This is a genomic window from Reyranella massiliensis 521 (assembly GCF_000312425.1).
GTDB classification, from domain to species: domain Bacteria; phylum Pseudomonadota; class Alphaproteobacteria; order Reyranellales; family Reyranellaceae; genus Reyranella; species Reyranella massiliensis.
Genome location: NZ_HE997181.1, coordinates 2,877,880 through 2,935,550, shown reverse-complemented (window position 1 = coordinate 2,935,550; position 57,671 = coordinate 2,877,880). Strand labels below are relative to the sequence as shown.

Genomic DNA, 57,671 nt, shown 5'->3' with positions numbered 1-57,671 from the left:
TGGGGCACATCGCCCTGTCCCTGCACTTCCGCGCCGCCTCGGCGGGAAGAAGCGGCGGGCTGACCGCCGCGAGATTCTTCGATGGCGTCGCCAAGCATGAAGTGGCGAGCCGCAACACGGCCGACGCCTTCATCAAGGAAATGCTGAAGTACGGCTACGTGCAGCACGTGGCAGGCGGGACGGACAAGCGCGTCCGTCCTCTGGAGCCGACGCAGCCCAGTATCGATGCCATCCACGGCTGGGTCGTCGTCCACCTGGCGACGCTCGACAAGCTCGATGGCGGAGGCCGGGTCGAGACCTATCTCGGTGTCCCGGATGCGATTGCCGATCTCCAGCCGCTGATCGCCGAAGGTCTCCTTTGCTCCCGCAGTATCCGGGAGCCGGAGCGCACCTTTTCGCTGTTCACCTGGCTCGACAATGGCGGCGTCGTCATGGAGTGGCTGATTTCCGGGATCGAGGAACGCGACGCCGGAGCTGCACGCGTGCCAACCGGTGTCGTATCGATTGCGGCGTTGGCAGACTGGCTCAAGCTCTCCCGCACCCATTTGGCGCGCAAGCTGCGCGAGGCCGAGGAGATGGGCAGCATCGGCTGGGAGGGAAGGCGTGGCCGTTCGGTGATGTGGGTGTCGGACGGTTTCCGCCGCGAATATGCGCGGGCGCAGGCCGTCAAGCTCGCCATCATCGACGATGCCTTCAATGTCCGCTTTCGCCCGAGCGTCGCTCGGGTAGCAGCGGTGACGGCAGATTCACCCAGAAATAGTCAGCATCCAGGAGGTCCTTCGAATTGATTGCGGAGTGAGCCGCCCATAGGTTCCTCGCATCGAGCGGCGGCGCCAAGCGCGCCGCGGACGGAATACCTGAAGCAGCGACATCGGTAGCGATGGGGCGCACGTCCCGTCGATGGCGGAGCCTTGCCCGGAGCAGGGCAGCGTAAAGACGAGGCAGTGATGGTGGGAATGACGAACGCGGCGCAAGCGGTATGGCCGAGACGCCTGCTGCGCACGGCGCTGCTTCTCTCGACGGCGCTGACGGCAACGACGTTCGCGGCGGTCCCCGCCATGGCCCAGATAGCGACCTGGAAAACCAATGCCAACACGAGCTGGTTCATCGATACCAGCAATTGGACCCCGGCCGAAGTTCCGACCAACACCGGGTCCTTCGGCCAGTCGAGCATCAGCAGCATCATTGCCGATTCCGACGTCACGCTCGGCACGATCCGGTTCAATTCCGACGCCCGCGCGTACAACTTCAACATCTACGGCGGTAGCACCTTCGCACTCACCGGCGGCGGTATCGTCAACAACGGCAGCGCGGCGCAGAACTTTCAGATCCAGAACGCCACCCTGCGATTTCATAATTCCGCAAGCGCCGGCAACAACCTCATCACCTACGCGCTCAACAGCAGCCTGGGCGTCATCGAGTTTACCGGCAACAGCACCGCCGGTTCTGCTAACTTCACCACGACCTATTCCGGCCAGCTCGTCTTCAAGGACAGCGCTTCGGGCGGGACGGCGTCCTACACCGCCGACAACTACACCGTTCTGGATATCACCGGCCTGACGACCGGCGGCACGACCATCGGCTCCATCGCCGGCGGCGGCACGATCCTGTTGGGCGACAAGACGCTCACGGTTGGAGGCAACAACACCTCGACCTCGTACAGCGGCGTCATTTCAGGCAGCGGCGGTACGCTTGCGAAGGTCGGCACTGGAACGCTGATCCTGACAGGCGCCAACACCTACAGCGGCGGCACCTTGGTCAACGCCGGCACCCTGCGGATCGGCAGCGGCGGCAGCCTGTCGGCGAACAGCTCGCTGACCGTCAACGGCGGCACGTTCGATCTCAATGGCAGCAATGTCAGCATCACGAATCTGTCGGGCACCGGCGGTGCCATCGCACTCGGCGCCGGCACCCTCTCGATCAATCAAACTTGGATGGATTCATATGCCGGCACAATAAGTGGGACCGGCGGCCTGTCCGTGACCGGCAGTGCGTCGCTGACGCTTTCCGGCACGAGTACCTACAGCGGTGGCACGACCGTATCGGGCGGCGGTGTTCTGGCTGTCTCGAACGATGCCGCGCTGGGCAATGCCAATGGCGGCCTGACCCTGGACAACGGCACGCTCGCCTTCGGCACGGTCTTCGACCTCGGCTCGACGCGGACGATCACGCTCGGCAGCGGCGGCGGCACGATCACGACTACCGGCAGCTCCAGCAGCAACATGACGATCTCGGGAGCCGTCAGCGGGCCCGGGGGGCTCACCAAGCGGGGCACGGGCACGCTCACCCTGTCGGGGGCCAACGACTTCGCCGGCCTGACAATCGTCGGCAACAATATAGTCAGCTACGTCGCCGTCAGTGCCGACAATCAGCTCGGGGTGGCCGGTGCTGGCGTGACGGCCAACACGTTGGGCTTCCTCAAGGCGACCTCGAGCTTCAGCAGCAGCCGATCGTTCACGCTCACGCAAGGCTATGCAGGCTTCAGCGTCGACGCCGGCGCGACATTGACGTGGGACGGGGTCATTTCCGGCACCCCCCAGCCGGCGGCCTTACGGTGCGCGGACCAGGCACGCTGGTCCTGACGGGAACGAACACCTATGTCGGGAGCACGGCGATCAGCGCCGGCACCACGCTGCAAATTTCGAGCGACGCCAATCTCGGCAACGCGTCCAACGCACTCACCTTCAATAGCGGCACCCTGGCGGTAACGTCGGACATGTCGACCGGCCGCGCCATCGCGCTTGAGTCGGGCTTCAACGGCACGATCTCGGTTTCCAGCGGCAAGACGCTGACCTACAGCGGGATCATCAGTGGCGACGCGTCCTCCCGCTTTATCAAGTCGGGCGCTGGAACTCTGGTGCTGACCGGCGCGAACACCTACACCGGCGGCACGACGGTCAGCGATGGCACTCTGATTGGCACGACCAATACCCTGAAAGGCGATATCGCCAACGACGGCACGGTCCAGTTCAACCAGAACATCACCTCTACCTACTACGGCAACATGAGCGGCTCCGGCAGGCTGGTCGTTACCGGCAATACCGGCGGCCAGTATCTCGTGCTGGCCGGTGCCAACACCTATAGCGGCGGCACGACGGTGTCGGGATTCGGCGCTGCCGTGATGGTCTCGAGCGATGCAGCGCTGGGGAGCGCCACCGGCGGCATCACTTTGGACAACCTTGGCACGCTGAGGTTGGGCGCGAGCTTCGATCTCGCGTCGACACGCGCGATCACCATCGGCAGCGGTGGCGGCCGAATCAACACCAACGGCTTCGATACGACGATCAGCCAGAGCGTCGCCGGCCCCGGCTTTCTTGAAAAGACTGGCGGCGGCACACTTACCCTTACTGCCGCCAATAGCTACTCGAGCCTCAGTATCTCCGGCGGCGTCGTGGTCGTCAGCGCCAACAATCAGCTTGCTGGCGGTACGGGTGCCGTATCGATCGGCAACGGTGCCACGCTCAGGACAGCGTCGAGCTTCGGCGCCAACCGATTCCTGGGGCTCAACTCGGGCGGCGGTACTGTGGACGTGACCGACGCCGCCGCGACCCTCACCTGGGCTTCGCAAATCTACGGCACTGGCTCCCTCACCAAGGCCGGCGCCGGCAAGCTCAGCCTCACCGCGAGCAACACTTTCACCGGCGCCACGGCCATCACCGGCGGCACACTGGCTATTTCTTCAGATGCTGCGCTGGGCAACGCCAACAACGGCGTTACTTTCGGCGGCGGCACGCTGCAGTTTCTCGCGGGCTTCGATCTGGCGAGCAGCCGGGCGATCACCCTGAACGCCGGCGGCGGCACGATCGATACGAACGGCTTCAACACCACGATCTCGCAGGTGATCGGCGGCGATGGCGGCCTGACCAAAGCCGGCGCCGGCACCCTCACGCTCACCGGCGTCAACACCTATCTCGGCGCGACCAGGGTCAGCGCCGGCACCCTGGTCGGCTCGACCGACAATCTGCGCGGCGACATCGTCAACGACGGCACCGTCACGTTCGACCAGGGATTCACCAGCGAGACCTATGCCGGCGCGATGTCCGGTAGCGGATCCCTGGTGAAGTCGGGGCTCGGCGTGCTGGTCCTGACGGGGACGAACAGCTACGCGGGCGGCACGACGCTCAACGACGGCACGCTCCGCGTGTCCGCGGATGCCAACCTGGGCGGGGCCACCGGCACGCTCACCTTGGCCGGCGGCAGGATGGAGTTCCTGTCGAGCTTCGACTTTGCGGCCACGCGCAACATCGTCTCGTCGGGCGGCGGCGGCATCCTCTACCTGAACGGCAACACCGTGACGGTCGCCGGATCGGTCAGCGGCCCGACCGGCTTGTCCATACGCGATGGCAAGCTGATCCTGACCGGAAACAACACCATACAGAGCCTCGACGTTCGAGGCGGGACGCTGGCTGTGGCGTCGGTCGACAGTCTGGGTCTCGGCACCAGGGGCCTCAGGCTCGCGCAAGATGGCACCCTGCAGTTCCTGTCAGGCTTTACGACCGCAAACTCTCTCGCGCTCTTGGGCAGCGACGGCAACATCGACACGAATGGCTTCGACGCGACCCTGACGGGGCAGGCCTTCGGCGGCGGCCGGTTGGTCAAGAAGGGCACCGGCGCACTGACGCTGACGGGAAGCAACAGCTACACCGGCGGCACGCTGGTCAGCGGCGGCGCCTTGGCGGTGTCGTCGGACGGCAATCTTGGCACCGGCGGGCTGACGCTCGACGGCGGCGCGTTGAAGACTCTCGGAAACATCACCTCCAGCCGGGCGGTTACCCTCGGCGCCGGCGGTGGCACGATCGATACCGACGTCTTCACCTCGACATTCAGCGGCCCGGTCGACGGCGCCGGACGCCTGAGCGTGGCAGGCACTGGCAAGCTCAGCCTTACCGTCGCCAATGCCTACAGTGGCGGCACGACCATCTCGGGCGGCAGCACCCTGGCGATCGCCGGCGATGCGGCGCTGGGCGACGTCAATGGCGGCGTCACCTTCGACAACGGCACCTTGCAGTGGCTCGGTACCTTCAACCTAGCGTCTACACGGGCAATTACGCTGAACGCCGGTGGCGGCACGTTCGACACCAACGGCTTCGATACGACGATCTCGCAGTCGATCAGCGGCGGCGGGCGCCTCACCAAGAGCGGCACGGGCACGCTGTACCTGGCTCCCGGCAATACCTACACCGGCGGCACGACCATTAGCGGCGGCACGATCAGCATCGGCGTGAACACCGCGTTGGGCAATGCCACGGGCGGCCTCACGTTCAATGGCGGTACGCTGCGAACCACCGCTGACATCTCCCTCAACCATGCCATTTCGCTGGATGGCAATGGCACGATCGATAACCAGGCCATAACACGGCTCAATGGCGTGGTCAGCGGCCCAGGCGATCTGATCAAGACAGGCAATGGCGTTCTTGCGCTGATCGAGGCCAGTACCTTCACTGGCCGGCTGATCGTCAATCAGAGCGTCGTTGTCCTCCAAAAGGGGGTACCGCTCGGCGACATCGTCGTTGCCAGCGGCGCCAGCGTGAATTTCCAGGATTGGGGCGTCAACAATACCTATGCCGGCGTGATCTCGGGGGCTGGCAGGGTCGCGCAAACCGGAAATGGGACACTGACCCTTTCCGGGAACAATACCTATTCGGGCGGCACCACTGTCGGAGGCACCTCCAGCTCGGCTGTTCTGGCCGTCTCGTCGGATGCGAATCTGGGCGACGCGTCGGGTAACATCTACTTCAGCGGCGGCAAGCTCAGGTTCCTGTCGAGCTTCGATCTTGCGAGCACGCGAACCGTCAACATCAACAATTTCGGCGGAATATTCTCGCTGAATGGTGCGACGACGACGTTCGGCGGTGTGATCGAGAATGCCGGTGCGCTGACGATCGAAGGCCCCGGCACGATGACTTTTGCCGGCGCCAATACCTACTCGGGCGGCACGACCGTTTCGGGCGGTGCGACCTTGGCCATCGGCAGCGACGGCGCGCTGGGTACGGGCGGTCTGGTCCTGGGCGGCGGCACGCTGAAATTCCTCAACAGCTTCGATCTCTCGAACACACGTGCCCTGACGCTCAACGCCGCCGGCGGCGGTACGATCGACACCAACGGCTTCGACACGACGATCACGCAGGCGATTGGCGGCACCGGCGGCCTGACCAAGACCGGTGCCGGGACCCTGACCCTGGCAGGCGCCAACAGCTATACGGGCGCCACGTCAATCAATGGCGGCATCCTGGCCATTTCGGCGAGCGCTCCCCTTGCCAGCACCAGCGGTCTCGCAATCAATGGCGGGACGCTGCAAGTCACAAGTGTCGCCTCCCTCAATCTGCCGGTCACGTTGAACGGCGCGGCGACCTTCGATGTCGTCACCATGTTCGACGGCCTCAGCCTGTCCGGAAACGTCGGCGGCACCGGCAGCCTCGTCAAGACGGGCGCCGGCTCCCTGACGCTGCGCGGGACCGCCGACTATACCGGCGGCACGACGGTCAGTGGCGGCTCCCTGGTCGGCTCGGCTGCCAATCTCCAGGGCAACATCACGAACAACGCGATCGTCTATTTCGGACAGGATAGCGACGGCACCTATGCCGGCGTGATGTCCGGCAGCGGAAGGCTCAGCAAGTTCGGCTCGGCAACGCTGACCTTGACCGGCCTCAATACCCACCAGGGAGGCACGCACGTTACCGCCGGTACGCTCGCGGTCGGACAAGACGGGAACCTGGGCAGCGCCACCGCAGAAATCAGCCTCAGGAATGGCGGCACCCTTCGCTTCCTGTCGAGCTTCGATCTCTCCTCCGGCCGCAACGTCGAGCTGGTTACTTCAGGGCGACTCCAACTCGTCAGTTCGACGAACAGGATCGCCGGCACGGTCCATGGACTGGGCGACCTCTTTATCGAGGGGCCGGGTACGCTGACCCTGGCGGGAACCAACAGCTTCTCCGGTGGCGTCGTCGTGACGGGCAGCACGCTCGCGGTCGGCGCCGATGCGAACCTTGGCGACATCAACAACAGCCTCACGCTCGACACCGCCACCTTGCAGTTCCTGTCGAGCTTCAATCTCGCGGGAACACGGGCGATCACCCTGGCCGGTGGAGCCTCGATCGATACCAACGGCTTCAATACGACGATCTCGCAAGCGATCGGCGGGACCGGCGGCCTCAACAAGGTCGGCACCGGCACACTCAGCCTCACCGGCGCCAACACCTACAGCGGCACCACGGTCATTTCCGGCGGCACGCTGGCCATTGCCAGCGACGCCGCCTTGGGCAACGTCAACAACGGCGTCACCTTCGACGGCGGAACCCTTCAGTTCCTGGCCAGCTTCGACCTGGCGAACACGCGGGCGATCACGCTGAACGCCGGCGGCGGTACGATCGACACCAACGGCAACGACACCACGGTAGCGCAGGGGATCGGCGGGATCGGCGGTCTGACCAAGACCGGGAACGGCGTACTCACCTTGGTCGGTGCCAACACCTACTCGGGCGGGACGACGGTGACCGGTGGCGTCCTGCGGCTCGGCACGGGCAGTTCACTTCTGTCGACCGCTGCCGTGACGATGACGGGCGGCACCTTCGAGCTTGACGGCCAGTCTCAGGTCATTGGCTCCCTGTCGGGTACCGGCGGCAGTGTGCTCATCGACGGCACCTTCCTGCAGGTGCAACAGGCGGTCAACACCACCTTCGGCGGCACGATCGATGGCAGTGGCCGGCTGGCCAAGGCCGGCAACGGCACGCTGACACTCAGCGGGGCGAACACCCACACCGGCGGTACCGCGATCGGTAGCGGCACGTTGGCCGTGGCGAGCGATGCGGCGCTGGGTGCCGCGAGCGGCGTCCTCGCCATTGAGGGCGGCTTCCTGCAGGCGACGGCGACATTCTCCACGGCGCGCACGACGACTCTGCTGAACGGCGGCGGTTTCGACGTCTCCAACGGCGCCACTCTTACTCATAGCGGCGAGATCAGCGGCTCGGGCTACCTGGTGAAGACGGGCATCGGCACGCTCGTGCTCTCGGGTGCGAACACCTACACCGCCGAGACCGTCATCGGCATGGGCACCCTGAAGGTGACGAACAACGCTGCCCTCGGTGCGGCGAGCGCGACCCTGCGGATCCAGGGCGGCACGCTGCTGACCGATACCGATCTCGTTCTGACCCGCGATGTGCAGAGCAACGGCAGCGGCAATACGATTCGCGTCGACGCCGGCACGACCACCCTGCAGGGTGCGTTGAGCGGCTGGGGCACGCTGAGCAAGACCGGCGCCGGCACGCTGAAGCTGGTCGGCACGAGTAGCTATTCGGGCACGACGATGGTTCTTGCCGGCATCTTGCAGGGCGACACGTCGACCTTGCGCGGGACCATCAACAACCAGGCGCAGGTCGTCATCGACCAGGACACGGACGGCTCCTTCACCGGTGTCATCAACAACGTCGGCGCGGTCACAAAGCGCGGCAGCGGCGTGGTCACCTTTGACGCCAACCAGAGCTACGTAGGCGGCACGACCGTCGCGGCCGGCACGTTGCGCCTCGGCACCGACATCTCGCTGTCGAGCTCCGGCAGTCTCACGATCAACGGCGGCACCTTCGATCTGAACGGCAATACCCAGACGGTCGGCGCGCTGTCCGGCACGGGTGGCACGGTCGCCCTGGGCAACGGCACGCTGATGGCCGACCAGTCGACGAGCACGAGCTTTGCCGGCGGGATCACGGGCTCGGGCGCGTTCGTCAAGAACGGCACTGGTATGCTCACCCTCACGGGTACGAACACCTACAGCGGCGGCACGACCGTCAACGGCGGCATCCTGCGCGGCACGACGACGAGCCTGCAGGGTGACATCGTCACCAATGCCGCCGTCTACTTCTATCAGGCCACGACAGGGACCTATGCCGGTGCGATGTCGGGCAGTGGCTCGATGCTGGTGACCGGCGGCGGCACGGTCATCCTCACCGGCAACAGCACCTACAGCGGCGGCACCACCGTCGGCGCGGGCAACATCCTGCAGCTCGGCAGCGGCGGCACGACCGGCTCGATCGCAGGCAATGTCGTCACCCACGGGACGCTGGCCTTCAACCGCTCCGACGACATCGTTTTCGCGGGCGACATCAGCGGCATCGGCGGCATCAGCCTGATGGGGCCGGGTGCTGTTACACTCACCGGCAACAACACCTTCACCGGCGATATCACCGTCGGCGGCACGATCCGCGCCGGCAGCGATTCCGAGCTGGGTCCGATCGGCAATGTCCTGCGCCTCGCCGGTGGCACCGTGCAGGCGACCGCGAGCTTCACCAGCACCCGGCCGTTCGAACTCGCGTCCGGCACCGGCACCTTCGACACCAACGGCAATGATCTGACGCTGTCCGGCGTCGTTTCCGGTAGCGGCGCGCTCGCCAAGATCGGCACGGGCACCCTGATCCTGAGCGGTGCCAATACCTATACCGGCGGCACGAACGTCCATGCCGGCATCCTGCAGCTCGGCGCCGGCGGAAGCCTCCTGGCCGGCAGCAGTCTCAATATTCTCGGCGGGACGTTCGACCTGAACGGCGCCAGCCAGACGGTCGGCGAACTGTCGGGCCTGAACGGTGCGGTCACGCTGGGCAGCGGCACGCTCACCGTGGACCAGACCACTGACACGACGGTCGGCGCGACGATTTCCGGGTCCGGCAGCCTGGTGAAGACAGGCAGCGGTCGACTGACGCTCGTCGGCGCCAACAGCTACACCGGCGGCACGACGGTCGCCGCGGGCACGCTGGCCGGATCGGCCGGCAGCCTGCAGGGAGACATTCTCAACGACGCGGCGGTGGTCTTCGATCAGGCCACGGATGGCACTTACGCCGGCACCATGTCCGGCACCGGCACGCTGACCAAGACGGGCAGCGGCAACCTGACATTGAGCGGGGCCAACAGCTACAGCGGCGGCACGACGGTTTCGGCAGGCATGCTGAGCGGCTCATCGACCAGCCTGCAGGGTGCCATCCTCAACAACAGCCTGGTGATCTTCGACCAAAATTTCGGCGGCACCTATGCCGGCGTCATGTCGGGCAGCGGCAGCCTGACCAAGATCGGCACCGGCAACCTCACGCTCTCGGGGGCCAACAGCTACAGCGGCGGCACGACGGTTTCGGCAGGCACGCTGACGGGCACGTCGACCAGCCTGCAGGGCGCTATCGTCAACAACAGCCTGGTGACCTTCGATCAGAATTTCGACGGCACCTATGCCGGCGTCATGTCGGGCACCGGCAGCCTGACGAAGAGCGGCGGCGGCAACCTGACGCTCTCGGGCGCCAACAGCTACAGCGGCGGCACGACGATCTCGGGCGGCACGCTGACGGGTACGACGACGAGCCTGCAGGGCAACATCGCCAACAGCGGCGCGCTGTTCTTCGATCAGGGAACCGCCGGTACCTATGCCGGCATCCTGTCCGGCGCCGGCAACCTCGTCATCGCCAACGGCGACGTCACCTTGACGGGCGCCAATACCTACTCCGGCACCACGACGGTGCAGGGCGGCGCGACCCTGCGTCTCGGCACCGGCGGCAATCTCGGCGCGACGCGGCTTCTGGACGTCAATGCCACGGGTACGTTCGATCTCGCCGGCGGAACGCAGACGGTCGGCGGCCTCACGGGCGCCGGCACGGTGCAGCTCGGCACCGGCGGCGCCTTGACGGTCGACCAGGCCACCAGCCAGACCTTTGCCGGCGTCATCGCCGGTGCCGGCTCGCTGACCAAGGCGGGCAGCGGCACGCTCGTGCTCAGCGGCGCCAACACTTATACCGGCGGCACGGTCGTGAGCGCCGGCGTCCTGCAGATGGGAGCGGCAAATGCGATGCCGCTCTTCCGCGCGCTCACGGTGAACGGTGGCACGTTCGACCTCAATGGCTACAACCAGACGGTCGGCACCCTGTCCGGCAGCGGCGGCACCATCGATCTCGGTGCTGCGACGCTGACGCTCATTCAGCCGTCGGAAGCCACCTATCACGGTGCCATCGTCGGCACGGGTGCGTTGGATATTCAAGCCAGCGGAGGCGTAAGGATCACGCTGACCGGCGCGAACACGTACAGCGGCGGCACGACGCTGAGTGGTGTATGGCTCACCGGCACGACGGACAGCCTGCAAGGCAATATCTCCGCCAGCGCCAATTCGCTGGTCGCCTTCGATCAAGGAACATCGGGCACTTATGCCGGCGTGATCTCCGGCAACGGCGCGCTGGTGAAGCAGGGTGGTGGCACCGTGGCGTTGACGGGCGCCAACACCTACACCGGGTCCACGAACATCTATGAGGGTATCCTGCGGCTCGCCGCCGGCGGCAGCCTGTCGGCCAGCACCTCCCTCTTCATTCTTGGCGGCACGTTCGACTTGAACGGCGCCAGCCAGACGGTCAGCGAACTGAGTGGTACGTACGGCACCATCACGCTTGGCAGTGGCACGCTCACCGTGAACCAGACCACGGACACGTCGACCGGCGTGAGCATTTCCGGTTCCGGCAGTCTCATCAAGACGGGCGGCGGTCGGCTCACGCTCACCAACACGAACAGCTACACCGGCGGCACGACGATCGGTGGCGGCACCCTGCGGATCGGCTTCAGCAACATTCTGGCGGCGACGGGCGGCGTAGCCCTGACCGGCGGCACCTTCGACCTCGACGGCCATGCCCAGACGGTGGGCGCTCTGTCGGGCACGGGCGGTGCGGTGGCGCTGGGCGATGGCGGCGAGCTGACGGTGAACCAGAGCGGCAACACCAGCTATGCCGGCGCCATCGGCGGTAACGGCAGCCTGGTCAAGACGGGCAGCGGCGCGCTGACGCTGAGCGGCACCAGCAACTACAGCGGCGGCACGACCGTGTCGGGCGGCACGCTGGTCGGCACGACGTCGAGTCTGCAGGGCAGCATCGTCAACAATGCCGCCGTGGTGTTCGACCAGGCGACACTGGGCACATACGCCGGCAACATGTCGGGCAGCGGCACGCTCACCAAGACCGGCAGCGGGATCCTGGTCCTGAGCGGCAGCAACAGCTACGGCGGCGGCACGACCGTGTCGGGTGGAACGCTGGCCGGCACGACGGCAAGCCTGCGAGGCGACATCCTCAACGACGCGGCCGTGGTGTTCGACCAGGGCATCGACGGCACCTATGCCGGCGCCATGACCGGCAGCGGTACCTTGACGAAGATCGGCAGCGGCACGCTGACGCTGACGGGCGCCAACGCCTACGGCGGCGGGACGATGATCGGCGGCGGTGTGATCTCGGTCGCCAGCAACGCATCACTCGGCGCGGCGAGCGGCAGTCTCACTTTCGACGGCGGCACGCTGCAGACCACGGCCACCTTTGCAATGGCGCGTGCCACGATGCTGGACAGCGACGGCGGCACGTTCAATGTCGTCGACGGCACGACGCTGACGCAGAACGGCAACATCACCGGCAGCGGCGGCCTCATCAAGCAGGGCGGCGGCACGCTCGTCCTGGGGGGTACAAACAGCTACAGCGGCGGCACGACGATCTCGGGCGGCATCTTGATCGGCACGACGGCCAGCCTGCAGGGCGACATCCTCAACAACACTGCCGTCGCTTTCGACCAGGACACCGACGGCATCTATGCCGGGACCATGAGCGGCAGCGGCAGCTTGACGAAGATCGGCGCCGGCAACCTCACGCTTAGCGGCACCAGCAGCTACAGCGGTGGCACGACCGTGTCGGGCGGCACGCTGATCGGCACGACGACCAGCCTGCAGGGCACCATCGTCAACGACAGCTCGGTGGTGTTCGACCAGGCGACGAACGGCGCCTATGCCGGCAACATGTCGGGCAGCGGCATGCTCATCAAGACTGGCAGCGGGAACGTGACGCTGAGCGGCACCAACAGCTATGCCGGTGGCACGACGGTGTCGGCCGGCACGTTGACGGGCACGACCGGCAGCCTGCAGGGCACCATCGTCAACGACGGTGCCGTCGTCTTCGACCAGGGCATGATCGGCACCTATGCGGGCGACCTGAGCGGCAGCGGCGCACTCACCGTCAGCGGCGGCGGCGCGGTCCTCCTCACCGGCACCGTCAGCCACACCGGCGGCACGACCATCGCCGCCAACACCATCCTGCAGATCGGCGACGGCGGCACGGCCGGCTCGCTGGCCGGCAATGTCGTCACCAACGGCACCCTGTCGTTCTATCGCTCCGACGACATCGTCTTCGCCGGCAATATCAGCGGCAGCGGCGGCGTGACCCTGATGGGCAGCGGCAGCGTGACGCTGACCGGCAGCAACACCTATACGGGCGCCACCACGGTGGGCGGCGGCGTCATCCTCGCCAGCTCGGACGCCAATCTTGGCCCGACCGGCAACCTGCTGATCCTGAACGGCGGTGCCGTGCAGGCGATCGCCAGCTTCTCGACGACGCGACCGATCGAATTGGGGGCCGGCGGCGGCACCTTCGACACCAGCGGCTACACGCTGACGCTCTCGGGCACGCTCTCGGGCGGCGGCAGGCTGACGAAGAGCGGCGCCGGCACCCTCGTTCTGGCCGGCACCGCCAGCTACTCGGGTGGCACGACGGTGAGCGGCGGTGTCCTGCAAGGCACGACCGACAGCCTGCGAGGCGACATCACGAACAATGCCGTCGTTGCCTTCAACCAGATCACGGCCGGAACCTATGCCGGTGCCATCTCCGGCGCGGGCGCCGTCACGATCGACGGCGCCGTCACCTTCACGGGCGCAAACACCTACACGGCCGGCACGACGATCTCGACGGGTTCGTCGCTGACGCTGAGCGGCGCCGGCTCGATCCAGGGCAGCGTCGCCAATGACGGCACCCTGCAGTTCGCAGGGAGCGGCACCACCACGTTGAGCGGTGCGATCTCGGGCAGCGGCGCGCTGCAGCAGGTGAGCGGCACGACGGTGCTGACCGGCGCCAACAGCTATACCGGCGGCACGACGATCAGCGGCGGCACCCTGCAGCTCGGCACCGGCGGCCGCCTGGCGTCGAGCGGTGCGATGACCGTGGACGATGGCACCTTCGACCTGAACGGCAATGCCCAGACGGTTGGTGCGCTGTCCGGCACGGGCGGCGCGGTGGCGCTGGGCGTCGGCGGCGTGCTGACGGTGAACCAGAGTGGCAACACCAGCTATGCCGGCGTCGTCGGCGGCAACGGCAGCCTGGTCAAGGCGGGCAGCGGCACGCTCACGCTGGCGGGTGCCAACACGTACGCCAACACCGTGGTGAATGCCGGCGTCCTGCAGCTTGGTGCGGGCGGCTCGCTGGCTGCGACCAGCACCCTCACGGTCAATGGCGGTACCTTCGACGTCAACGGCAACACGCAGACGATTGCCGCACTGGCCGGTACGGGCGGCGCGGTGGCGCTGGGCAATGGCGCCTTGACGGTCGATCAGGCCGGCAACACCAGCTATGCCGGTGCGATCGGCGGTACAGGCAGCCTCACCAAGGTCGGCAGCGGTACGCTGATCCTGGCCGGCCTGAGCAGCTATACCGGCGGCACGACGGTCAGCGGCGGCACGTTGCAACTGGGCATCGATGGCGCCCTGGCTGCAGGCGGTGCGTTGACGGTGAATGGCGGCACGTTCGATCTCAACGGCTACAACCAGACGGTCGGTTCTCTTTCCGGCACGGGCGGTGCGGTCGCGCTGGGCAGCGGCGCGCTGACGGTCGACCAGAGCGGTACCACGACCTACGCCGGCTCGATCGGCGGTGCGGGAACCCTGATCAAGGCGGGCAACGGTACGCTGATCCTGAGCGGGGCGAACAGCTTGACCAACACGGTCGTGAGCGGCGGCGTCCTGCAAGGCACGACCGCGAGCCTCCAGGGCGGGATCGTCAACAACGCCGCAGTCGTCTTCAACCAGAGCACGACCGGCACCTACGCCGGAACCATGTCCGGTACCGGCGCGGTGACGGTGAGCGGCGGCGGCATCGTCGTCGTGACGGGCGCCAACACCTATACGGGCGGCACGACGATTGCGGCGGGCAGCACGCTGCAGCTCGGCGTCGGCGGCACGACCGGCTCGATCGCAGGCAGCGTGGCCGTCGACGGCACGCTCACCTTCTATCGTTCCGACAATATCGTCTTTGCCGGCAACATCAGCGGCAACGGCGGCATCAAGCTGATGGGTACGGGCTCGGTGGATTTCACCGGCACCAACAGCTTCACCGGCGGCGTTTCCGTCGGCGGGATCCTGCGCGCGGGCAGCGACAGCCAGCTCGGCCCGGCCGGCAGCACGCTCACCCTCGACGACGGCACGGTGCAGGCCACGGCGAGCTTCAGCTCCGGTCGGCAGATCGTGCTGGCCGGTAGCGCCGGCACGTTCGACACGAACGGCTTCTCGCTCACGTTGACCGGCGTCCTGTCGGGCAGCGGCAACCTGATCAAGACCGGCGCCGGCACGCTCGTCCTCGACGGCACGGTGTCCTACACTGGCGACACCTTCGTGAACGGCGGCACGCTGCAGGGCACGATGGCGGCGCTGTCGCGCAGCATCACCAACAATGCCACCGTCACCTTCTCGGACTCCGGCGTCTATGGCGGGATCATGTCCGGCACCGGCGCGCTGCTGGTTGCGAGCGGCACGACGGTCGGATTCTCCGGTACCAACACCTACACGGGCGGCACGTTCGTCCAGTCAGGCGGCACGCTCGACCTCGGGACGGGCTCGATCGCGGGCGACGTGGAGAACGAAGGGTTGGTGCGCTTCGTCGGGACCAGCCCGATGAGCTTCGGCGGCAGCATCGCCGGCGGCGGCTCACTCCTTGTCGACGGCTCGCTCGTTCTGACGGGTGCCAACAGCTACACGGGGACGACGCAGATCGAAGCCGGCACCCTGCGGCTCGGCCTCGGCGGCAGCCTGTCGTCGAGCACGCTGCTCAACCTTGGCAACAACGGCGGCACCTTCGACCTCAACGGCCAGACACAGACGCTCGGCGGCATTGCGGGTGATGGCTCGACGAATATCCTGCTGGGATCGGGTGCGCTCACCGTCAATCAGGCGGCGAACGGATCGTTCGGCGGCCAGATCAGCGGCAGCGGCAGCCTGGTCAAATCGGGTGCCGGCACGCTTGCCCTAACGGGCAGCAATACCCACGCCAACACGATCGTCAACGGCGGCACCCTGCAGCTTGGCGCTGGCGGCAGCCTGGCGGCGACGAGCACGCTGGCGGTGAATGGCGGTACGTTCGACCTCAATGGCCAGAACCAGACGGTCGGTGCACTCTCCGGCACCGGCGGCACGGTCGGCCTGAATGGCGGCGCGGCGCTCGCGGTCAACCAGAACACGAACACGAACTATGCCGGCGCCTTCGCCGGCAATGGCAGCCTGGTCAAGGACGGAAGCGGCACGCTCGCCCTGACCGGCGCCAGCAGCCACAGCGGCGGCACGGCGATCAACAACGGCACGCTGCAGCTTGGCACAGGCGGCAGCCTGGCCTCGACCGGCGCAGTGGCGGTGAATGGCGGTACGTTCGATCTCAATGGCCAGTCCCAGACCGTCGGTGCTCTCTCGGGCACCGGCGGCACGGTGGCGCTCGGCAACAACGGCGCGCTGACGGTCAACCAGAGCACAAACACGAGCTATGCCGGCGTCCTCACCGGCAGCGGCAGCCTGACCAAATCCGGCAGCGGCACGCTCACATTGACGGGAACCAACAGCTACACCGGCGGCACGACGGTTTCGGGCGGCACCTTGGCCGGCACGACGTCGAGCCTGCAGGGCAACATCGCCAACAATGCCAACGTGACCTTCGATCAGGTGGGCGCGGGCGTCTATGCCGGCGCGATGTCCGGCATCGGCACATTGACCAAGAACGGCGCGGGCACGGTCGTGCTGACGGGCGAGAACACTTTCAGCGGCGGCACGATCATCACCGGCGGCATCCTGCAGATCGGCAATGGCGGAACGACCGGCTCGTTGGCGGGCAATGTCCAGAACGACGGTACGCTGGCCTTCTTCCGCTCCGACAACATCACGTTCGGCGGCGACATCAGCGGCACCGGCGGCTTGCTGTTCATGGGCAACGCCACGGTAACGCTTACCGGCAACAACACCTTCACCGGCGGCATCGCCATGGGTGGCGGCACGCTCGTGGTTGGTGCGGACTCCGAGCTGGGCGGCGCGGGCAGTACGCTGACCCTGGCCGGCAGCACGGTGCAGGCGACGGCGAGCTTCACCAGCAACCGCTCCATCGTCCTCTCGACGGGTGGCGGCACCTTCAACACGGGCAGCAATGTTCTCACCCTGGCCGGCGTGGTCTCCGGCGTCGGTGGCCTGGTGGTGGGCGAGGGCAGCTCGATTGTTCTGACGGGCGCCAACACCTACAGCGGCGGCACGACGATCTCGTCGGGCGCGCTGCTCACCCTGGGCGGCTCGGGTTCGATCCAGGGCGACGTCGCCAACAGCGGCACGATGCAGTTCGCCGGCACCGGCACCAACACCTTCGGTGGCGCGATCTCGGGCAGCGGCGCGGTCCAGCAGGTGAGCGGCACCACGGTGCTGACGGGCAACAGCACCCATACCGGCGGCACGACGATCAGCGGCGGCGCCCTGCAACTCGGCGTCGACAACGCGCTGACGATGGCAGGTGCGCTCGCGATCAACGGCGGCACGTTCGACCTCAACGGCAACGTCCAGACGATCGGCGCGCTGTCCGGCACGGGCGGTGGCGTGACGCTGAACGGCGGCACGCTTACGGTGAATCAGACGGGCAATACGACTTATGCCGGTATCGTCAGCGGCGCGGGCAGCTTCATCAAGGATGGCAGCGGCACGCTGATCCTCACGGGCGCCAACACCAACGCGAACACGGTCGTAAACGGCGGCACGCTGCAAGGCACGACCACCAGCCTGCAGGGCAATATCGTCAACAACGCCACGGTCGTCTTCGACCAGACGGCGACAGGCACTTATGCCGGCAACATGTCGGGCAATGGCGGGCTCACCAAGAACGGCGGCGGCGCCCTGATCCTGAGCGGCGACAACTCCGGCTACACCGGCACGACCACGGTCACCGCGGGTCTGCTGCAGATCGGCGACGGCACGGGCGGCACGGCCATGGCCGGCAATATTGTCAACAACGCTGCGGTCACCTTCATGGCGGGTGGAGCCGGCCTCTCCTATGGCGGCTCGATCTCGGGCAGCGGCGGCGTCACCGTCGCGGGCGCGGCGCAAACGACCTTCACCGGCACGCACAGCTACACCGGCGGCACGACGGTCACCTCGGCGGCGGGCCTCAATATCGGCAGCAGCACGACGACGGCCAAGATCGTGGGCGCGCTGACTGCCGATGGAGGCCTCGTCAACTTCGTCAATGCCGACCTGTCGGGCATGGGCGCAATTACGGCCCGCAACGGCGGCACGCTCGGCTTCTCGAGCTCGGCCAGCGCGGCGGCGACGGCGCTCCTGGTGGCCGATACGTCGAGTGCGCTGGCCTTCTCGGATGCCAGCACCGCCGGCACGTCGACGATCACCAACAGCGGCAATGTCCGTTTCACGGGAAACAGCAGCGGCGGCACCGCGCGCTACGTCGGCAGCGGCGGCGATCTCTCGATCGCCGGCATTGCGGGCAGCGGCACGACCATCGGCTCGATCGAGGGCTCCGGCACCATCTCGCTCGGCAGCAAGCAGCTCGCAGTCGGCGGCAACAACCAGTCGACGCAGTTCAATGGCACGATTGGCGGCGCGGGATCCCTGCTGAAGCAGGGCACCGGCTCGCTGACCTTAACCGGCAACAACACCTACAGCGGCGGCACGACCGTCACGGGCGGCCTGGTCAACTTCGCGACGCTGGGCAACTTCGGCACCGGCAACGTCACCCTGAACGGCGGCGGCGTGCAGTGGGCGGCTGGCACCTCGACAGACATCTCGGCGCGGCTGGCAGCGTTCGGCGTCAATGGCGGCACGCTCGACACCAACGGCAACAACGTCACACTGGCGAATGGCATCTCGGGCAGCGGCAGCCTGACCAAGGCCGGCAACGGCGTGCTCACGCTGGCGGGCAACAACACCTATACCGGCGGCACCTTCGTCACCGGCGGTTCGATTGCACTGACCGGCAGCATCGCGGGGCCGGTCGGTGTGAGCGGCGGCCTGTTCAAGGCCAACGGCACGATCGGCGGGACGGTGACCGTGAGCAGCGACGGTACCCTGGGGGGGAGCGGCACGGTGGGCGGCATCGTCGTCAATGGCGGCACCGTGGCGCCCGGCAACTCGATCGGCACGCTGACCGTCACGGGCAATTACGTGCAGACGGGCGGTATCTACCAGGTCGAAGTCAATTCGGCCGGCCAGTCCGATCGCATCAACGTCACCGGCACGGCCACGCTGAACGGCGGCACGGTGCAGGTGGTGGCCGATCAGAGCGGCACCTACGCCCGCAACACGTCCTATACGATCCTGACGGCGACCGGCGGCATCACGGGCACCTACTCGAACGCCACCAGCAACCTCGCCTTCCTGACGCCGACGCTGAGCTACAGCAGCACCAGCGTGACCTTGATGCTGGAGATGCTGCAAAGCGCCTTCCGGAATGCGGCGCAGACTCCGAACCAGGCGGCGGTCGGCGCGGCGCTCGACGCGGCGGCACCCACGGCCACCGGCGACTTCGCCAACGTGATCAATGCCCTCTCGTTGTTGAACACGCAGCAGGGACCGGCGGCGCTGACGGCGATCAGCGGCCAGAACTACTCGGCGCTGAGCTCGGCCAGCGTCCAGTCGGCCCAGCTTTTCATGAGCAACTTCGCCAACCAGGCGAGCGGCGCCACCCGCGGTGGCGGCACGGCACAGGCCGCAGGCGCCACCAGCCGCGTCCAGCTCGCCGAAGCCTGCAGCGTTGCCTGCGATACGACGGCGACCAGCACCTGGGGGGCCTGGGGCGGCGCCATCGGTGGCTTCGGCACCATCGGCGGCAACAGCAACTCGAGCACCGTCACCTACAATCTCGGCGGCTTCGCCGGCGGCATCGACCGCCAGGTCACCGAAGAGCTGCTGGTGGGCTTCACCCTCGGCTATTCGAGCGGCACGCAGTGGACCTCGGGCTTCTCGGGGCGCAGCACGTCGAACACCTACCAGGCCGGCCTCTATGGCTCGTTCCTCAAGGGTCCGGTCTACGTCGATGGCCTCGTGGGCTACGCCTACTCGGACAACCAGATGCTGCGGCAGATCCAGATCCCGGGTCTGAATTCGCGGGTCGCCACCGGCCAGACCGGCACCAACCAGTTCTTTGGCCAGATCGAAGCCGGCTATCGCATCGATCTCGGCACGACGGCAAATGCCTACCTGACGCCGTGGGCCCGCCTGCAGGGCTCGACCGCGACACAGAACGGCCTCACCGAGAGCGGTGCGGACTCGCTCAACCTCATCGTCGCGTCGCAGACGACCAACTCGCTGCGCTCCGTACTGGGCGTTACCTTGGGCGGGGAGATGGACATCGGTTCGGGCAACAAGCTCGCCGGCCAGTTCAAGATCGGCTGGGCGCACGAGTTCGCCAATACCGACCGGCCGGTGACGGCGTCGTTCCTCGGTGCGCCGGCCCTGCCGTTCACGACCTACGGCGCCGCGCCGCAGCGGGACGGCGTGATCCTCGGCATCAACGCCACGGCGAACCTGGGCGAGCGCACCAACTTGTTCCTCCGCTACGAGGGCGAGTTCCAGGGCATCGACAACTCCCACGCCTTCTCGGCCGGCATCCGCTTCACCTGGTAGCGCGGCAGCCAGCAGCGTCCGTTACGCCAGGGCGGGCCGGACGACCGGCTCGTCGCGAATGGGGAAGTGCAGCAGGGCGGCGACGCCGCCCGCTGCGGCGGTGGCGAGCCAGATCGGATCGAACGAACCGGTCCGCTCGAACAGCCATCCGCCGCTCCATGCCCCCAGGAACGCGCCGATCTGGTGGTTGAGGAAGCAGAGGCCGAACAGCATGCCGAGATTGCCGGTGCCGAAGATGCGCGCGATGAGCCCGCTAGTGAGTGGCACCGTGCCGAGCCCGAGCAGGCCCAGAACGCCGGCAAAGGCCAGGGCGACGAACTCGGTCTTGGGCAGGAACACCAGCGCCACGATGGCCAGTCCACGCGCGATGTAGATCCAGGCCAGCACGATCTGCGGGCGGTACCATGTCCCCAACAGACCGCACAGCCAGCTTCCGAGGGCGTTGCAGCCGCCGAACACCGCCAATGCCGCTGCGCCGAGTGCGACCGGCAGATGGCAGGTGACGAGGTAACTCGGAAAGTGCACGGCGAAGAAGGCGAGCTGAAAGCCGCAGGTGAAGAAGCCCAGGGTGAGCAGGATGTAGCCGCGGTGGCTGACGGCCTCCTTGAGGGCCTCGCCGAAGGAGACTTCGCGCTTGAGCGCGACGGGCGCCCGCAGGGCCTGACGATCGGTGCCGAGAAAGACGAAGGCCAGCGGTGCGGAGATCACCATCGCCAAAGCGAGCCCGAGGAGGGCAGCACCCACACCGCTGGCTTCGATCATGAACTGCGTCGCAGGCACGACGACGGCGCCGCCGATGGAGCCGATGGCGCTCGCCGTTCCCATCATCGCCGTACGGCGCTCCGGCGGAGCGGCGCGCCCGACCGCCGCCAGCACCGTGCCGTAACTCGTGCAGCTCAGGCCGATACCGACCAGCACGCCCGTACCGACCATGGCCGGCCAAAGTCCCGGCATCGTTGCGGTCAACGCGAGGCCCAGCGCATAGGCGATGGCGCCTGTGATGACGACTGGTGCGGCGCCGTACCGGTCGGCAATCGCGCCCGCGACTGGCTGCGCCAATCCCCAGACGAGATTGTGGAGCGCAATCGCCAGCGCGAACATCGAGAGCGACAGGCCCCATTCCATCGAGGCAGGCCCCAGGATGAGGCCGTAGCTCTGGCGAATGCCCATGGAGACCGACATGATCACCGCACCCGCGACGATCGTCAGGTACACACCGCGCGATACTCGTGAAGTCATTGTGCGCTCCGACAAGGGGGAGCACAGAAGTGTCTCCTCCCATCAGCGCGAACAAACGAAAACCCGTTATGCCGCGTGAGCGCTAGTCACTTGTGCGCTGCGGGCCGAGCGGCTGGAATTCGGACAGCAGCCAGCGCCGGAACGCGACGACCTCCGGCCGCTTCATCGTGTCGGGCAGACCTACGAACCAGTAGCCCGTTTTCGCGACGACGACGGGATCGCAAAATCTCACGAGTTTGCCGGCGTCGAGTTCGGAGCGGGCAAAGGGCAGCCGGCCAATCGCGACGCCCAGCCCGCGGCAGGCGGCATCGAGGGCCATGTCGATCGTGTCCACAGTCAGGCTGCGTTGAGGATCGAAGCCGCTGAGGCCGCTGCCGCGCACCCACGCCGTCCAATCGTCGGAGGCGCTGGTCAGGTGAATGAGCGGCGCCGCTCGCAATCGTGCCACGGGATCGGCAATCCTGGCGAGCGACTTCAGGAAGTCGGGCGAGCAGACGGGCACGAGTTCTTCCGAGAGGAGGAGAGTCGCCTCCAGATCCGGCCAGTTGCCGGTGCCCATGCGAATCGCGAGATCGACGCCATCGTTGGGGAAAACGACCTGCCGATGGTTGGTGTCGATGGCGATGCTGATGTCCGCGTGCAGCCGGCGAAAGCCCGTCAATCGCGGCAGCAGCAGGCGGCTTCCGAAAGCAGGCGCAACGCTGAGCGCCAGGCCGCGTCGTGCCGGCCGCCCCGGTATGCGTTCGCTGGCGGCGGCCAGGATCACCAACGCCTGGCGGATCGACGGCAGGTACGCTTCGCCTGCTTCCGTCAATGTCAGCCGCTTCGTGCCTCGGATGAAGAGGGGAACACCCAGCCATTCCTCGAGCGATTGGACGCCCTTGCTGATGGCGCTTGGCGTTACGGCGAGTTCCGCTGACGCGAGCTTGAAGCTCTGGAGACGGCCGGCAGCTTCGAACAGGCGCAACGTGCTGAGGGGCGGGAGTCGGAGGGCCATCGGGCGACAGTAGCAAGTGCCTGACAGTCCTACGCCGGGGTGATCCGATGAAATCTGCTCATCCGCGGATGAGCGACGCTACGGTGGTTCAGCGCCTTTCGATGCGCACTGTCACCGCGCTCGAGCGGCCGGCTTCGTCGACCACGGCGAGGCGGACGAGGCCCACGCCGTCGGGCACCCATCGCGTACCGTCGAGGGGGCGCCCATCGACCAGCCAGCGCAACTTGCCCTGACCGCCGAGCGCGTTCAGCGACACGGCCTCGCGCGCCGCCACTTCGATGCGGGCGTCGGCCGGCGGATAGGCGATGCGCGGCCCGCCATTCGAATCGGTCGTCGGCCCGAGGGTACGCATGCGCGGCGGCAGTTCGCGATAGGACGCGACCCGGATCGTATCGATGGGCGCGGGACGGGCGCGATTATCTTCGCCGGGCAGGCGGCCGAATGCCTTGAAGAGAATGGGCAGGGCCGAGAGGCGGCCGAGCTGGCCCGGCCGCGGCGTGCCGTCGGCATGGCCGACCCAGACCACGACCGTCCAGTTGGCGCTGTAGCCCGCCGCCCAGGCGTCGCGGTAACCGGCCGATGTTCCCGTCTTGAAGGCGATGCGGCGATCACGCAGTGCGACAGGAAGGGAGGCAAAGCCTTCCGGCAGCGGAGCGTCGGCCAGCACATCGCCGACATACCAAGTCGCTGCCGAGCCCAGCAGCTTCACCGGCTCAGGCCTGGGCTGGTCGAGCCGGATCTGTGGGAGCGCGAAGCGGCCTTCGTTGGCGAGGCCCATGTAGAGGCCGGCCATTTCAAGCGGGGAGACCGTGGCGCTGCCGAGCGCGATGCCCAGCGAGTTGCCGGTATCGCCCGGTGGCAGGCCCGGCTGCACGCCGGCCTGACGCAAGGTCGAGAGGAACCGCAACGGCCCGACTTTTTCGAGCGCCAGCACGGCGGGAACATTCAGCGATTGCTGCAGAGCCCGCCGCACGCTGACGGCGCCCTGATGATCGCGATCGAAGTTGCGCGGTAGCCAGTCGCGGAAGCGCACCGGCACGTCCTCGACCAGCGTGTCGGGATGCAGGGCGCGGTCGTCGAAGGCCATGGCGTAGATCAGCGGCTTCAACGCCGAGCCCGGCGAGCGACGCGCGCGCACGAGGTCGACCTGCCCGGCGCGGCCGAAGAAATCGTCGCCGCCCAGCCAGGCCACGACCGTGCCGCTGCGATTGTCGATTGCCACCATCGCGACTTGGGCCTTGTCGCTGAACTGGCCGCGCTCGTCGCGCAGGAGCTGCGCCAGCGTGGATTGCAGCTCGTAACGCACGGTGGTCGGCACGACGGTGCCCGGCGACTGGCCGGCGAGCCAGGCCGACAGATGCGGCGCCTGCATCGGCAGGTTGAGCCGCCGGTCGGGCGAGGGCCTACTGACGGCCATCTCGAACTGCGGCCGGTCGATCACGCCATGCTCCAGCCCGCGCTCCAGCACGCGGTCGCGGGCGCTCTGCGCCAATGCCGGTGCGCGGTCGGGGCGACGGCGCTCCGGCGATTGCGGGATGGCGACGAGGAGGGCCGCTTCCGCAGCGCTGAGCTGGCGCGGCTCTTTGCCGAAATAGGCGAGCGACGCGGCGCGCACGCCTTCGAGGTTGCCGCCCATCGGGGCGAGCGTCAGGTAGATCGCCAGCACGTCGCGCTTCGAGTAGCGCCATTCGAGCTGCAGGGCGCGCGCCGACTGGATGAGCTTGGTCGTGAAGCTGCGCGATCCCGGCCGGAGGCGCGGTTCGAGCAGGCGCGCGGCCTGCATGGAAAGCGTCGAAGCACCGGACACGACGCGGCCGCGCTCGGCAAGCTGCTGGGCGGCACGGACGGCGGCCAGCGGATCGACGCCCCAGTGAAGATCGAAGCGGCGATCCTCGTAAGCCTTGAGCAGCGAGAGATAGAGCGGATCGACATCGTCGACCGAGGCCTTGAGCCGCCACTTGCCGTCTTCGGTCGTGAAGGCGCGCAGCAGGCGGCCGTTGGCGTCGACCACTTCGGTCGACCGGTCGAGATAGCGCTGAAGGTCGGGCGGGAAGAGCCGGTCGAGCGTCAGCGCCGTCACCGCCATGGTCGTAGCGGCAACGGCGAGGCTCGCAAGGAGGCCCTTCAGCTTCACGGCGTCGGCCTAGCGTGCGGCCGGCGCGATCGTGACGCTGCCCATGGCGGTCCGGCCAAAGACGCGCGGGGCGTACATGTCCGAAATGTTGGCCGCGGGCAGGGCGAAGGTGCCGGGCGTCACCGCCCGTACGATGTAGGCGACATGGTAGGAGTTGCCGTGCTTCGGCGAGTTGTCCCACCACGTCCGGTACGGCCGCGTGCCGAGGCTGATCGAGGCAAAGAAGCGGTCGTCGCGGGCCTCGGCGATGCGGGTTTCGCTCAGCTCGGACAGGAAGGGGAAGGACTTCACCGTCTCGTCGTTGAGCACCGCCTCGATCTCGAAGCCGGCCGGCAGCAGATCGAGCAGCGCGGTTTCGTGATAGCCGCCTTCGAGATTGCGCCCGCTGATCGAGACGATCAGCCGGTCATTCTGGCGCACGCTATTGAGCCTGGCGGGCTCGCCACCCAAGGTGAGATAGCGGCGATTGACGCTCAGCCCCTGGGTCGCGGCTGGCTGCGGATCGAGCGGCACGCCGCGCGCTGTCACCTGCATCCAGATCGGCCGCTCGCCGTCGTTCTTCAGGCGAAGGCCGCGCGCGATGGCAGCGGCATCGGGGTTGATCACCACCGGCTCCGCCGTGGCCTTCTTGGCCTCGCCATCGACCGAGTAGGCGAGCTCGCCACCGGCGCTCATCGCGCGGGCGGCCAACACCAGCCAGGCCTGTTCCTGCGTGGTCGTGTAGTCGATGCGCGAGGCCATCCGCTCACCGACCAGGCTCGTCACCTCGGTCAACGCCTCGCGGCCGCCGGCTTCGACAGCGAGCGTCAGCAGGGCGGCGCGGTTGCGTAGCGGCGAGCCGTAGTAGTCGGAGGGATCGCGCTCGTCGATGTGCTGGCGGGCCATCGTGAAGGCGAGGCGGGCACGGCCCGGTTCGCCGACCTGGTTCAACGCCGCCGCCAACATCGCCCAACCGAGGCCACCCTTCATCTCGGCCGCCTTCGTGTCCTGGAAGTAACGGAGCCTGCCGGGATCGGCGAGGCCCGACTTGGCCAGCACGTACCAGGCATAGGCCTGGGCGTTGGGCGAGAACTTGTCGGCGCTGCGGTTCAGCCAGCCGAGGCCGCGTTGCAGCGACGCGGCGGGCACCGCCATCTGCTGCTGGTTGGCGCGCACGAGGAAATCGAGCACGTAGGCCTGCAGCCACTCCGCTGCTGGCGTGGCCTGTGGGCCCCACATGCCGAACGAGCCGTCGATGATCTGCATGTCGACGATGCGGTAGATCGCATCCTGCACGCGGTCGGAGATGCGCGGATCGGCCGGCCCGTAACCCAGCAGCGCCACGTTGTTGTAGTAGAGCAGCGGCAGGGCGCGGCTGGTGGTCTGCTCGACGCAGCCGAAGGGGTATTTGTCGAGCGAGCGCAGCAGCGCGGCCACGTCGATGCCCGGGATGCGGGTGAGCGACGTGCTGACTTGTGCCGTTCCCGGCGCAAAGGTCGCGGTGACGTTCCGATCGAGCGTCAGTTCGCGGCCCGGCTGGAGTTGCGAGACCGTGTCGACGGCGCTGGGCGTCTGAGCCGCCCGGACCTGGATCTCCCATTCACGGCGTACCGAGAAGTTGCCCGGTCCCTGGACCGCGACCGTCACCTTGCCGAGGCCGGTATCGCCGGCCCGCAGGTTCCAGGTCATGAGCTCGCGCTGGTTGGCGGCGAGCTTCTTCGTCTCACCGACAGGGCGCTCCAGCGAGACCGCGCCGGTGGCTTCGAGGGTCAGGCGATAGTCTCCGGCCTGGCCATCGACATTGTGCAGCGACAAGGCCACGCGTCCCACGTCCTTGGGCGCGAGGAAGCGCGGCAGCACGACGTCGGCGGTGACGGCATCGCGCACGAACAGCCGCTGCTCGGAGGAGCCGACGCGGGTCTTCTCGTAAGCGACCGCCATCAGGCGGAGCTGGCCCACGAAGTCGGGGATTTCGAGGGCGATCTTGGCTTCACCCTTGTCGTCGAGCTTCACGGGGCCGCTGAACAGCGCCACCGTGCGCGTCGGCACGATGTCGAGACCGCCTATATCGCCGGAATCGCCGCCGACCCGGATCTGGCCGAGATCGTCGGCGCGCGTGTCGAGCAGGCGGCCATAGTCGTCGCGCATGGCGAGGCCGAGCTGGCGCTTGCCGAAATAGTAGTCGGCAGGTTTCGGCGTCTTGAAGCGCGTGAGCTGAAGGATGCCTTCATCGACCGCGGCGAGGGTGACGAACGCCTCCTGCCCGCCGGCGAGGTTGGAGACTTTGATCGGCACCTCGATACGCTGCCGCGGCGTCACCTTCTCCGGCGTGCCGATCTGAAGGGCCAAGGTGCGCAGGCCGGGATCGAGTGCCAGCCAGGCCGTGCCGATGGCGCGGGTCGGCGTGCGCTCCGCCACCGTGGAAAGCGGCCGCCATGCCGTCACCAGCGCATAGGCGCCGGCGCCCCATTCGGCCTTCACCGGAATCTCGACCGTGACGCCGCCGGCCGGCACCTGCACCGACTGGGTCGAGACGATGCGGTCCGTAGCGATGGCGATCATCGCCTCGCCGGCGAACGGCGCATCGATGCGCAGGCGAGCCTTCTCGCCGGGCTTGTAGTTCTGCTTGTCGCTGGCGACGCGCAGCGTGTCGGGCGTCTCCTCGGCGTTGGAGCCGCCATACCAGCCGACATAGAAGACGAGGCTGGTCGTCGTGTTCTTCTCGTTGTCGATCACGGTCAGGCGGTGCTCGCCCCAGCTCAGCCGCTGGGTGAGTCGCGTCGGCGCATCGGCCTTGAGCGTGATCTTGTCGGCCGTCACCAGCCGCGTGTTGGGCGTCGACTGCCAGCGCCAGCGGCCATCGACCTGATACCACTGGTAGCCGTAGCGGATGCTCTCGATGCGGTACTCAACGCTCGGCCGCGCGATCTGCTTGCCGGTGTCGTCGACCGCAACGACGTCGAACTCGGTGTCGACGCCCTCGCGCGAGTAGCGGCCCTCGAAGGTGGGGCTGATGCCGATATAGGTGTCGCGCGAGCGGACCGGCACGGTCTTGTCGGCCTTGGTGGCGCGGCCGCCGCCTGGCTCGAAGACACGGACCTGGACCTGAGCGCGCAGCGGCAGGACGGTATCCTTGATCTGATCGCCGCCCCATTCGAGGCGCGACTTGCCGGCCTGATCGGTTTCCGGTCCCTTCAGCTCGATGAAGGGCGGCTCGAACTTGGAACGCTCCTCGTCCGGCCCGAACGTGTACTTGGCGAAGGCCGAGAAGGGCTGCGCATCCACCGTCACCCTCATGTCGGCGTCGACCGCAAGGTCGGCCGCCGGCGCGCCGTAGAGGAAGTCGGCCTGGACGTCGAAGGCGTTGAGCTGGCCGGTGCGCAGGATCTCGGCCTGCGATGTCACCTCGACCTTGAGCTTCTCAGGGACAAAATCCTCGACCGAAAATTCGACGCGGCCGACAGGTGCGGCCTTGGGATCGATGTGCGCCGCCGCCGACCAGCGGCCACGTCGCGAGGATTTCGGCAGGTCGATAGCCTGATAGAGCGCCCCCGAGCCCTGCAGGGCATGGGTGAAGCGTGTGAACTCGCTGCCGTCCGGCCGCTTCACGATCAGGGTGACCGGCATGTTGGCCAGCGCATTGCCCGCATCGTCGCGGACCATGGTCATGAGCTGCACGGTCTCGCCGGGCCGGTAGACGCCGCGCTCGGTATAGAGGAAAGCGTCGACCGGGCCGGGCTGGGCACGACCATCGACGCCGCGGTCCGACAGATCGAACGCGGACTTGGTGAGTTCGAGGCGCGAGAAGTCCTTGCGGGCCGCATCCTGCGCCATGACGGCGACCGGCTCGGCGGCGCCGCGGCCTTTCAGAAGGCCCGCCGGGAAGGAGGCGCGGCCATCCTCCGCCGTGATGGCCTTGCCGAGCGGTTCGTTGCCACGCGACAGCACCACGACCTCGACGCCGGCCAGCGGCTGGGCGGTCTGCAGGGAGCGGGCAAAGACGTTCAGCCCGTCGTCGCCGGTAAAGCTCGTGAGGCCGATATCGGTGTCGATCACCCACATGCCGGCGGCAGTGCCGTCATTGTTCTCGTCGTCGTAGCTGCGGGCCGGCGGCTTGGCGGCGTCCCAGACCACGACGAAATAGGCGCCGGGCTTCCAGTCCTTGACGGTCTCGCGGATCGGGAAGGCGGTGACGACGGCCTGGTTGGCCACGTTGCGCACTTCCATCGTGCCGCTCCACTGCTCGGCGCCGTTGCTGCCGTTCAGCCAGCTCATGAGCGACCACGGCTCGGTGATCGGCTCCGATCCAGGGAAGCCGACATCGTAGTAGCGGTCGCTGGAAAAGCGGTCGATGCCGCGCTCGTTCACGCGATAGACCGAGATGCCGACCTTGGAGACGTTGATACTGGTGACCGGCAGGCCAGCGGCGGTGCCACGCGGCAAGATGAAGCCCTTGCCCGGCAAGGTCACGACGGCGGGACGGGCGCCGAGCGCCACGGTCACGACCTGTTCGTCCTTCAGCTTCTCGCCATCGCGGCCGGGCAGGCCGGCAAGCAGCTTCACCTCGTAATCCTGACCGTAGGAAAGACCTGCGATGCACAGGCGATCGTCGACGACGCGCACTGCGGTACGGGCTTCAGGCGAGAGGCGGATATAGTCGCCGTACTTCACGTCGCCGGTGGCCAGCTGCTTGTTGAAGGACAGGCACGCTTCGGCTTCGGCGCGGCTCGCGTCGACGCTGTAACGGCGATAGGCGAAGCCATCACTGGCCGGTGTCGGAGGCTGAGCGATCGGCGTCGGCGCCGCATTGGCCGGCGTCGGTGCTGTGGGGGTGGCCGCAGGCGCGGCAGGCGCTGGCGCCGATGCGGCAGGCGTCGTCGTCGCGGCGGTGCGCGGCGGTGTGGGACGGTCCACCGAATCGTCCGGCCTGCCGATCAGGTATCCCGCAATGCCAGAGCCCAGCATCAGGGCTACGACCAAGGCAGCCAGCGTCGAACGATTCATGAGGAACCCCCGCAAAAAGCGCCAGACCATAGACCGTGGATTGTGCAAACTCTGTGGAGTCTGATGGCCGGTCGGCAATTCTCGCAGGCTGTGGCGAGAAGGTCACGCTGTGGATATGCAAGGCTTGAGCAGGCGATACCTGCCGTACTAAGCGCGAGCCATGGCGTTGCATCTCATCAAGCTCGCGGTCGGCGTCGACGATCTTCCGCACATGAAGAAACTCCAGGCCGCCCGTCGCAAGCAACGCCGCCAGTCGCCGCGTTCGCCGCACTGGGTCTACACGCGCAACACGCCGCGTCGCTCCGAGGAACTGCTCGATGGCGGCTCGCTCTACTGGGTCGTGCGCGGCGTCATCCGCTGCCGGCAGGAACTGGTCGGCTTCGAAGAGGATATCGACGACGAGGACGGCAAGAAGTACTGCAAGATCAAGGTCAAACGCACTCTGATCCAGACGGCGCCGCGCGCCTGCAAGGCCTTCCAGGGATGGCGCTATCTCGAGCCCGAGCGTGCGCCGCCCGACCTCTCGCAAGGCGACACGGCCGACATGCCGGCTGAAATGGCAGCCGAACTGAAACGACTTGGATTGCTCTAGCCAGCCGATGCCGACAACCTAGCGGTTCGTCAGCTTCAGTTCGATGCGGCGGTTACGGGCGGTGTCGATGGAGGAAAGCGGCTGATATTCGCCGTAGCCCGCCGCCACCAGCCGGTCGTTGGGAATGCCCTGGCTGTGGAGGAACTTCACCACGGCGATGGCGCGCGCGGCCGACAGTTCCCAGTTCGACGGGTAGAGGGCGCTCTTGATAGGCTTGTCGTCGGTATGACCGTCGACCTGCAGCACCCAGTTGATGTCCTTGGGAATGCGCGAGGCGATGTCGACAAGACGCTGGGCGACGTTCGCGAGCTGCTTCTCGCCGCCGGGCTGGAGCTGCGCCGAGCCTGACGGGAAGAGGACCTCGGACTGGAACACGAAGCGGTCGCCCACGATCTGGACGTCGCGTTGACCGCGCAGCGCCTCGCGCAGCTTGCCGAAGAACTCGGAACGGTAGCGCGCCAGTTCCTCGACCTTGCTGGCCAGCGCCCGGTTGAGCCGCTGACCGAGATCGACGATCTGCGCCTGCTGCTCCTTGGCCTTGACGTCGGCGGCATCGAGCGCGGCATTCAGGCGGCTGAATTCCTCCTTGAGGGCGGCGAGTTCCGCCGTCAGGCGCACGACGGCCGCCTTCTGTTCGGCCGAGAGCTTCTGCTCCTCGGTCAGGTCGCCGAACAGCTTGCCTTTCTCCGTGTTGGCGGCGGCCAGCGAGGCGGCGAGCCGCGTGAGTTCCAGCCGCTGGCGCTCGACCTCCTTCTGCAGGTCGGCGCTCTTGGCTTCCGCTTCCTTGGCGCTCTCCTGCAGGGCGGCGGTGAGCCGTTCACGCTCCGCCAGCATGGAGGTCAGGCGCTCGGTGAGTTGGTCGCGCTCGACCTTCAGCGCATCGGCCGCGCTGCGCTGGCCGGCGAGGTCGGCATTCAGCCGGTCGCGTTCGGCCTGGCTCTGGCGAAGCTGCAGGGTGAGCTGTTCGAGATCCTTCTGCAGGTTCTCGCCGGCCTTCTTCTCGAGCGACAGCATGCTTGCCAGATCGCCGACCTGCTTGTTGAGGCGGTCGATCGCATTCTCGCTGTTGTTGAGCGCGTCGGAGAGCGTGAACTGCGCCACGCTGAACAGCGAGAGCAGAAAGATCAGGACCATCAGCAGCGTAGTCAACGCATCGACATAACCCGGCCAGGTGTAGTCGGCGCTGCCGCCGCGGCGGCGTGACGAGATGGCCGCCATCGGACGCTAACCGCCGGCTGTCGGCGGCCCGCCGCGGCCGGCCATCGTCCGGGCCAGCAGGCGCAGCTCGCCCCGTAGTTCGTCAGTCAGGGTTACGCGGCTGCGCACGCTTTCCTCGACCAGCCGGGCAAGGCTCGTCTCGATATTGCGCTGGTGGTTCGCCAGCGCCTCGGTGTCGGCACTCGGTCCGCGTTCCGAGAGGCGCGTGACGGTGCCGCGCAGCTCGATCGAATGTTCGGCGAGGCGGGCCAGCAGGGTCTGCTGCGTGCGCATGCTCTCGGCCAGCGACGACAGGCGCTCGACCAGGGTCGCATTGGCCGCTGCGGTGGCTTCGCGAGTCTCCTCGCTGCGGCGGAGCGTGCGGGTGAGTTCGTCCAGCCCGTCGGCGGTGCGCTCCAGCAGGGCTTCGACATAGGCCGAGACGCCTTGCTCGCCTTCGGTCTGCAGAAGGCCGCTGGAAAGCCGCGTGGCGCCGGCCAGCCATTCCTCGAGTTCGGTGTGGAAACGGCCCTGCGCCTGGCTCGCCTGCAATTCGAGGAAGCCCAGCACCAGCGAGCCCGAGAGACCGAACAACGAGGCGCCGAACGCCGTCGCCATTCCCTTGAGCGGTCCTTCGATGCCCTGCTTGAGCTTGGCGAACATCTGCACGGCGTCGCCGCCGGTCACCTGCATGCCGCCGATGGCGTCGGCGACGGCGCCGATCGTCTCCAGCAGGCCCCAGAAGGTGCCGAGCAGGCCGAGGAAGATCAGCAGGCCGATCATGTAGCGGCTGAGTTCACGGCGCTCGTCGAGGCGCGAGGCAATGCCGTCCAGCAGCGCTCGGGTCGCCGTCGGCGACAGGCGCAAGTTGTCCTGCCGCTCGCCCAGCATGGCGGCCATCGGCGCCAGGAGGTCGATCGACTGCGCGTCGAGCGCCGGTGCGCCGGGCTCGCGCGCCTGGAAGCGCCGCAGCCAGCGCACCTCGGGCCACAGCGAAATCACCTGCCGCATGACGAAGAAGATGCCGATCACCAGGACCGCGACGATCACGCTGTTCAGGATCGGCGTGTTCAGGAACACCCGCAGCAGGTCGTGATGCAGCAGGTAGGCGATGATCGCGACCGCTGCCAGGAACAGCAGCATGCGGACCAGATAGGGCAGGGGATTGCTCACGCGGTCATGCCCCGCGGAGCAAGGATGAGGTTGCGCGCCGCCGTCGAAGAGAGAGGCACAACCGATTGCCTTTCAACGAGAATCACCGTCCGACCATAACCAAAGGCCGATCTTCGCTCAACCAGCTAGGGATGCACGCTCTGGAGCGGGCTTGCCTAGAAATCGACGGAATTCGATGGGCCTGTGGAGCGTACGGACTTTCTCGACGACGGCGCTAGGCCTTGGACAGGATCTCGACCATCGAGTCGCGCAGGTTGAAGTTGCTGGCGAGCAGCGAGCGGCCGCCGAGTTCGTAGGGCTGGCCGGCAATGTCGCTCACCACGCCACCGGCTTCCTTGACCATCAGGATGCCTGCCGCGACGTCCCAGGGCGCCAGGCCGAACTCGAAGAAGGCGTCGTAACGGCCTGCCGCGACGAAAGCCAGGTCGAGGGACGCGGCGCCCCAGCGGCGGACACCGGCCGTGCGCTCGGTCACGGCCGCCAGCTTGGCGAAATAGGCGGGATGGTCGCCCTTGCCAATATGGGGAATGCCGGTGCCGATCAGGCCGCGTGCAGGATCCTTGCGACCCGACACGCGCAGCCGGCGCGACCGCGCGTTGGGCGTGTCGATGAAGGCGCCGTTGCCCTTCTCGGCCCAGAACAACTCGTCGGAAATCGGCTGGTAGATGACGCCGGCGATGATCTCCTTTTCACGCTCCAGCGCGATCGAGATCGCGAAGTGCGGCACGCCATGCAGGAAGTTGGTCGTGCCGTCGAGCGGATCGACGATCCAGCGATTGCGGCCGTCTCCCTTGGTCTCGCCACCCTCTTCGCCGAGAAAACCGTAGTCCGGTCGCGTGCGCTCAAGCTCGGCGCGCAGCGTGCGCTCCGCCTTGATGTCGGCGTGGCTCACGAAGTCGCCGGGGCCCTTCTCGGAGATCTGCAGGTGCTCGACCTCGCCGAAGTCGCGCTTCAGGTTCTTCGCCGCAGCAAAGGCGGCGCGGATCATCACCGTGATGGTGGCCGAGCGCGGCGCCAGCGACTTGCGTTCGGGCGGACCCGAGCGCTCGCGGCCTTCGCCCAGGGGCGCACGGCCGACGCGGGCGACGGGCTTCTCGCGGGGAGGGCGGTCGTAGGGGAGGGCCACGTGTGTGCTCAGTCCTTGGCGCGTTCGATGTAGCTGCCGTCTTCGGTGTTGATCACCAGGCGCGTGCCGACACCGATATGCGGGGGCACCATCACGCGGACGCCGCCTTCGACGATCGCGGGCTTGTAGGAAGAAGAGGCGGTCTGCCCCTTCACCACGGCATCGGCCTCGGTGACCGCGAGGACCACGGTCTTGGGCAGCTCGGCGCCGACCGGCGTGCCTTCGTAGAGCGATACGGTGACTTCCATGCCGTCCTGCAGGAACTTGGCCTGATCCTCGTCCAGCACGTCGGCGCCGACGGTGAGCTGCTCGAAGGTCTCCTTGTCCATGAACGTGTAGCCGTTCTCGTCCTTGAACAGGTAGGTGCACTCGCGCTCGTCGATATGGACGCGCTCGATGGTCTCGCCCGAGCGGAAGCGCTCCTGCAGCTTGTTGCCTTCGCGCAGCGCCTTGGCCTCGATAGCCACAAACGCGCCACCCTTGCCGGGGCTGATATGCTGCACCTTGGCCGCGACCCAGAGCTTGCCATTGTATTCAATGACGTTGCCGGCGCGGATCGAATTGACTTGGACTTTCATGGATTTACCGCTGGGTCGGAAAAATGGAATTCGGCCCCGTCCGCGGGAGCGGGACGAGGCCGGCGCGGCCTTCTATCAAAGGCAGCCGGGGGTCGCAACCGGGGCCTCAGAAGCCCAATTCGACCCGTTTCTTCCGGGGCAGGGCCCCGGCGATCACGGCATGGGCCCGCTTGAGGTAGGCTTTGGTCTCGGCCGGCGTCAGCACCTTGGGGTCGTCCAGTGCAACCCACTTGGCGCGGGCCAGGTAGGGCGCCGGCCGGAAGCCCTCGGAGCGGGAAAGCGCGTCGTAATGCTCGGGTGCGCATTTGAAGCAGAGGCGCGCGACCGAATGGTCGGGTGGGGCGATCAGGCAGAACATCTTGCCGCCGACCTTGAAGACCGTCACGCCTTCCCACTGCACGGTGCGCGTTGCACCCGGCAACTTGGAACAGAAGGCGTCGATCTGCTTGGGAGTCATGGCGGCACCCTACACGCCGACGTCGCCGCATGCGATGTTGGAGCATGACCGAATGGCGCCCCGACAAACTTGCTCGCCGCCTGCCAAACCTGCAGGCGCGCAACCGATTGCAGGCGGCGCTTCGAGAGTGGTTTGGCGGCGAGGGCTTCGTCGAAGTCGAGACGCCGATCCTGCAGGTGGCGCCCGGCGCGGAAGTCCATCTCGCCGGCTTCGTGACCGACTGGGAACTGCCCGACGGCGAGGAGCGCGAACGCTGGCTGCACAGCTCGCCGGAATTCGCCATGAAGAAGCTGCTGGCAGGCGGCATTCCCAAACTGTTCCAGTTCGCGCGCGTTTTCCGCAATGCCGAGGGTTCGGCACTGCATCATCCTGAGTTCACGATGCTGGAATGGTATCGCGCCGGCGCGGGCTACGAGGACATCATGGCCGACTGCGCCGCGTTGCTGCGACAGACCGGCGTCAAGGAACTGCGCTGGGGCGAGCATGTCTGCGATCCCCTGGCCGAGCCCGAGCGGCTGACGGTGGTGGAAGCGTTCCAGCGCTACGCCGGCGTCGATCTCTTTGCCACCCTCGGCAATCCCGATGCGCTATCGGCAGCATCAGGCATCGCCATGCATGCAGGCGACAGCTGGGACGATGTTTTCTTCCGCGTCATGTTCGAGAAGATCGAGTCGCGGCTCGGCATGGGCCGGCCGACGATCCTCTGCGAATACCCGATCTCCATGGCGGCGCTGGCCCGCGCCAAGGCAGGCGATCCGCGGGTGGCCGAGCGCTTCGAGCTTTATGTCTGCGGCGTCGAACTGGCCAACGCCTTCGGCGAGCTGACCGATCCGGAGATCCAGGCGGACCGGCTGGAAGCCGACATGGACATGAAGGAAGAGCTCTACGGTGTCCGCTGGCCGGTCGACGACGATTTCCTTGCCGCCCTCGACCATGGGCTGCCGGATTGCGCCGGCATCGCGCTCGGCTTCGACCGCCTCGTCATGCTGGCGACCGGCGCCAAGCACATCGAGGACGTCTTGTGGCTGCCGGTGCGCTGAGCGCGGCTTCCTCACCGGCGAGCCGGTGCCGGCGATGGCCTAGGTCGAACTGGCTGCGAAGATCTCGTTGAAGGCGCGGACCGCGGCCTCGGGGCCGTCCTTGTAGTTCCATACGCCGCCCGCGACGGCGAGGAAGTCGGCGCCGGCCGCGACCACCGGCCGGCAGTTCTCGACGGTGATGCCGCCGATGGCCACGCACGGCACTTCCATCAGGCCGCTCCACCATTCGAGGATCTCGAGATCGGCGGGCGTCGTCACGGCCTTGGTGCCGGACGGGAAGAACGCGCCGAAGGCAACATAGTCGGCGCCGGCTTCGGCGGCTTCCATGGCGAGGTGGCGCGAGGCCTTGCAGGTGACGCCGACCTGCCGGTCCGGACCGACGATGCGTCGCGCTTCCATGTAGGGCATGTCGTCCTGGCCGACATGGACGCCGTCGCAATCGAGCTTCACCGCGAGGTCGGGCCGGTCGTTCAGGATGAAGGCGACGTCGCGCTGCTGGCAGATCGGCCGCAGCGTGTCGGCGGTGCGGATGATCGCCTCGTCGCCCGCGTCCTTCAGCCTGAGCTGGAAGGCCGCAACGTCGCCACCCGACAGGGCCGCACGCAGCTCGTCGGCGAACAGCGCCGGATGGTCGATACGCTCCGGCGAGATGAGATAGAGCCGGCAGCTTGGGGCCGCCGGTACGCGGTCGGTCATATCGGGACGTACCTTCTGTTGGTCGGCCCGATCTCTAGCACCAATTACCAGACGATGCGCACGCCGGCAGTGAGGGCATGGGCACTGTCCTGCCCCGAGATGTCGCCCTCATAGCGCAGAAAGGCCGTCGTTCCCTGGGCGATGGCGGTATTGGCGGCAAAGCCTAGTACGACGCCATCGCGTTGCGGTGAAGCGCCGTAGGTCGTGAACGGCATTGCGGCTGCACCGGCGAAGGTTGCCGTCACGGGTCGTGCCACATCGCCGAACTCGTGACTCCAGCCCAGCCGGAACTGCATGGCCAGGCGCTCGCGCCAGCCCATGTCCATCGAAGCGCCGAGCTGGGCGCCCAGCACCGTGCGCAGCGAGTTGGTCGTCTGCGCGGCGACGCTGAGGTTCAGCGCGCCTGCATTGGTCTCGGTGAAGGCATTTTGGGTTGCCGTGAAGGCCTGCAGGCGAGCGAAGGGGGTGACGAAGGCGCTGCTGTCGCCGCCGAAGTCGAAGCGGTAGCCACCCTCGATCTGGCCGTAGAACTGGTTGGCGCCCGTGATGCCCTGCGCCGTGCGCGTGGCGAGGCCCGGGACGGGAATGTTGCGCCACATCTGGTTGGAACTGTAGGCGTAGCCCACGATGGCGTCGGCGTAGACCTTGCCTTCGTTGTAGTTGGCGTAGAGGCCGGTCTGGATCGTGTCGGAAACGCTGCGTCCGTCGAAACCTGCGACCCATTGCGTGCCGCTGGTGTAGCCGACGGTGACGCCGGCGCGCAGGCCGGGTGCAACGAGGCGGTCGAGGCCGGCGGCGAAGCCTCCGACATTGTAGGTGACGGCGCCCGTGTTCACGCCGTTGCCGACCGTACCCAGGCCGCCGAGCGCGCCGCCCCAGGCGCCCCACAGCGCTGGCGTCGTCGTATCGCAGGCGACGGTGCACGCTTCGGCCAGCGCGACACGGCTGCTGCCGCGAAGACTGCCGCTGCCACCCGCCTGGGCGGAGAAGTTGCTCATGAACAGCTGCGCGTTCTGCACCATCGCAGTGGAGAAGCCGGCATAGTTCTGGCCGCTGATGGATGTCAGGACGGCCTGGCCCTGGCTGGCCGTCAGCGTCGAGAGCGCGCCGAGCACCGTGGCGAAATCGCCGGTTGCGTTGCCCGCATTGGCGTCGAGCACGGCGCCGACGGCCGCCTGTGTCGGCGTCTGCGCGGCCTGGGCGAAGCCTCCGACCTGCAGGGTCAGATAGACATTGTTGGCGTCGTAGCTGAGGCTCGGCTGCAGGAAGGGGTAGTTGCTGACGGCGTTCGCGTAGGTGCCGATGATGCCGCCGCCGGCATTCAGGATGGTATAGGTCGTGCGCGGGGCATAGGTGCCCGGCGCGGCGGCAACGCCCACGGTGCCGCCTTGCAGCGTCGCCGTGCCCGTGACGTTGATCCGGTCGCTGATCGACGAACCGGCGACTTCGGCGAGATAGGTGAAGGCGCCCGGCGTTTGCGTGTAGTTGCCGACGATGGTGATCGTTCCGATCGAGTTGCCGGGTGACAGCACGCCGCTGTGCACGACATTGCCGACGAGGGTTCCGTTGCCGCCCAATATGCCTTGAGGGCCGATGGTGATGGTCGCCGCCGACAGGCTGGTGTTGATCGTCGCCTGACCCTGCTGGACGGTGAAGTTGCCGGTGCCGAGCGTGACGGGAGCGTTGAAGGCAATCGAGCCGCTGCCGACCGTGAGATTGCTGCTGGTGCCCGTGACCGATGCGCCGAACGTGCCGGTGCCCTGTTGCATAAGCATGGTATCGCCGGCCAGAAGGACCGGCAGGGTGGTGGAGAAGCCGCTGGCCAGGTTGACGGTGTTTTGCAGCGACAGGACGGGCGTCGTGCCGCCATAGGCGCTGCTGACCTTGCCGTTCCAGCGATAGCCGACATAGCCGCCGGCCGCGTCGTAGAGATAGTCGAAGCCTTCGAAGAACTCGCGGCCCGTGTTCACATAGACGGCCGATCCGCCCACGACGTCGACGACGTTAGGCTGGAGTGCATTGCCGGTCGTGCCGGTGGTGAAGGTGTAGAACGCCGGCTGCACCGTGCTCTGCCCCGGCAGGTAGATCGAAATCTGGGCGTTGCTGCCGGGGACGATGCAGTTCTTGCCGCCGGGCGGGGTGGGGCATGCCGCGGTCTGCAGCGTGGCGCCGGCAGGCGGCGTCAGGAACATGTAGTTGATGCCGCTGTCCTGCAGGATGGAGCCCGTCCCGGTCGCGCCACCGGCCGACACCGTCATCGTGGCGGCATTCCAGACTTCCGACGGCATGGCGGTGTTGGGCGTCAGCTTCACGAAGGCGAAGTTCTGCGTGAGCTGTGTGGACATGCCCAGGGTGACGCTGCTGTCGGTGATGAGATAGCCCGGGCGGACGGTGCTCACCGGCTGGCCCGATGCCAGCGACGTGAGATTGAGAAAGGGATTCATGTTGGCGGTGGACGGCACCGATTGCGCCGAACCGCGATCGAAGCCGATGCCCATGAAGGCGGTGCCGGTCGGATTGGGATTGGCCGTGCAGCCGCGGGCATTGGCTTGGCAGGTGATGCTGGTGACCTGAAGGATTTTCACCTGCGCCGTCGCGACCGTGTTGCCCGCGCCGTTCTGGATATTGACGTTGGTCAGCCAGTAGGTGCCGTTCTCGATGATGCCGCTGCTGTTGTAGATGAGCTGGCCGGGGCCGAGATTCTGGTCGTTAGGGCCGGGCGTGTAGTTGTCCGGCGTGGCCGTGATCCCGGTCGAGCCAGTATCCATGGTGAACTTGGTCGGCGAGCCGTTTCCGACCTGAAGGTAGATCTGTCCGGGGTTGCTGGCCGTCATGGCCCCGCTGGCGAAGGGGATCGTGAGGGCGGTGTAGTTGTCGTAGGTGTTCCACGATTGCGCCTGGGCGGACCCGCAGAAAAGCCATCCTGCGACGAGACCGCAGGCAGCGGCCGAAGACTTTACGCTCACTGAGTTTTCGCTCCCCCGAGATTGCCGCGAAAATACATGATCGGTTGTATCAGCACAATAGATGCAAATAGGGTTGCCGTAGGATAAGGTGATTTCTCAGACGAACGGACGACGAGAATCCAGACATGATCCGACTCTTCGCGTGCATTGCGTTTCTGTTGTCGATGTCGGTTGTCGTACAGGCCCAGTCATCCGCGGGACGCGAGGGGACCTGGGCAAACGATCATGGATCGCAGCTCGTCATCCGCTCGATCGGCCCGGATGGCAGCGTCTCGGGCACCTATGCCAACAACTCCCCAGCTACGAATGCCGCGGCGTCGCCTTCCCGATCGCAGGCTGGCTCGATGGCGACATGATCTCCTACACGACTAAGTGGAAGAGCGGGTCGACGGACTGCAAGTCGATCACGTCCTGGACCGGATACTTCCGCGACGGCCGGCTCGCCGTCGAATGGGTGCTTGTCTATCACGACGCGGCCGAAGGGCGGCCCAGGGTCCGAACGGGAACCGACTTCTACAAGCGCAACTAGAGCGCCGGCACATCGCCAGAGCCGTACTGCTATCTGCGCGTATGTGTTCGGGTGAAGAACACACTGATCAACTGGCCGCATGGTGCGCCCAGCCGGAAACAACAAAGGTCAGCTTATTCAAGCTAGCCCTGGCCAAGATGGACCAAACTAATCCTCGTCGGGATCGTGGTCCGGTTCCTGAATGGCAATCGCATCGGCGAACCTCTTGGCGAGCATGGGGCTACCGGCTGCCTCTGCGGCGCGCAGGCCCTCGCGGTTCGCATCGAGGCGGAGAAGGTCGTTGGGGGCGGCGGCCGCCAGCGCCTTTTCGATAAGGTCTATGGCCTCGCTGTACCTCTGCTGATCACGCAAGGCGGCCGCGACCTTGATGGCGTCTGCCAAGCTGCTCATGACTTTACTCCGGTGACGGATTCCGATCCCAACACTAAGCGCGCGCTCAGGTCCTTCATGATCGACGGCAACGGCGCGCCTGTTGCGTCGTTCCCGCCAACTGACGATTGCGATGGGGCCGAGTCTACGAGGTCGTTTCTCAAGACGGGCAGCGATCGTATGCGGGTCCGGCCTGCGCCCGGAGTTCCGGCTTGGGCAAACCGTCGGCAACAGCCCATGAAAAAGGGCGTTGGATGACCCGGAGGTTACCCAACGCCCAAGAATGACTAGATATTACGGCGTAGCTTACATCTTGCCCTGATAGATGCCGATGATCTTGTCGAGCATGTCGAGCGCCTGGTCGCGCGGGCGCTGGAAGGTGTTGCGGCCGATGATCGAGCCGTTGGCGCCGCCGTCGCGCAGGCCGCGGATCTCGGTGAACAGGCCTTCGAGGTCCTTCGCTTCGCCGCCGGAGAAGACGACGATGCGGCGGCCGTTGAACGTGGCCTGCATGACATGCTTGATGCGCGCGGCCAGCGTCGACTTGTCGACATTGGCCTTCTCGTAGGCGGCCTTCGCCTCGGGCTGCCACAGCACGTCCGTCGGCGGCTTCACCTTGATGATGTGGGCGCCCAGCAGGGCGGCGATATGGGCGGCATAGGCGCAGACGTCGAGCGCCGTCTCGCCCGCCTTGTCGAGCTTGCCGCCGCGCGGATAGGACCACATGACGACGGCGAGGCCGACCGACTTGGCCTCCTCCGACATCTCGCGGATCTCTTCCATCATCTCGTACTGGTCTTCCGAGCCCGGATAGATCGTGAAGCCGATCGCCGAGCAGCCGAGACGCAGCGCGTCCATCACCGAGGCGGTGACGGCCTGGTCCTTGTTGGTCGACAGCGAGTTCGCCGAGTTGACCTTGAGGATGGTCGGGATGGCGCCCGCGAACGTGTCGGCGCCGGCCTCGAGCGGGCCGAGCGGGGCGGCATAGGCGTTCAGCCCGGCGTCGATGGCGAGCTGGTAGTGGTAGTGCGGATCGTAGGCGTCGGGGTTCGGCGCGAAGGAGCGGGCCGGGCCGTGCTCGAAGCCCTGGTCGACCGGGAGGATGACCATCTTGCCCGAGCCGCCCAGGCGGCCGTGCATGAGGATGCGGGCCAGATTGGCCTTCGTGCCGGGGCAATCGCTCTCGTAGTTGTCGAGGATCTTCTTGACGGTACGGGTAATCTTCACGGGCCAGCTCCCAAGCGGTTCATTGCAACCGAAATCGACGGGGCCGGTGATAGCGGCGGTAGCCTATTCGTTCAAGCCCTTGCCGGAGTAGGGGTGTGTGGCAATCCAGTGTTTGGCAATGTCCAGACGGCCCGTGACCCAGACGCCCTGGTGCTTCTGGACATGGTCCAGGAACCGCCAGAGGCCCGCCATGCGGCCCGGATGGCCGATCAGGCGCTGGTGCAGGCCGACCGACATCATCTTGGGTGCGGTGGCGCCCTCGCGGTAAAGCACGTCGAAAGCGTCGCGGACCAGCCCGAACCATTGCTCGGCATGGACCATGCCGGCGGCATATTTGCCGTCGTTGTTGGTGAGCGAATAGGGCACCACCAGATGCGGCTTGCCCTCGACGGTCTGCCAGAAGGGCAGCTCCTCGCCGTAATAGTCCGAATCGTAGGTGAAGCCGCCTTCCTCGACCAGCAGGCGGCGGGTGTTCACACTGGGGCCATAGCGGCAGTACCAGCCGGCCGGCCGCTCGCCGACCGTCTTCTTCAGCGACGCGATCGCCTTCTGAATGTGCTCGCGCTCCTCTTCCTCGGAGAGTTGGAAGTGGCGCACCCAGCGCCAGCCGTGGCAGCAGACGTCCCAGCCCGCGGCGCGGATCGCCTGGGCAGCCTCTGGATTGCGCTCCAGGGCCAGCGCGCAGCCGAACACGGTGAGCGGCAGGCCGCGTTCGAGGAAGGCGCGCTGGATGCGCCAGAAGCCGACCCGGCTGCCGAACTCGAACATGCTCTCGCCCGCAAGGTCGCGTCCTTTGAGGCCGATGGAGGAGGTGCTCGATTCAGTGAGGCCGGTCTCGGTGTAGCCCTCGCCATCCTGCATCGAGGGCTCGGAACCTTCCTCGTAGTTCACGACGAAGTTCAGCGCGATCCGCGCGCCGCCCGGCCATTTGGGATCGGGTGGGTTGGCGCCATAGCCGATGAAGTCGCGGGTCGGTTGCCAGCTCATGACGGTCTCCTCACCAGTTCGGCGCCCATCTGACGGGCGATGTCGGCGACTTTTTCATTCCAGGTGCGCATCGAGATTCGCGTGACGCCGGCGCGCAGGCAGGCGAGCGCGTAGCCCGGCGCATCGCCGCAGTCGACGATCAGCGTGAAGGCGACATCGGGAAATTCCCGGCGCGCGCGCGCCTGCAACGCGCCGAGATAGCCCGCGCCGTAGCGCGACGCGGCATCCTCGGGCGTGATCAGCGTCGGTGTGGTGCCCGCAGCACGCGCCGCCAGCAACGCAGCTTCGGTCTGCCGCCAGTCCTGCACCACAACGATCTCGTCCGCCGCCATGGGCGCAGCTTAGAGGCCGGGGATGTCTACCGTGAAGGGGCTGACGGGAACGAATTCCTCGTCGGTCGCGGTTCCGTCGCGCCACATGAAGATCGCAAAGCGTGCCGGGCGATCGAGCACCGTGAGGCCGTGATGCCAGGTGTCGGCGCGATAGGTCACGCCCTGCGCGCCCGTGGCGACGAAGGCGCGGGCGGCGGCGCGGTCGGGGCCGACTTGCCTGGCGTGCGGCGCGACGACGATCAGCCAGCGGCTGACATCGAGCGGCACGAAGCTTTGCGAGGAGAATTCATGACGTTCCAGCAACTCTGCCTGCAAGGGCCGATCGGTCGTCGGCAGCTTGAAGCTCAGGGAGAGGCTGGGCTTCGCCTGAGGGCGAAGGTTGCCGAGCGCATCATCGTAGTAGAGGCGCCCGGCCTCGCTCGGGACGTCGAGGACGTCGCCGAAGGGTGCGAAGCCAAGCCGCGTCAGCGGCTCGGCTGTCAGCCGCAAGCTCAGAGCTTGCCCTTAGAGCTTGCCCATGGCGACGGCGGTGTCGGCCATGCGGTTCGAGAAGCCCCACTCGTTGTCGTACCAGCTCATCACGCGCACCAGCGTGCCGTCCATGACCTTGGTCTGGTCCATGTGGAAGGTCGAGGAGTGCGGATCGTGGTTGAAGTCGATCGAGACGTTGGGCTGGTCGGTCCAGCCCAGGATGCCCTTGAGCTGGTTGGCAGCGGCGAGCTTCACCGCCTTGTTGATCTCGTCCTTGTCGGTCTTGCGCTTGGCGACGAACTTGAAGTCGATGACCGAGACGTTGGGCGTCGGCACGCGGATCGACACGCCGTCGAGCTTGCCGTTCAGCTCCGGCAGCACGAGGCCGACGGCCTTGGCTGCACCCGTCGAGGTCGGGATCATCGACATCGCCGCCGCGCGGGCGCGGTAGAGATCCTTGTGCATCGTGTCGAGCGTCGGCTGGTCGCCGGTGTAGGCGTGGATCGTCGTCATGAAGCCATGGTCGATGCCGACCGCGTCGTTCAACACCTTGGCTACCGGCGCCAGGCAGTTGGTCGTGCACGAGGCGTTGGAGACGATGATATGGTCCTTGGTGAGCTTGTCGTGGTTCACGCCATAGACCACCGTGAGATCGGCGCCATCGGCCGGGGCCGAGACCAGCACGCGCTTGGCGCCGGCTTCGACATGGGCCGAAGCCGCCTTCTTCGAGGTGAAGAAGCCCGTGCACTCGAGCGCGATGTCGACGCCCAGCGCCTTGTGCGGCAGCTTGGAAGGATCGCGCTCGGCCGTAACCTTGATCTTGCCGCGGCCCACGTCGATCGTGTCGCCGTCGACCTTCACGTCGCCGTTGAAGCGGCCGTGCACGGAGTCGAAGCGGAAGAGGTGGGCGTTGGTCTCGACCGGGCCGAGATCGTTGATGGCCACGACTTCGATGTCCTTGCGGCCCGATTCCATGATGGCGCGCATGACATTGCGGCCGATGCGGCCGAAGCCGTTGATTGCAACCCGAACAGCCATTGGTCCCTCCGTTATTGTGTCAGCCGCCGCGCTGCCGCGGCGATCGCCTCGGCAGTAATGCCGAAATGCTTGTAGAGATCGGAGGCCTTGGCCGATGCGCCAAAGCCCTTCATGCCGACGAACGCCCCCTTGGCGCCGAGCCAGCGTTCCCAGCCGAAGCCAGCCGCCGCTTCGCAGGCGACGCGCACCGTGTCGTCGCCGCCCAAGACTTCCCGGCGATAAGTATCGTCCTGAGCCTCGAACAGTTCCCACGAGGGCATCGAGACGACAGCGGCCGTCAGTCCTTCCGCGGCCAGAAGGTCGCGCGCGCCTAGCGCAAGCTGTACTTCCGAGCCCGACGCGATCAGCCGGATCGGCGCCGAAGCGTCGCCTGCCAGGATGTACGCACCCCGCGCGCAGCGGTTGCCGTCGCCGGCATCGCGCACCGTCGGCAGGTTCTGCCGGGTCAGTGCGATGATGCTGGGCGTCTTCTTGGCCTCGAGCGCGATCTGCCAGCATTCCGCCGTCTCGATGGCGTCGGCCGGGCGCATCACGTTCAGGTTGGGAATGGCGCGCAGCGCCGCCAGATGCTCGACCGGCTGGTGTGTCGGACCGTCTTCGCCCAGGCCGATCGAGTCATGGGTCATCACGTAGATGACGCGAATGCCCATCAGAGCGGAAAGGCGGATCGAGGGCCGGCAATAGTCGGTGAACACCATGAAGGTGCCGCCATAGGGAATGACGCCGCCATGCAGCGCCATGCCGTTCATGGCCGCGGCCATCGCATGCTCGCGGATGCCGTAATAGACGTAGCGGCCGGCCGGATCGGCTTTGGTGGCGGGCTTGAGGGTCGCGGTCTTGGTGTTGTTCGAGCCGGTCAGGTCGGCCGAGCCGCCGATCGTGTCGGGCAGCACCGGGTTGATGACCTCGAGCACTTCCTGGCTCGACTTGCGCGTGGCCCAGGCGGGCTTGTCGGCAGCGACCTTGGTCTTGAAGGCGTCAATTGCCTCGCCGACGGCGGCGGGGATGTCGCCCTTCATGCGGCGGTCGAACTCGGCGCGGTCCTCCGCCGGCATGTCGGCATGGCGCTTGGTCCACTTGCGACGGGCCGTCTTGCCGCGTGCGCCGACCTTGCGCCAGGCGCTGAACACCGCCTCGGGAATGTCGAACGGAGCGTGGCTCCAGCCGAGCTTCTCGCGGGCGCCGGCGATCTCGTCCTTGCCGAGCGGCGAGCCGTGCGTGGCGGCGGTGCCGGCCTTGGTGGGCGCGCCATAGCCGATCACCGTCTTGCAGGCGATCAGCGAGGGCTTGTCGGTGACGTTACGCGCCTTGCGGATGGCGCGCGTGACGGCTTCGGCATCGTGGCCGTCGACCGACAGCACATGCCAGCCGGCGGCGGCGAAGCGCTTCTTGTGATCTTCCGAGGTCGAGAGGGAGGTCGGCCCGTCGATCGAGATGCCGTTGTCGTCAAACAGCACGATCAGGCGGCCGAGGCCGAGATGGCCGGCCAGCGTGATCGCTTCCTGGCCGATGCCTTCCATCAGGCAGCCGTCGCCGGCAATCACGTAGGTGAAGTGATCGACCAGGTCGCGGCCGAAGCGCGCTTCGAGCAGCCGCTCGGCCAGGGCAAAGCCCACCGAGTTGCCGAGGCCCTGGCCGAGCGGACCCGTGGTCGTCTCGATGCCGCTGGCATGGCCGTACTCCGGATGGCCGGCGGTGCGGCTGCCGAGCTGGCGAAACTTCTTCAGCTCGTCGAGCGTCATGTCGGCGTAGCCGGTGAGATACAGCAGCGAGTAGAGCAGCATCGAGCCGTGGCCGGCCGAAAGGATGAAGCGATCGCGATCGGGCCAGTTGGGTTCCGACGCATCGAACTTCAGGAACTTGGTGAACAGCACCGTCGCTACATCGGCCATGCCCATCGGCATGCCGGGATGTCCCGAGTCGGCCTGCTGCACGGCGTCCATGGACAGGGCCCTGATGGCATTCGCCATGTCGCGCGAGGCGGCGGTCTGTTCGGTCATTTTGTCCTTAATTGCGTAGGCCTTTTGGGATGGCGCGCAACATGCCGACCACCCCATGGCGCGTCAATGCGCAAAACCGGCTGCGAAACCAACATATTGCGGGAGATTAAGGCCAACTGGGCCAAGATGTTGACCGCTAACAGGCGCACCACTTATCCTTGAACGATGGAGCAGATGCAGCCGGGCGAATCACTGCCACCCGCTGGCGGGAGAGAGATGTCCAGGACAGCGAGCGCGCGGGACCGTGTCGATGACGCGTTGAGCCGCCTCGAGTCGATGGTCGACGAGCGGCTGCGCGTCGAACGCGTGCGCGCTGACGAACTCGCGCAGCGTTTGGACAAGGTCGAGCGTCAGCATGAAGAGCTGAAGAAGGTCGCGCTCGAAGTCGAAGCCCGTCTCGAACGCGCAATGGAATACATCCGCTCGCTGCTCGCAGCCGACCAGCAGTAACGATCCCCTGCTAACCCCATATGTAGGGGTGCTTTGCCGAACGCGACGTGGCAAAGTGCGTGTCCCCTCAGACGCCGAATACGGCGCAAAAACAGGAGACGCGGAAAATGCCGCTGGTTTCGATCCAGATCGCCAGTCGTACCTATGAGCTCGCCTGTGGTGAAGGCGAAGAAGCGCGCGTCCAGGAACTGGCCGCCTATGTTGACGAGAAGGTGTGCGAGCTTCGCTTGCAGCTGCCGCCCGGTGCTCCCGAGGTGAAGCTGCTGGTGTTCGCCGCGCTGATGCTCGCGGACGAGAGCCGCGAAGCGCGCGGCATCGCCAAAGCCGCCGAAAGCGCGCGCGCCACGGCGACCGACAGCGCCGAGACGCTTGCCACCGCACTCGAAGATCTGATCACAGCGCGCGTCGACAAGATGCAGAAGAAGGTCAGCGGCGCGGCCTGATCGGCCACCTGTGTTGCAGGTGCGTACATTGCGGCAGCCGCCCCGAATGCCTAAGTTAGAGATGGGGCGGATTTCTGCGCGGTGCGTGGTTCGCTTAAAACCCCGGGGCCAATAAGAACTCCTGGGAGTTGTTCCTGGCCTTGACCGTGGTCTTGGCTACACGACGCCCACCTGCTTTTGCAGGCCTTGGAGGTTCTACGAGCCACGGCCCATCGTGGAGCCGCCCCACCTTGCTTTCCTCCACCGCATGACCCTTAACGACGCCAAGCGGACCCTGCGCGCGGCCATGCTGGCCTGGCGGCGCGGCCTCGACGACGAAGCGCGCCGTGCTGCAGCGCAGGGGGTGATCGCGACGCTGCGCGCCGAGAAGCCCTTCGAGATACCATCGACCGTTTCGGGCTTCTGGCCGATCAAGGACGAGATCGACCTCCGGCCGCTGATGACGGAGCTGCACGCCGAGGGCTGCACGCTTGCGCTGCCTGTCGTGCAGGGGCGGGGGCAGCGTCTGCTGTTTCGCGTCTGGCGGCCGGGCGATGCCCTCGAAGCGGGCGTGTTCGGCACGGTCCAGCCATTGTCAAGATGCGAGGCCGTCGAGCCCGATGCCCTTCTGGTGCCGCTGCTGGCCTGCGATCGCGAAGGCTGGCGCCTGGGTTATGGCGGCGGCTTCTACGATCGCACGATCGAGGAACTGCGCCGAAAGCAGCCGGTCACGGCCATCGGCGTGGGGTTCGACGGGCAGCTCCTGCCCGAAGTACCGCACGGGCCGGACGACCAGCGACTCGATTGGCTGTTGACCGACCGGCGTGCTTCGGCGTTTGTCTAGGTCATGAAAGTCATGTTTTGCGGCGATGTTGTCGGTCGGGCCGGCCGCGATGTCGTTCTTAAGGAAGTGCCGCGGCTGCGGCGCGAACTGGGCCTCGATTTTGTCGTCGTCAATGGCGAGAACGCGGCGGCAGGTTTCGGCATTACCGCCAAGATCTGCGCCGAGATGCACGAAGTTGGCGTCGACTGCATTACCACCGGCAATCACGCCTGGGACCAGCGCGAGATCATTCCGTATATCGCGCAGGACAAGCGCCTGCTGCGCCCGATCAACTTCCCGCCCGGCACGCCGGGCTGGGGCGCCAACCTGTTCCAGACGCTGCGCGGCCAGAAGGTCGTCGTCGTAAACGTGATGTGCCGGCTGTTCATGGACGCGCTCGACGATCCGTTCCGCGCCGTCGAGGCGGAGCTTGCGAAGTACTCGCTGGGCAGCACCGCACACTTCATCCTGGTCGACGTCCACGGCGAAGCGACCAGCGAGAAGCAATCGATCGGTCACTATTGCGACGGACGGGCCTCGGCGGTGCTGGGCACTCACAGTCATGTCCCGACGGCCGACGGCTGGATATTGCCTGGCGGCACGGCCTACCAGACCGACGTCGGCATGTGCGGTGACTACGACAGCGTCATCGGCATGAAGAAGGAGATCGCCATCCAGCGGTTCATCCGGAAGATGCCGGGCGAAAGGCTGGCGCCGGCCGAAGGCGAAGGCACTTTATGCGCAGCGGTCGTCGAAACCGACGACCGGACCGGGCGGGCTAAATCCATACGGCCGATACGGTTGGGAGGGCGGCTGGCTCCCACCATGTAGCCTGCAGCATCTTGTATCTCACAGATGTCGCATATAGCTATTAGAGGTGTCTTGAAGACGGTCATTGACGGCCTGGGGAAAAACCGGCATCCTTTTGATGTTAAACGGTTTTTCGCCAGTACGGCGAACTGTCTTCAAGGTTAGAGGGGGCGTCGGAATCTAGGTTCCGACGTTTTTTAGCGGGGGCTTCGGCCCCCGCCTTTTTTTGCCCGGAAGCCCTCTAATTCGGTCCCGAGCCTGCCAAAACCCACGAGAAGTGGTATAGCCGGCCCTTCATTCTCACTTAATCTGGTTGTCGGGCGATGGCTGGCCATTCCCAATTCAAGAACATCATGCACCGCAAGGGTCGTCAGGACGCCGTGCGGGCCAAGATCTTTACCAAGCTGATCCGAGAGATCACGACCGCCGCCCGTCTGGGCGCAGCCGACCCGGCGTCCAATCCGCGCCTGCGCGCGGCGATGATCGCGGCGCGCGAAGCCAACATGACGCGCGATACGATCGACCGGGCAATCAAGCGCGGCTCGGGCTCGGATGCAGACGCGAACTACGACGAGGTGCGCTACGAGGGCTACGGTCCGGCGGGCGTCGCATTGATCGTCGAGGCGCTGACCAACAACCGCAACCGAACCGCCGGCGAAGTGCGGTCGATCTTCTCCAAGCATGGCGGCAATCTGGGCGAGTCCAACAGCGTCTCGTTCATGTTCGACCGGCTGGGCGAGTTTCGTTTCCCGCTGTCGGCCGGCTCGGCCGACGAGGTGCTGGAAAAGGCGATCGACGCCGGCGCCGACGACGTGGTGAGCGGCGAGGGCGAGGGGGCGGTCCACGAGATCTACTGCGCCCAGGAGAGTTTCAGTTCGGTGCGCGAGGCGCTGGAGAAGTCGCTCGGCCAGCCGACGGTCGCCAAGCTGACGTGGCGGCCCAAGACGGGCGCCCCGATCGAGGGCGACACAGTGCAGACCCTGCTCGACCTGATCGCGGCACTCGAAGACAACGACGACGTCCAGAACGTCTACGCCAATTTCGAGGTGTCGGACGACGCTCTGGCCAAGTTCGCGGCCTGAGCCGGGCGGGATGAGACTGATCGGCCTCGATCCAGGGCTGCGGCTGACCGGCTGGGGGGTGATCGATGTCGATGGCAACAGGCTGCGCCACGTGGCCCATGGCGTCATCAAGGTGGCGACGACGGGTAGCCTGGCGGAGCGGCTGAATGAACTGTTCGGCGGCATCGTTGCTGTCGTCGAGGCGCAGCGGCCGGTCGAGGCTGCGGTCGAGGAGACCTTCGTGAACGTCAATCCGGGTTCGACCCTGAAGCTCGGCCAGGCGCGCGGCGTGGTGCTGCTGGCGCCGGCGCGGGCGGGTCTGCCGGTGTACGAATACGCGGCGAATCTCGTGAAGAAGTCGGTGGTGGGCGCAGGCCATGCCGACAAGCGCCAGATCGCCATGATGGTGGGCCGTCTTCTGCCGGGCGTCGAAGCCAGTGCCGATGCCGCCGATGCGCTCGCCGTTGCGATCTGCCACGCCCATCACCGTGCCCACCGTCAACTGGCCGCCCGACACGTCGAGGCCGTGCAGTGATCGCCAAGCTGAAGGGCCTGGTCGACTCGGTCGATACCGACAGCGCCGTCATCGATGTCGGCGGCGTCGGCTATCTCGTCTCCGCCTCTGCGCGCACCTTGCGCGATCTCGCCGTCGGCGGGCCGGCGACGATGCTGGTCGAGACCATCGTGCGCGAGGATGCGATTGCGCTCTACGGCTTCCTCGAGACGGCGGAGCGCGACTGGTTCCGCATCCTGACGACGGTGCAGGGTGTGGGCGCAAGGGTGGCGCTTTCGATCCTCTCGACTTTGGCCCCCGCCGAGATCGCGCGGGCGATTGCCGCCCAGGATCGCGCCACGCTCAGCCGTCCGGCCGGCGTGGGCCCGAAGCTCGCCGCGCGCCTCGCGACCGAGCTGAAGGACAAGGCGGCCGCCTTCGGCGTGGCGCCCGCTGCGGCGATGCCAGCCAACGCCAACAGCCCGGCAGCGACGGGCGGTTCGATCAACGAGGATGCCGTCTCGGCGCTGGTCAATCTCGGCTACAAGCGGGTCGAGGCGTTTGGGGCCGTGGCGCGCGCGACCCAGCGGCTGGGGGCTGAAGCCCAGCTCGACGCCGTGATCCGCGCCGGCCTGCAGGAGCTTGCGCGATGAATGCCCAATTGGGACAGGGGCCGGAGCGGCTCGTCGCGCCCAAGCGTACGGAAGAGGATGTCGCCGAGCTGGCGCTGCGGCCGCAGACCCTCGACGATTTCATCGGCCAGAAGCAGGTTCGCGAGAACCTCAAGATCTTCATCGCGGCGGCCAAGTCGCGCGGCGAGGCGCTGGATCACGTGCTGTTCCACGGGCCGCCCGGCCTCGGCAAGACGACGCTGGCGCAGATCGTGGCGCGCGAGATGGGCGTGGGTTTCCGCGCGACCTCGGGGCCGGTGATCCAGAAGGCCGGCGATCTCGCCGCCCAGCTCACCAACCTGCAGCCGCACGATGTGCTCTTCATCGACGAGATCCACCGTCTCAATCCTGCAATCGAAGAGGTCCTCTATCCGGCGATGGAGGATTTCCAGCTCGACCTTATGATCGGCGAGGGGCCGGCCGCGCGCTCCGTGCGCATCGAGCTGCCGCCCTTCACGCTGGTCGGCGCCACCACGCGCTCGGGCCTGATGACGCGGCCGCTGCGCGAGCGCTTCGGCATTCCGCTGCGCATGGTCTTCTACGAACCGGCCGAGCTGGAGACGATCGTCCAGCGCGCCGCGCGCGTGCTCAAGATGCAGATGGCCAAGGATGGCGGGGCCGAGATCGCCAAGCGCTCGCGGGGCACGCCGCGAGTCGCCAACCGCCTGCTGCGCCGCGTACGCGACTTCGCGTCGGTCGGCGGCAACGCCACGGTCGATGCCAAGGTAGCCGATGCGGCACTGACCCGGCTCGAAATCGACGGCCGCGGCCTCGATGCCCAGGACCGGCGCTATCTCGCCTGCATCGCCGACAATTACGGCGGCGGCCCGGTCGGTGCGGAGACGCTGGCGGCAGCGCTCGCCGAGCAGCGCGACGTCATCGAGGATGTCATCGAGCCCTATCTGATGCAGCTCGGCCTGTTGATGCGCACCCCGCGCGGGCGGCTGCTCTCCGAAGGCGGCTACCGTCACCTCGGAATCGCGATGCCGAAGGCGCAGAAGCAGCAGCTCGACCTGCTCGCGGGCAATGCGGCGGAGGAGGGGTGAACATGCCGCTCCCCGGGCCCACCTCAATGCCGACTTCTGGCCGGATCGACCACGGCGTGCACGTTCTGCCGCTGCGCGTCTATTACGAAGACACCGATGCCGCAGGCATCGTCTACTACGCCAACTGGCTGCGCTTCCTCGAACGCGGCCGCACCGAGCTGCTGCGGCTGCTCGGCCAGGAACATTCGGCGTTGCGCGATGAACGCGGAATCAATTGGGTCGTGCGCCGTTGCGCCATCGACTACCTGAAGCCCGCCCGCCTGGACGATACGGTCGAGATCGTCACGAGCTGCGGCGAATTGCGCGGCGCTTCGCTGGATATGCTCCAGCATGCGCGCCGCGGTGAAGAAACCCTGGTCCGCGCCGAACTTGTCGTTGCCTGCATGGGTGACGGCGGTCGGCCGGTCCGATTGCCGCCGCACGTGCGGACTGCTCTGGCCCAGGTCGCTGTGAGCGGGAAGCCGCTGGGGTCTCCCAGCGGCTCGCCCCGCTCGCGCCATATTCGGATATAACCCTTGGACAAACGGAGAAACTAAAATGGACGCGTTTGCGCAGGTCGCCGGTGCCCCCCTCGGCGGCGGCACAGGGTCGATCGACATGTCCGTGTACGGCCTGTTCATGCAGGCCGACTGGGTCGTCAAGGCGATCATGATCCTGCTCCTGCTGGCTTCATTCTGGTCGTGGGCGATCATCTTCGAGAAGGTGCTGCGGTTGCGCTCGCTGAAGCGCAGCGCCCAGGCCTTCGAGGATACGTTCTGGTCGGGCGTGTCGCTGGAGGATCTCTACGATCGCGTCGGCGGCAAGCCGGACGATCCCATGTCGAGCATCTTCTCGGCCGCGATGCGCGAATGGCGGCGTTCGGTTTCCAAGGGCCTGGCGGCGAGCGCCACGGCGCGCGCGGCACTCCGTCAGCGCATCGAACAGGTGATGAGCGTCACCATCCAGCGCGAGATGGAGGCGATCGAAAAGCGTTTGGGCTTCCTGGCGACGGTCGGTGCCAACGCCACCTTCGTCGGTCTGTTCGGCACTGTGTGGGGCATCATGAACAGCTTCAGCCATATCGCCCAGTCGAAGAACACCTCGCTCGCGGTCGTGGCGCCCGGCATCTCCGAAGCGTTGTTCGCCACCGCCATCGGCCTGGTCGCCGCCATCCCGGCGGCCGGCGCCTACAACATCCTGTCGGGCCAGGTCTCGCGCTACGCTCAGCAGCTCGAAGCCTTCGCCGGTGAGTTCATCACGATCCTGTCCCGCCAGCTCGAGGAACAGGTCTGATGGCGGGCATCATTCCGGCGGCCGGCTCGGGATCGTCCGGCGGCAGGTTCCGGCGACGGAGCTACACCCCGATCGCCGACATCAACGTGACGCCGCTGGTCGACGTCATGCTGGTGTTGCTGATCATCTTCATGATCACCGCGCCGCTGCTGCAGGTCGGCGTGCCGGTCGACCTGCCCAAGACCAGCGCCCAGCAGGTCGGCGGCAAGGACGAGCCGCTGGTGGTCTCGGTGAATGCGCAGGGCGAGGTCTTCCTCGGCGAGACGAAGTACGACATCGCCGAACTCGGCGCCAAGCTGAAGGCGGTGCACGAGGAGAAGCCCGACCAGCGCGTGTTCATGCGCGGCGACAAGGCGGTCGACTACGGCAAGATGATGGAAGTCATGGGCGTGGTGATCGAGAGCGGCTTCCGCCAGCTCGGCCTGCTCGGCGAGCAGGCACAGGCGCTCGGCAAGGGCATGGGAACGGTGAGCCCTGCCCCCGCCCAGCAGCCGGCGCCCGCCGCGCCGCGCGGACAATCGGCACCGACGCCTGCGCCGACGCCGCGGCGCTGATCGAGGAGACGCAGCGCGCGATGTTCGACCGTCACCCCTCCAGCCTGGAGATGCGCACACCGGCCATCGTGTCGGCGATGGTGCATGTCTTCGTGCTGGGGGCGGCGATCCTAAATCTCGACTTCTTCGGCAAGCCGCCGCCGATGGAGCCCGAGCCGGTGATGGTCGAGTTCGAGGCGATCGACAAGAAGGCGGCGGCGCCGACCTTGGGCAACCCGCCGCCGCAGCCCAAGGACGCGCCGATCGCCCAGGAAACCACCAAGGCGCCGCCGCCCAAGACGGCCGATCCGCCGCCGGCGCCGCCGGTGCCCAAGCCCGAAGTGGCGGAGGCCAAGCCGCAGCCGCCAAAGCCGGAGGAAAAGCCCAAGACCGAAGCCGCCAAGCCGGTCGAGGACGCCGTGGCGCTGAAGCCCAAGCAGCCGGAGCCGCCCAAGGTCGAGGAGAAGAAGCCGCCCGAGCCGCCGAAGCCTGCCGAGGTGAAGAAGCCCGAGCCGCCGAAGCCGCCGCCGCCCAAGCCGCAACCTCCGAAGCCCGACCGCGTTGATGCACTCCTGGATGACATCCTGAAGAACAAGCAGTCGAACCAGAAGGTGCAGACGCCCGAGCAGCAGCCCAAGCCTGTGCAGCAGATCACGCGCCAGGCACCCGCCGCGCCTCAGCTCGCCTCCGTCGTTACGGCGAGCGAGATCGAAGGCGTGCGTCAAAAGATCAGACCGTGCTGGAACACGCAGGGCGGCGCGCGCGATCAGGGCATGATCATAACACTGGTCGTCGACATGAATCAGAACGGCACGCCGGTGCAGGCCGTGGTGCGCGATACGGGACGCTACGGCAGCGATCCGGTCTTCCGCGCCGCCGCCGACGCCGCGCATCGCGCGATCATGAATCCCCGCTGCCAGCCCTGGCCGTTGTCACCAGAAAAATTCTCGAGCTGGAAGACGATTACTTTCAACTTCGATCCGCGCGACTATTAGAGCCCCTCACGCTATACAAACCACGCCCAAGAAGACGAGGTTCGATATGAAGCTTCCCCGACGATTGACCATGATGGGTGGCGTTGCGCTTGCAGCCGGAGCCGCAATGCCGGCGCGCGCGCAGCTCACGATCGACATGACGCGGCCCTCTTTCGAGCCGGTGCCGATCGCCATCGTCGATTTCAAGGGTGATTCGGTCGGCGCACAGATGGCCGGCGTCATCCGCAACGACCTTCAGAACTCCGGCCTGTTCCGCGTGATCCCGCAAGGCTCCTACATTCAGCAGAATGTCGACGCCACGTCGCCGCCGCAGTTCCCGAGCTGGCGCCAGATCGGCGCCGCCGGTCTCGTGGTCGGCCAGGTCGTGCAGTCCGGCGGCAACATCAAGGTCGACTTCCGCCTGTGGGACGTCGTGGTCGGCCAGCAGGCGACCGGACTTTCCTTCACCAGCCAGCCCAGCAACTGGCGGCGTCTCGCCCACATCATCGCCGACGCGATCTACAAGCGCGTGACGGGCGAGGAGGGCTACTTCGACACGCGCGTGGCCTATGTCTCGGAGTCCGGCCCGGGCAACAACCGCACCAAGCGCATCGCCATCATGGACCAGGACGGCGCCAACAACCGCTACATCACCGATGGCCGTACCATTGCGCTGACGCCGCGTTTCTCGCCGACCCTGCAGGAAATCGTCTACATGGCGTACGGCGAGAACAACACGCCGCCGCGCGTCTACCTGCAGAACGTCGATTCGGGCCGCCGCGAACTCCTCGGCAACTTCCCCGGCATGAGCTTCGCGCCGCGCTTCTCGCCCGACGGCACCAAGGTCGTGATGAGCATCTCGGCCGACGGCAACAGCGACCTCTACGAGATGGACGTGCGCGGCCGCCAGCTCCGGCGCCTGACCAACACGCCGGCCATCGACACCTCGCCGTGCTTCTCCAACGACGGCTCGCAGATCGTCTTCAACTCCGATCGCGGCGGCGCGCAGCAGCTCTACGTCATGAGCTCGGGCGGCGGCGGCGAACGGCGCATCAGCTTCGGCGAGGGCCGCTATGCCACGCCGGTCTGGTCGCCGCGCGGCGACTTCATCGCCTTCACCAAGATCTCCTCCGGTGGCTTCGGCATCGGCGTGATGCGGCCCGACGGCAGCGGCGAGCGCATGCTGGCCAGCGGCTTCCTCGTCGAAGGTCCGACCTGGGCGCCGAACGGCCGGGTGATCATGTTCTTCCGCGGACAGCCGAGCGGTGGAGGCCGGGCGGGCGCAGTTACCCTGCATCAGGTCGACATCACGGGCCGCTTTGAACGTCAGGTGCCGACGCCGACCGATGCCTCGGATCCGGCCTGGTCGCCCTTGATTCCGCAATAGCGGAATATATGATCTTTTTTGTCGACCCGAGCGTACCTGGCGCCCGGGTCGATTTTGTCAGGGAGTGGATCGAATATGCGCATGATCAAGGCTTGGATGGCCATGGCAGCGATGGTTGTCATCGCGGCCTGCAGCAGCAACACCAATGACCAGCAGGCGTCAGCCGCGACCACGTCCGTAGCTCCGGGTTCGGTCGGCGACTTCCGCCAGAATGTCGGCGATCGCGTGTTCTTCGATACCGACATGTCGACCATCAACGCTGAGGGTCGGCAGACGCTCAACCGCCAGGCCGAGTGGCTGAAGAAGTACGGCAACTATCAGGTCACCATCGAAGGTCATTGCGACGAGCGCGGCACGCGCGAGTACAACCTGGCCCTCGGCGAGCGGCGCGCCAACGCGGCGCGGCAGTACCTGATTGCCCAGGGTGTCCCGGCCGCGCGCCTGAAGACCATCAGCTACGGCAAGGAGCGCCCCGATCCGGTCGGCTCCGACGAAGCCGCCTGGGCCCGCAACCGCCGCGCCGTCAGCGCGCTGCAGTAAGGGCTACCAGCCTTTTGCACAGACGCCGGTCGCTCACGACCGGCGTTTTCGTTTGGAGGCAAGGTGGCCATGCCTGAAAATGGCCGCGTTTGGTGTGAAACTACCGCTGCCATGAAAATCATTCCGTCGCGCCTCGTGCTTCTGTCTGCCCTCGTTCTCGCCCTGCCCACGGCCGCCGCCGCTCAGCGCGGCGATTCCGTCTATGTCGAGGACAGGCTCAATCAGCTCCAGCAAACGCTCACCATGATGACCGGGCAGATCGAGCAGCTTCAGCATCGCAATGCCCAGCTGCAGCAGCAGATGGAGAAGATGCAGACCGACTACGAGTACCGCATCGAGCAGCTCGAGAAGGGCGGCGGCGGTGCTGCCGGCCGT

The 57,671-nt window shown here is 66.7% G+C and carries 39 protein-coding genes, 1 other RNA gene and 1 pseudogene (1 of these 41 running past the window's edge); 23 read left to right on the top strand and 18 right to left on the bottom strand.

Annotated elements, in window-relative coordinates; all coding sequences use genetic code 11:
* The 3 genes from BN60_RS14415 to BN60_RS30410 form a co-directional block, all read left to right on the top strand.
* Nucleotides 1–788, top strand: partial view of a hypothetical protein gene (locus BN60_RS14415; protein WP_020696791.1) — the 3' portion only. Its footprint begins 145 nt before the window's first position; 788 of the gene's 933 nt are visible here — the last part of the coding sequence; its start codon lies off the left edge, out of view; it ends in the stop codon at nt 786–788.
* Nucleotides 789–947: 159 nt separating this feature from the next.
* Nucleotides 948–2,582: a beta strand repeat-containing protein gene (locus BN60_RS14410; RefSeq protein ID WP_083856114.1), complete on the top strand. Its 1,635-nt coding sequence runs from the start codon at nt 948–950 to the stop codon at nt 2,580–2,582.
* Entirely contained in the window at nt 2,555–20,683 is an 18,129-nt protein-coding gene (locus BN60_RS30410) for an autotransporter-associated beta strand repeat-containing protein (protein ID WP_020696790.1), read from the top strand. The genes BN60_RS14410 and BN60_RS30410 overlap by 28 nt, the downstream gene beginning before the upstream one ends.
* A gap of 21 nt (nt 20,684–20,704) precedes the next feature.
* On the opposite strand, the gene BN60_RS14400 is transcribed toward BN60_RS30410, so the two are convergent.
* From BN60_RS14400 to BN60_RS14385, 4 genes are all read right to left on the bottom strand, one after another.
* Entirely contained in the window at nt 20,705–21,922 is a 1,218-nt protein-coding gene (locus BN60_RS14400) for an MFS transporter (RefSeq protein WP_043283940.1), read from the bottom strand.
* A gap of 82 nt (nt 21,923–22,004) precedes the next feature.
* Nucleotides 22,005–22,919: a LysR substrate-binding domain-containing protein gene (locus BN60_RS14395; RefSeq protein WP_020696788.1), complete on the bottom strand. Its 915-nt coding sequence runs from the start codon at nt 22,917–22,919 to the stop codon at nt 22,005–22,007.
* Nucleotides 22,920–23,007: 88 nt separating this feature from the next.
* Nucleotides 23,008–25,053: a penicillin-binding protein 1C gene (pbpC, locus tag BN60_RS14390; RefSeq protein WP_020696787.1), complete on the bottom strand. Its 2,046-nt coding sequence runs from the start codon at nt 25,051–25,053 to the stop codon at nt 23,008–23,010.
* A 9-nt stretch (nt 25,054–25,062) separates the two neighbouring features.
* Nucleotides 25,063–30,036, bottom strand: coding sequence for an alpha-2-macroglobulin family protein (locus BN60_RS14385; RefSeq protein ID WP_020696786.1), 4,974 nt, complete (start codon nt 30,034–30,036; stop codon nt 25,063–25,065).
* A 160-nt stretch (nt 30,037–30,196) separates the two neighbouring features.
* On the opposite strand from BN60_RS14385, the gene BN60_RS14380 reads away from it, so the two are divergent.
* On the top strand, nt 30,197–30,628 hold the full coding sequence (locus BN60_RS14380) for a DUF1489 family protein (protein WP_020696785.1): 432 nt from the start codon (nt 30,197–30,199) through the stop codon (nt 30,626–30,628).
* Nucleotides 30,629–30,646: 18 nt separating this feature from the next.
* Here BN60_RS14380 and BN60_RS14375 read toward each other — a convergent pair whose 3' ends face one another.
* The 5 genes from BN60_RS14375 to BN60_RS14355 form a co-directional block, all read right to left on the bottom strand.
* The gene (locus tag BN60_RS14375) at nt 30,647–31,846 is read right to left on the bottom strand and encodes a peptidoglycan -binding protein (RefSeq protein ID WP_020696784.1); all 1,200 of its coding nucleotides are present in this window, start codon (nt 31,844–31,846) and stop codon (nt 30,647–30,649) included.
* A gap of 6 nt (nt 31,847–31,852) precedes the next feature.
* Entirely contained in the window at nt 31,853–32,998 is a 1,146-nt protein-coding gene (locus BN60_RS14370; protein WP_020696783.1) for a hypothetical protein, read from the bottom strand.
* Nucleotides 32,999–33,212: 214 nt separating this feature from the next.
* Nucleotides 33,213–33,986 carry an inositol monophosphatase family protein gene (locus BN60_RS14365; protein WP_215905970.1) on the bottom strand — a complete coding sequence of 258 codons (774 nt, stop codon included), beginning with the start codon at nt 33,984–33,986 and terminating at the stop codon, nt 33,213–33,215.
* A gap of 146 nt (nt 33,987–34,132) precedes the next feature.
* Entirely contained in the window at nt 34,133–34,702 is a 570-nt protein-coding gene (efp, locus tag BN60_RS14360; RefSeq protein WP_020696781.1) for an elongation factor P, read from the bottom strand.
* A 106-nt stretch (nt 34,703–34,808) separates the two neighbouring features.
* Complete coding sequence (locus tag BN60_RS14355) at nt 34,809–35,159, bottom strand: MmcQ/YjbR family DNA-binding protein (RefSeq protein ID WP_020696780.1); 351 nt, start codon at nt 35,157–35,159, stop codon at nt 34,809–34,811.
* 44 nt (nt 35,160–35,203) lie between these two features.
* On the opposite strand from BN60_RS14355, the gene epmA reads away from it, so the two are divergent.
* Complete coding sequence (gene epmA, locus BN60_RS14350; RefSeq protein ID WP_020696779.1) at nt 35,204–36,199, top strand: EF-P lysine aminoacylase EpmA; 996 nt, start codon at nt 35,204–35,206, stop codon at nt 36,197–36,199.
* 39 nt (nt 36,200–36,238) lie between these two features.
* Here epmA and thiE read toward each other — a convergent pair whose 3' ends face one another.
* Both thiE and BN60_RS14340 read right to left on the bottom strand, forming a co-directional pair.
* Complete coding sequence (gene thiE / locus BN60_RS14345) at nt 36,239–36,895, bottom strand: thiamine phosphate synthase (protein ID WP_020696778.1); 657 nt, start codon at nt 36,893–36,895, stop codon at nt 36,239–36,241.
* A gap of 44 nt (nt 36,896–36,939) precedes the next feature.
* Entirely contained in the window at nt 36,940–39,861 is a 2,922-nt protein-coding gene (locus BN60_RS14340) for an autotransporter family protein (protein ID WP_020696777.1), read from the bottom strand.
* A 125-nt stretch (nt 39,862–39,986) separates the two neighbouring features.
* Here BN60_RS14340 and BN60_RS31825 point away from each other — a divergent pair, with 125 nt between their 5' ends.
* Both BN60_RS31825 and BN60_RS30935 read left to right on the top strand, forming a co-directional pair.
* The gene (locus BN60_RS31825) at nt 39,987–40,217 is read left to right on the top strand and encodes an avidin/streptavidin family protein (protein ID WP_020696776.1); all 231 of its coding nucleotides are present in this window, start codon (nt 39,987–39,989) and stop codon (nt 40,215–40,217) included.
* Nucleotides 40,214–40,390, top strand: coding sequence for a hypothetical protein (locus tag BN60_RS30935; protein WP_020696775.1), 177 nt, complete (start codon nt 40,214–40,216; stop codon nt 40,388–40,390). Before BN60_RS31825 ends, BN60_RS30935 begins: the two co-directional genes overlap by 4 nt.
* Nucleotides 40,391–40,537: 147 nt before the next feature.
* Here BN60_RS30935 and BN60_RS14330 read toward each other — a convergent pair whose 3' ends face one another.
* The 7 genes from BN60_RS14330 to tkt all read right to left on the bottom strand — a co-directional run bounded on the left by BN60_RS14330 (nt 40,538) and on the right by tkt (nt 46,814).
* On the bottom strand, nt 40,538–40,780 hold the full coding sequence (locus BN60_RS14330; RefSeq protein WP_020696774.1) for a hypothetical protein: 243 nt from the start codon (nt 40,778–40,780) through the stop codon (nt 40,538–40,540).
* A gap of 285 nt (nt 40,781–41,065) precedes the next feature.
* Entirely contained in the window at nt 41,066–41,986 is a 921-nt protein-coding gene (locus tag BN60_RS14325; RefSeq protein ID WP_020696773.1) for a class I fructose-bisphosphate aldolase, read from the bottom strand.
* A 63-nt stretch (nt 41,987–42,049) separates the two neighbouring features.
* A complete protein-coding gene (locus BN60_RS14320) occupies nt 42,050–42,973 on the bottom strand; it encodes an allantoinase PuuE (RefSeq protein WP_020696772.1) in 924 nt (307 codons plus the stop codon).
* Nucleotides 42,970–43,305: a hypothetical protein gene (locus BN60_RS14315; protein WP_020696771.1), complete on the bottom strand. Its 336-nt coding sequence runs from the start codon at nt 43,303–43,305 to the stop codon at nt 42,970–42,972. The genes BN60_RS14320 and BN60_RS14315 overlap by 4 nt, the downstream gene beginning before the upstream one ends.
* Before the next feature lie 9 nt (nt 43,306–43,314).
* Entirely contained in the window at nt 43,315–43,794 is a 480-nt protein-coding gene (locus tag BN60_RS14310; protein WP_020696770.1) for an ureidoglycolate lyase, read from the bottom strand.
* A gap of 15 nt (nt 43,795–43,809) precedes the next feature.
* The gene (gene gap / locus BN60_RS14305) at nt 43,810–44,814 is read right to left on the bottom strand and encodes a type I glyceraldehyde-3-phosphate dehydrogenase (protein WP_020696769.1); all 1,005 of its coding nucleotides are present in this window, start codon (nt 44,812–44,814) and stop codon (nt 43,810–43,812) included.
* 11 nt (nt 44,815–44,825) lie between these two features.
* Entirely contained in the window at nt 44,826–46,814 is a 1,989-nt protein-coding gene (gene tkt / locus BN60_RS14300) for a transketolase (RefSeq protein ID WP_020696768.1), read from the bottom strand.
* Nucleotides 46,815–47,030: 216 nt separating this feature from the next.
* Between tkt and BN60_RS14295 the strand changes: the two genes are divergently transcribed.
* From BN60_RS14295 to BN60_RS30925, 16 genes and pseudogenes are all read left to right on the top strand, one after another.
* Nucleotides 47,031–47,264, top strand: a complete 234-nt coding sequence (locus BN60_RS14295) for a DUF4164 family protein (protein WP_020696767.1) — start codon at nt 47,031–47,033, stop codon at nt 47,262–47,264.
* 107 nt (nt 47,265–47,371) lie between these two features.
* Nucleotides 47,372–47,707 (top strand): cell division protein ZapA, encoded by a 336-nt coding sequence (locus tag BN60_RS14290; protein WP_020696766.1) that lies wholly within the window; start codon nt 47,372–47,374, stop codon nt 47,705–47,707.
* 68 nt (nt 47,708–47,775) lie between these two features.
* A non-coding RNA gene (ssrS, locus tag BN60_RS29685) (6S RNA) lies at nt 47,776–47,932 on the top strand.
* Nucleotides 47,922–48,530: a 5-formyltetrahydrofolate cyclo-ligase gene (locus BN60_RS14285; RefSeq protein WP_148283426.1), complete on the top strand. Its 609-nt coding sequence runs from the start codon at nt 47,922–47,924 to the stop codon at nt 48,528–48,530. The genes ssrS and BN60_RS14285 overlap by 11 nt, the downstream gene beginning before the upstream one ends.
* Before the next feature lie 3 nt (nt 48,531–48,533).
* Complete coding sequence (locus tag BN60_RS14280) at nt 48,534–49,340, top strand: TIGR00282 family metallophosphoesterase (protein ID WP_043283936.1); 807 nt, start codon at nt 48,534–48,536, stop codon at nt 49,338–49,340.
* A gap of 302 nt (nt 49,341–49,642) precedes the next feature.
* Nucleotides 49,643–50,401 (top strand): YebC/PmpR family DNA-binding transcriptional regulator, encoded by a 759-nt coding sequence (locus tag BN60_RS14275; RefSeq protein ID WP_020696763.1) that lies wholly within the window; start codon nt 49,643–49,645, stop codon nt 50,399–50,401.
* 10 nt (nt 50,402–50,411) lie between these two features.
* Complete coding sequence (gene ruvC, locus BN60_RS14270) at nt 50,412–50,915, top strand: crossover junction endodeoxyribonuclease RuvC (RefSeq protein WP_020696762.1); 504 nt, start codon at nt 50,412–50,414, stop codon at nt 50,913–50,915.
* Nucleotides 50,912–51,526, top strand: a complete 615-nt coding sequence (gene ruvA, locus BN60_RS14265) for a Holliday junction branch migration protein RuvA (RefSeq protein WP_020696761.1) — start codon at nt 50,912–50,914, stop codon at nt 51,524–51,526. Before ruvC ends, ruvA begins: the two co-directional genes overlap by 4 nt.
* Complete coding sequence (gene ruvB, locus BN60_RS14260) at nt 51,523–52,590, top strand: Holliday junction branch migration DNA helicase RuvB (protein WP_020696760.1); 1,068 nt, start codon at nt 51,523–51,525, stop codon at nt 52,588–52,590. Before ruvA ends, ruvB begins: the two co-directional genes overlap by 4 nt.
* Nucleotides 52,591–52,592: 2 nt before the next feature.
* Nucleotides 52,593–53,102 (top strand): tol-pal system-associated acyl-CoA thioesterase, encoded by a 510-nt coding sequence (ybgC, locus tag BN60_RS14255; RefSeq protein ID WP_342626632.1) that lies wholly within the window; start codon nt 52,593–52,595, stop codon nt 53,100–53,102.
* A 25-nt stretch (nt 53,103–53,127) separates the two neighbouring features.
* Nucleotides 53,128–53,862 (top strand): protein TolQ, encoded by a 735-nt coding sequence (tolQ, locus tag BN60_RS14250; RefSeq protein WP_020696758.1) that lies wholly within the window; start codon nt 53,128–53,130, stop codon nt 53,860–53,862.
* Nucleotides 53,862–54,416, top strand: a complete 555-nt coding sequence (gene tolR / locus BN60_RS14245; protein ID WP_020696757.1) for a protein TolR — start codon at nt 53,862–53,864, stop codon at nt 54,414–54,416. Before tolQ ends, tolR begins: the two co-directional genes overlap by 1 nt.
* Nucleotides 54,417–54,436: 20 nt before the next feature.
* Nucleotides 54,437–55,390 (top strand): hypothetical protein, encoded by a 954-nt coding sequence (locus BN60_RS30930; RefSeq protein ID WP_020696756.1) that lies wholly within the window; start codon nt 54,437–54,439, stop codon nt 55,388–55,390.
* Nucleotides 55,391–55,436: 46 nt separating this feature from the next.
* Complete coding sequence (tolB, locus tag BN60_RS14235) at nt 55,437–56,756, top strand: Tol-Pal system beta propeller repeat protein TolB (protein WP_043283933.1); 1,320 nt, start codon at nt 55,437–55,439, stop codon at nt 56,754–56,756.
* A gap of 81 nt (nt 56,757–56,837) precedes the next feature.
* Nucleotides 56,838–57,296 (top strand): peptidoglycan-associated lipoprotein Pal, encoded by a 459-nt coding sequence (gene pal / locus BN60_RS14230; protein ID WP_342626621.1) that lies wholly within the window; start codon nt 56,838–56,840, stop codon nt 57,294–57,296.
* Nucleotides 57,297–57,407: 111 nt separating this feature from the next.
* Nucleotides 57,408–57,671 (top strand): annotated as a pseudogene (locus BN60_RS30925) (YbgF trimerization domain-containing protein); the annotation flags it as partial.

Excerpts from the sequence above, each read along its gene's own strand:
- efp (WP_020696781.1), bottom strand. The coding sequence starts at position 34,702 with ATGAAAGTCCAAGTCAATTCGATCCGCGCCGGCAACGTCATTGAATAC.
- BN60_RS14385 (WP_020696786.1), bottom strand. The coding sequence starts at position 30,036 with ATGAATCGTTCGACGCTGGCTGCCTTGGTCGTAGCCCTGATGCTGGGC.
- BN60_RS30935 (WP_020696775.1), top strand. The coding sequence starts at position 40,214 with ATGATCTCCTACACGACTAAGTGGAAGAGCGGGTCGACGGACTGCAAG.
- BN60_RS14295 (WP_020696767.1), top strand. The coding sequence starts at position 47,031 with ATGTCCAGGACAGCGAGCGCGCGGGACCGTGTCGATGACGCGTTGAGC.
- BN60_RS14320 (WP_020696772.1), bottom strand. The coding sequence starts at position 42,973 with ATGAGCTGGCAACCGACCCGCGACTTCATCGGCTATGGCGCCAACCCA.
- BN60_RS14375 (WP_020696784.1), bottom strand. The coding sequence starts at position 31,846 with ATGGCGGCCATCTCGTCACGCCGCCGCGGCGGCAGCGCCGACTACACC.
- BN60_RS14315 (WP_020696771.1), bottom strand. The coding sequence starts at position 43,305 with ATGGCGGCGGACGAGATCGTTGTGGTGCAGGACTGGCGGCAGACCGAA.
- BN60_RS14275 (WP_020696763.1), top strand. The coding sequence starts at position 49,643 with ATGGCTGGCCATTCCCAATTCAAGAACATCATGCACCGCAAGGGTCGT.
- gap (WP_020696769.1), bottom strand. The coding sequence starts at position 44,814 with ATGGCTGTTCGGGTTGCAATCAACGGCTTCGGCCGCATCGGCCGCAAT.
- pal (WP_342626621.1), top strand. The coding sequence starts at position 56,838 with ATGATCAAGGCTTGGATGGCCATGGCAGCGATGGTTGTCATCGCGGCC.
- ruvC (WP_020696762.1), top strand. The coding sequence starts at position 50,412 with ATGAGACTGATCGGCCTCGATCCAGGGCTGCGGCTGACCGGCTGGGGG.
- thiE (WP_020696778.1), bottom strand. The coding sequence starts at position 36,895 with ATGACCGACCGCGTACCGGCGGCCCCAAGCTGCCGGCTCTATCTCATC.
- tolQ (WP_020696758.1), top strand. The coding sequence starts at position 53,128 with ATGGACGCGTTTGCGCAGGTCGCCGGTGCCCCCCTCGGCGGCGGCACA.
- BN60_RS14380 (WP_020696785.1), top strand. The coding sequence starts at position 30,197 with ATGGCGTTGCATCTCATCAAGCTCGCGGTCGGCGTCGACGATCTTCCG.
- epmA (WP_020696779.1), top strand. The coding sequence starts at position 35,204 with ATGACCGAATGGCGCCCCGACAAACTTGCTCGCCGCCTGCCAAACCTG.
- ybgC (WP_342626632.1), top strand. The coding sequence starts at position 52,593 with ATGCCGCTCCCCGGGCCCACCTCAATGCCGACTTCTGGCCGGATCGAC.
- BN60_RS14330 (WP_020696774.1), bottom strand. The coding sequence starts at position 40,780 with ATGAGCAGCTTGGCAGACGCCATCAAGGTCGCGGCCGCCTTGCGTGAT.
- BN60_RS14410 (WP_083856114.1), top strand. The coding sequence starts at position 948 with ATGGTGGGAATGACGAACGCGGCGCAAGCGGTATGGCCGAGACGCCTG.
- BN60_RS30930 (WP_020696756.1), top strand. The coding sequence starts at position 54,437 with ATGTTCGACCGTCACCCCTCCAGCCTGGAGATGCGCACACCGGCCATC.
- tkt (WP_020696768.1), bottom strand. The coding sequence starts at position 46,814 with ATGACCGAACAGACCGCCGCCTCGCGCGACATGGCGAATGCCATCAGG.
- BN60_RS14365 (WP_215905970.1), bottom strand. The coding sequence starts at position 33,986 with ATGATCCGCGCCGCCTTTGCTGCGGCGAAGAACCTGAAGCGCGACTTC.
- BN60_RS14280 (WP_043283936.1), top strand. The coding sequence starts at position 48,534 with ATGAAAGTCATGTTTTGCGGCGATGTTGTCGGTCGGGCCGGCCGCGAT.
- tolR (WP_020696757.1), top strand. The coding sequence starts at position 53,862 with ATGGCGGGCATCATTCCGGCGGCCGGCTCGGGATCGTCCGGCGGCAGG.
- BN60_RS31825 (WP_020696776.1), top strand. The coding sequence starts at position 39,987 with ATGATCCGACTCTTCGCGTGCATTGCGTTTCTGTTGTCGATGTCGGTT.
- BN60_RS14355 (WP_020696780.1), bottom strand. The coding sequence starts at position 35,159 with ATGACTCCCAAGCAGATCGACGCCTTCTGTTCCAAGTTGCCGGGTGCA.
- BN60_RS14395 (WP_020696788.1), bottom strand. The coding sequence starts at position 22,919 with ATGGCCCTCCGACTCCCGCCCCTCAGCACGTTGCGCCTGTTCGAAGCT.
- BN60_RS14400 (WP_043283940.1), bottom strand. The coding sequence starts at position 21,922 with ATGACTTCACGAGTATCGCGCGGTGTGTACCTGACGATCGTCGCGGGT.
- ruvB (WP_020696760.1), top strand. The coding sequence starts at position 51,523 with ATGAATGCCCAATTGGGACAGGGGCCGGAGCGGCTCGTCGCGCCCAAG.
- BN60_RS14290 (WP_020696766.1), top strand. The coding sequence starts at position 47,372 with ATGCCGCTGGTTTCGATCCAGATCGCCAGTCGTACCTATGAGCTCGCC.
- tolB (WP_043283933.1), top strand. The coding sequence starts at position 55,437 with ATGAAGCTTCCCCGACGATTGACCATGATGGGTGGCGTTGCGCTTGCA.